This window comes from Aliirhizobium wenxiniae, from assembly GCF_014201355.1.
Taxonomy (GTDB): Bacteria; Pseudomonadota; Alphaproteobacteria; order Rhizobiales; family Rhizobiaceae; genus Neorhizobium; species Neorhizobium wenxiniae.
The window spans coordinates 1,299,283-1,356,953 of record NZ_JACHEG010000001.1; the positions used below are offsets into that span (position 1 = coordinate 1,299,283).

The 57,671-nt window shown below is 59.0% G+C and carries 53 protein-coding genes (2 of these 53 only partly in view); 27 read left to right on the forward strand and 26 right to left on the reverse strand.

The annotated features are described in order from the left end of the window. A protein-coding gene (locus HNQ72_RS06360; RefSeq protein ID WP_183990581.1) for an ABC transporter ATP-binding protein/permease crosses the window boundary here: on the reverse strand, positions 1-156 show its 5' end (the start). The gene continues 1,653 nt to the left of window position 1, outside the view; only the first 156 of its 1,809 coding nucleotides appear in the window; its start codon is at positions 154-156; its stop codon lies beyond the left edge, outside the window. A 353-nt stretch (positions 157-509) separates the two neighbouring features. Here HNQ72_RS06360 and HNQ72_RS06365 point away from each other — a divergent pair, with 353 nt between their 5' ends. From HNQ72_RS06365 to HNQ72_RS06415, 11 genes are all read left to right on the forward strand, one after another. Then, positions 510-3,863 (forward strand): transglutaminase family protein, encoded by a 3,354-nt coding sequence (locus HNQ72_RS06365; RefSeq protein WP_183990583.1) that lies wholly within the window; start codon positions 510-512, stop codon positions 3,861-3,863. A gap of 36 nt (positions 3,864-3,899) precedes the next feature. Then, a complete protein-coding gene (locus HNQ72_RS06370; protein ID WP_183991375.1) occupies positions 3,900-6,290 on the forward strand; it encodes a circularly permuted type 2 ATP-grasp protein in 2,391 nt (796 codons plus the stop codon). A gap of 21 nt (positions 6,291-6,311) precedes the next feature. Next, positions 6,312-7,190 carry a transglutaminase family protein gene (locus HNQ72_RS06375; RefSeq protein ID WP_183990585.1) on the forward strand — a complete coding sequence of 293 codons (879 nt, stop codon included), beginning with the start codon at positions 6,312-6,314 and terminating at the stop codon, positions 7,188-7,190. A gap of 133 nt (positions 7,191-7,323) precedes the next feature. Beyond that, positions 7,324-8,265, forward strand: coding sequence for a TadE/TadG family type IV pilus assembly protein (locus HNQ72_RS06380; protein ID WP_183990587.1), 942 nt, complete (start codon positions 7,324-7,326; stop codon positions 8,263-8,265). Between the two features lie 248 nt (positions 8,266-8,513). Beyond that, positions 8,514-10,976 carry a glycogen/starch/alpha-glucan phosphorylase gene (locus tag HNQ72_RS06385; RefSeq protein WP_183990589.1) on the forward strand — a complete coding sequence of 821 codons (2,463 nt, stop codon included), beginning with the start codon at positions 8,514-8,516 and terminating at the stop codon, positions 10,974-10,976. Beyond that, positions 10,976-13,192, forward strand: a complete 2,217-nt coding sequence (gene glgB, locus HNQ72_RS06390) for a 1,4-alpha-glucan branching protein GlgB (RefSeq protein WP_183990591.1) — start codon at positions 10,976-10,978, stop codon at positions 13,190-13,192. Before HNQ72_RS06385 ends, glgB begins: the two co-directional genes overlap by 1 nt. Positions 13,193-13,204: 12 nt before the next feature. Beyond that, the gene (glgC, locus tag HNQ72_RS06395) at positions 13,205-14,470 is read left to right on the forward strand and encodes a glucose-1-phosphate adenylyltransferase (protein WP_183990593.1); all 1,266 of its coding nucleotides are present in this window, start codon (positions 13,205-13,207) and stop codon (positions 14,468-14,470) included. Continuing rightward, positions 14,470-15,927, forward strand: coding sequence for a glycogen synthase GlgA (gene glgA / locus HNQ72_RS06400; RefSeq protein ID WP_183990595.1), 1,458 nt, complete (start codon positions 14,470-14,472; stop codon positions 15,925-15,927). Before glgC ends, glgA begins: the two co-directional genes overlap by 1 nt. 2 nt (positions 15,928-15,929) lie before the next feature. After that, positions 15,930-17,558, forward strand: a complete 1,629-nt coding sequence (locus HNQ72_RS06405) for an alpha-D-glucose phosphate-specific phosphoglucomutase (RefSeq protein WP_183990597.1) — start codon at positions 15,930-15,932, stop codon at positions 17,556-17,558. 219 nt (positions 17,559-17,777) lie between these two features. Continuing rightward, complete coding sequence (gene glgX / locus HNQ72_RS06410) at positions 17,778-19,727, forward strand: glycogen debranching protein GlgX (protein ID WP_183990598.1); 1,950 nt, start codon at positions 17,778-17,780, stop codon at positions 19,725-19,727. Positions 19,728-19,778: 51 nt separating this feature from the next. Beyond that, complete coding sequence (locus tag HNQ72_RS06415; RefSeq protein WP_183990600.1) at positions 19,779-20,264, forward strand: MaoC family dehydratase; 486 nt, start codon at positions 19,779-19,781, stop codon at positions 20,262-20,264. Here the strand turns inward: HNQ72_RS06415 and HNQ72_RS06420 are convergent. From HNQ72_RS06420 to HNQ72_RS06450, 7 genes are all read right to left on the reverse strand, one after another. Continuing rightward, the gene (locus HNQ72_RS06420; protein ID WP_183990602.1) at positions 20,261-21,388 is read right to left on the reverse strand and encodes a zinc-dependent alcohol dehydrogenase family protein; all 1,128 of its coding nucleotides are present in this window, start codon (positions 21,386-21,388) and stop codon (positions 20,261-20,263) included. The genes HNQ72_RS06415 and HNQ72_RS06420 overlap by 4 nt on opposite strands. Before the next feature lie 71 nt (positions 21,389-21,459). Next, a complete protein-coding gene (locus tag HNQ72_RS06425) occupies positions 21,460-21,765 on the reverse strand; it encodes a hypothetical protein (RefSeq protein WP_183990604.1) in 306 nt (101 codons plus the stop codon). Between the two features lie 83 nt (positions 21,766-21,848). Continuing rightward, positions 21,849-22,421 (reverse strand): sarcosine oxidase subunit gamma, encoded by a 573-nt coding sequence (locus HNQ72_RS06430; protein WP_183990606.1) that lies wholly within the window; start codon positions 22,419-22,421, stop codon positions 21,849-21,851. Then, positions 22,414-25,389 carry a sarcosine oxidase subunit alpha gene (locus HNQ72_RS06435; protein ID WP_183990608.1) on the reverse strand — a complete coding sequence of 992 codons (2,976 nt, stop codon included), beginning with the start codon at positions 25,387-25,389 and terminating at the stop codon, positions 22,414-22,416. The genes HNQ72_RS06430 and HNQ72_RS06435 overlap by 8 nt, the downstream gene beginning before the upstream one ends. Then, entirely contained in the window at positions 25,386-25,742 is a 357-nt protein-coding gene (locus HNQ72_RS06440; protein WP_183990610.1) for a sarcosine oxidase subunit delta, read from the reverse strand. The genes HNQ72_RS06435 and HNQ72_RS06440 overlap by 4 nt, the downstream gene beginning before the upstream one ends. 17 nt (positions 25,743-25,759) lie before the next feature. Continuing rightward, the gene (locus tag HNQ72_RS06445) at positions 25,760-27,013 is read right to left on the reverse strand and encodes a sarcosine oxidase subunit beta family protein (RefSeq protein WP_183990612.1); all 1,254 of its coding nucleotides are present in this window, start codon (positions 27,011-27,013) and stop codon (positions 25,760-25,762) included. Between the two features lie 158 nt (positions 27,014-27,171). Then, positions 27,172-27,645: a hypothetical protein gene (locus HNQ72_RS06450; protein ID WP_183990614.1), complete on the reverse strand. Its 474-nt coding sequence runs from the start codon at positions 27,643-27,645 to the stop codon at positions 27,172-27,174. Positions 27,646-27,950: 305 nt separating this feature from the next. Here HNQ72_RS06450 and HNQ72_RS06455 point away from each other — a divergent pair, with 305 nt between their 5' ends. The 3 genes from HNQ72_RS06455 to HNQ72_RS06465 all read left to right on the forward strand — a co-directional run bounded on the left by HNQ72_RS06455 (position 27,951) and on the right by HNQ72_RS06465 (position 29,522). Then, positions 27,951-28,241, forward strand: a complete 291-nt coding sequence (locus HNQ72_RS06455; RefSeq protein ID WP_183990615.1) for a hypothetical protein — start codon at positions 27,951-27,953, stop codon at positions 28,239-28,241. A 37-nt stretch (positions 28,242-28,278) separates the two neighbouring features. Next, complete coding sequence (rpsU, locus tag HNQ72_RS06460) at positions 28,279-28,509, forward strand: 30S ribosomal protein S21 (RefSeq protein ID WP_112457677.1); 231 nt, start codon at positions 28,279-28,281, stop codon at positions 28,507-28,509. A 179-nt stretch (positions 28,510-28,688) separates the two neighbouring features. Further along, positions 28,689-29,522, forward strand: a complete 834-nt coding sequence (locus tag HNQ72_RS06465; RefSeq protein ID WP_244654354.1) for a tetratricopeptide repeat protein — start codon at positions 28,689-28,691, stop codon at positions 29,520-29,522. A 91-nt stretch (positions 29,523-29,613) separates the two neighbouring features. Here the strand turns inward: HNQ72_RS06465 and HNQ72_RS06470 are convergent, their stop codons facing one another. The 4 genes from HNQ72_RS06470 to HNQ72_RS06485 form a co-directional block, all read right to left on the reverse strand. Then, the gene (locus HNQ72_RS06470; protein ID WP_183990619.1) at positions 29,614-30,636 is read right to left on the reverse strand and encodes an LLM class flavin-dependent oxidoreductase; all 1,023 of its coding nucleotides are present in this window, start codon (positions 30,634-30,636) and stop codon (positions 29,614-29,616) included. 199 nt (positions 30,637-30,835) lie between these two features. Then, positions 30,836-31,060, reverse strand: a complete 225-nt coding sequence (locus tag HNQ72_RS06475; protein WP_148143385.1) for an aa3-type cytochrome c oxidase subunit IV — start codon at positions 31,058-31,060, stop codon at positions 30,836-30,838. Positions 31,061-31,219: 159 nt separating this feature from the next. Further along, positions 31,220-31,978: an N-acyl amino acid synthase FeeM domain-containing protein gene (locus tag HNQ72_RS06480; RefSeq protein WP_183990621.1), complete on the reverse strand. Its 759-nt coding sequence runs from the start codon at positions 31,976-31,978 to the stop codon at positions 31,220-31,222. A gap of 171 nt (positions 31,979-32,149) precedes the next feature. Then, a complete protein-coding gene (locus HNQ72_RS06485; RefSeq protein ID WP_183990623.1) occupies positions 32,150-34,471 on the reverse strand; it encodes a putative bifunctional diguanylate cyclase/phosphodiesterase in 2,322 nt (773 codons plus the stop codon). A gap of 331 nt (positions 34,472-34,802) precedes the next feature. On the opposite strand from HNQ72_RS06485, the gene HNQ72_RS06490 reads away from it, so the two are divergent. Both HNQ72_RS06490 and HNQ72_RS06495 read left to right on the forward strand, forming a co-directional pair. Continuing rightward, positions 34,803-35,342 (forward strand): TRAP transporter small permease subunit, encoded by a 540-nt coding sequence (locus tag HNQ72_RS06490; RefSeq protein ID WP_183990625.1) that lies wholly within the window; start codon positions 34,803-34,805, stop codon positions 35,340-35,342. 19 nt (positions 35,343-35,361) lie between these two features. Further along, a complete protein-coding gene (locus tag HNQ72_RS06495; RefSeq protein WP_183990627.1) occupies positions 35,362-36,846 on the forward strand; it encodes a TRAP transporter large permease in 1,485 nt (494 codons plus the stop codon). 102 nt (positions 36,847-36,948) lie between these two features. Here HNQ72_RS06495 and HNQ72_RS06500 read toward each other — a convergent pair whose 3' ends face one another. Further along, positions 36,949-38,055 carry a TRAP transporter substrate-binding protein gene (locus HNQ72_RS06500; RefSeq protein ID WP_183990629.1) on the reverse strand — a complete coding sequence of 369 codons (1,107 nt, stop codon included), beginning with the start codon at positions 38,053-38,055 and terminating at the stop codon, positions 36,949-36,951. A 247-nt stretch (positions 38,056-38,302) separates the two neighbouring features. Further along, positions 38,303-38,443, reverse strand: a complete 141-nt coding sequence (locus tag HNQ72_RS06505; RefSeq protein ID WP_183990631.1) for a hypothetical protein — start codon at positions 38,441-38,443, stop codon at positions 38,303-38,305. Between the two features lie 231 nt (positions 38,444-38,674). Here HNQ72_RS06505 and HNQ72_RS06510 point away from each other — a divergent pair, with 231 nt between their 5' ends. Next, positions 38,675-39,451, forward strand: coding sequence for a gamma-glutamyl-gamma-aminobutyrate hydrolase family protein (locus HNQ72_RS06510; protein ID WP_183991377.1), 777 nt, complete (start codon positions 38,675-38,677; stop codon positions 39,449-39,451). Between the two features lie 6 nt (positions 39,452-39,457). Here HNQ72_RS06510 and HNQ72_RS06515 read toward each other — a convergent pair whose 3' ends face one another. Continuing rightward, on the reverse strand, positions 39,458-40,495 hold the full coding sequence (locus HNQ72_RS06515; protein WP_183990633.1) for a LacI family DNA-binding transcriptional regulator: 1,038 nt from the start codon (positions 40,493-40,495) through the stop codon (positions 39,458-39,460). A gap of 119 nt (positions 40,496-40,614) precedes the next feature. Beyond that, positions 40,615-41,109: a MarR family winged helix-turn-helix transcriptional regulator gene (locus HNQ72_RS06520; RefSeq protein ID WP_183990635.1), complete on the reverse strand. Its 495-nt coding sequence runs from the start codon at positions 41,107-41,109 to the stop codon at positions 40,615-40,617. A gap of 82 nt (positions 41,110-41,191) precedes the next feature. Between HNQ72_RS06520 and HNQ72_RS06525 the strand changes: the two genes are divergently transcribed. From HNQ72_RS06525 to HNQ72_RS06535, 3 genes are all read left to right on the forward strand, one after another. After that, positions 41,192-41,983, forward strand: a complete 792-nt coding sequence (locus HNQ72_RS06525) for a creatininase family protein (RefSeq protein WP_183990637.1) — start codon at positions 41,192-41,194, stop codon at positions 41,981-41,983. A 149-nt stretch (positions 41,984-42,132) separates the two neighbouring features. Beyond that, positions 42,133-43,302, forward strand: coding sequence for a CobW family GTP-binding protein (locus HNQ72_RS06530; RefSeq protein WP_183990639.1), 1,170 nt, complete (start codon positions 42,133-42,135; stop codon positions 43,300-43,302). 97 nt (positions 43,303-43,399) lie between these two features. Further along, positions 43,400-44,386: a WD40 repeat domain-containing protein gene (locus HNQ72_RS06535; protein ID WP_183990641.1), complete on the forward strand. Its 987-nt coding sequence runs from the start codon at positions 43,400-43,402 to the stop codon at positions 44,384-44,386. Between the two features lie 274 nt (positions 44,387-44,660). Here HNQ72_RS06535 and HNQ72_RS06540 read toward each other — a convergent pair whose 3' ends face one another. Next, positions 44,661-45,677: a serine hydrolase domain-containing protein gene (locus HNQ72_RS06540; RefSeq protein WP_183990643.1), complete on the reverse strand. Its 1,017-nt coding sequence runs from the start codon at positions 45,675-45,677 to the stop codon at positions 44,661-44,663. 82 nt (positions 45,678-45,759) lie between these two features. Further along, positions 45,760-46,653, reverse strand: a complete 894-nt coding sequence (locus HNQ72_RS06545; RefSeq protein ID WP_183990645.1) for a LysR substrate-binding domain-containing protein — start codon at positions 46,651-46,653, stop codon at positions 45,760-45,762. A gap of 97 nt (positions 46,654-46,750) precedes the next feature. Between HNQ72_RS06545 and HNQ72_RS06550 the strand changes: the two genes are divergently transcribed. After that, positions 46,751-47,491 carry an SDR family oxidoreductase gene (locus tag HNQ72_RS06550; RefSeq protein WP_183990647.1) on the forward strand — a complete coding sequence of 247 codons (741 nt, stop codon included), beginning with the start codon at positions 46,751-46,753 and terminating at the stop codon, positions 47,489-47,491. 25 nt (positions 47,492-47,516) lie between these two features. Continuing rightward, a complete protein-coding gene (locus HNQ72_RS06555) occupies positions 47,517-47,735 on the forward strand; it encodes a tautomerase family protein (RefSeq protein ID WP_183990650.1) in 219 nt (72 codons plus the stop codon). A 72-nt stretch (positions 47,736-47,807) separates the two neighbouring features. Here the strand turns inward: HNQ72_RS06555 and HNQ72_RS06560 are convergent, their stop codons facing one another. The 3 genes from HNQ72_RS06560 to odc2 form a co-directional block, all read right to left on the reverse strand. Next, entirely contained in the window at positions 47,808-48,467 is a 660-nt protein-coding gene (locus tag HNQ72_RS06560) for an OmpW/AlkL family protein (protein ID WP_244654355.1), read from the reverse strand. A gap of 296 nt (positions 48,468-48,763) precedes the next feature. Beyond that, positions 48,764-49,333 (reverse strand): GNAT family N-acetyltransferase, encoded by a 570-nt coding sequence (locus HNQ72_RS06565; protein ID WP_183990653.1) that lies wholly within the window; start codon positions 49,331-49,333, stop codon positions 48,764-48,766. Positions 49,334-49,458: 125 nt separating this feature from the next. Further along, positions 49,459-50,592, reverse strand: a complete 1,134-nt coding sequence (gene odc2 / locus HNQ72_RS06570; protein ID WP_183990655.1) for an ornithine/lysine decarboxylase — start codon at positions 50,590-50,592, stop codon at positions 49,459-49,461. Between the two features lie 546 nt (positions 50,593-51,138). Between odc2 and HNQ72_RS06575 the strand changes: the two genes are divergently transcribed. The 3 genes from HNQ72_RS06575 (at position 51,139) to HNQ72_RS06585 (ending at position 53,850) form a co-directional block, all read left to right on the forward strand. Further along, positions 51,139-52,032, forward strand: coding sequence for a LysR family transcriptional regulator (locus tag HNQ72_RS06575; protein ID WP_183990657.1), 894 nt, complete (start codon positions 51,139-51,141; stop codon positions 52,030-52,032). A 112-nt stretch (positions 52,033-52,144) separates the two neighbouring features. Next, positions 52,145-52,789, forward strand: a complete 645-nt coding sequence (locus HNQ72_RS06580; protein ID WP_183990660.1) for a DUF1007 family protein — start codon at positions 52,145-52,147, stop codon at positions 52,787-52,789. Continuing rightward, the gene (locus HNQ72_RS06585; protein WP_183990662.1) at positions 52,783-53,850 is read left to right on the forward strand and encodes a nickel/cobalt transporter; all 1,068 of its coding nucleotides are present in this window, start codon (positions 52,783-52,785) and stop codon (positions 53,848-53,850) included. The genes HNQ72_RS06580 and HNQ72_RS06585 overlap by 7 nt, the downstream gene beginning before the upstream one ends. A 3-nt stretch (positions 53,851-53,853) precedes the next feature. Here HNQ72_RS06585 and HNQ72_RS06590 read toward each other — a convergent pair whose 3' ends face one another. Both HNQ72_RS06590 and HNQ72_RS06595 read right to left on the reverse strand, forming a co-directional pair. Next, on the reverse strand, positions 53,854-54,054 hold the full coding sequence (locus HNQ72_RS06590; RefSeq protein ID WP_183990664.1) for a hypothetical protein: 201 nt from the start codon (positions 54,052-54,054) through the stop codon (positions 53,854-53,856). 10 nt (positions 54,055-54,064) lie between these two features. Next, a complete protein-coding gene (locus HNQ72_RS06595; RefSeq protein ID WP_183990666.1) occupies positions 54,065-54,745 on the reverse strand; it encodes a GNAT family N-acetyltransferase in 681 nt (226 codons plus the stop codon). Positions 54,746-54,941: 196 nt separating this feature from the next. Between HNQ72_RS06595 and HNQ72_RS06600 the strand changes: the two genes are divergently transcribed. Continuing rightward, the gene (locus HNQ72_RS06600; RefSeq protein WP_183990668.1) at positions 54,942-55,253 is read left to right on the forward strand and encodes a hypothetical protein; all 312 of its coding nucleotides are present in this window, start codon (positions 54,942-54,944) and stop codon (positions 55,251-55,253) included. 48 nt (positions 55,254-55,301) lie between these two features. Here the strand turns inward: HNQ72_RS06600 and HNQ72_RS06605 are convergent, their stop codons facing one another. The 3 genes from HNQ72_RS06605 to HNQ72_RS06615 form a co-directional block, all read right to left on the reverse strand. After that, positions 55,302-55,562 carry a hypothetical protein gene (locus HNQ72_RS06605; RefSeq protein ID WP_244654307.1) on the reverse strand — a complete coding sequence of 87 codons (261 nt, stop codon included), beginning with the start codon at positions 55,560-55,562 and terminating at the stop codon, positions 55,302-55,304. Between the two features lie 90 nt (positions 55,563-55,652). Then, positions 55,653-56,390, reverse strand: a complete 738-nt coding sequence (locus HNQ72_RS06610; protein WP_183990670.1) for a tellurite resistance TerB family protein — start codon at positions 56,388-56,390, stop codon at positions 55,653-55,655. A gap of 120 nt (positions 56,391-56,510) precedes the next feature. Next, positions 56,511-57,149, reverse strand: coding sequence for a 2-dehydro-3-deoxy-phosphogluconate aldolase (locus HNQ72_RS06615; RefSeq protein ID WP_148143337.1), 639 nt, complete (start codon positions 57,147-57,149; stop codon positions 56,511-56,513). Between the two features lie 156 nt (positions 57,150-57,305). Here HNQ72_RS06615 and HNQ72_RS06620 point away from each other — a divergent pair, with 156 nt between their 5' ends. Beyond that, on the forward strand, positions 57,306-57,671 hold the 5' portion of the coding sequence (locus HNQ72_RS06620) for a CYTH domain-containing protein (RefSeq protein ID WP_183990678.1). 132 nt of this gene lie beyond the right edge of the window; only the first 366 of its 498 coding nucleotides appear in the window; its start codon is at positions 57,306-57,308; its stop codon lies off the right edge, out of view.

Below are 57,671 nucleotides of genomic sequence, written 5' to 3' on the forward strand. Positions count from 1 at the left end.
ATAGGTCGTCGCAATGATGATGACCAGAAGCGCGATCGCCAGAAGCACAAGCTGGCGGCGCACCGGCGATGCCCAGAATGCTCCCATCATCATGCGGAGCTGGCCGGAAAGCGGAAGTTCATAAGGTTCGGTGGCTGCTGCGGCCGCGTTAGACATCTGCGACTGGCTCCTCTCGCAATGTCATGACTCTATGCTTCCTGCAGACTTACCACGCGGTAAAGGGTTGTACAGGCGGAGGCGCTTCACCTTCGGTTTCCGCTTGTCATCACTTTATACTGGGCAACCATGGGGCTGAATTGGAAGAACGTGCTGCCATAAATCGATCTCACCCTGTTTCGCCTAAGCAATAACCGCGCAATCGTCCTTGCTTTCTTCTTCCGCATTGCACAAACTTAGCCGCAATAGTGATGCACCGGCCCACTGAACGAGGCCGAAAAACAGCATCCGCGGGAACGCCCTGACAAGGGGAAAACGGGAGCGCCCAGAATAAGGGCATTCGAAGGGACAGCATGTCGATCAAGGCAAGCATCTATCATCTCACCCACTACAAATACGACAAGCCCGTCCGTCTCGGACCCCAGATCATCCGCCTCAAGCCCGCCGCGCATTCGCGCACGAAAGTGCTGTCGCATTCGCTCAAGGTCACGCCGGAAAACCACTTCGTCAACCTGCAGCAGGACCCTTACGGCAACTATCTCGCGCGGTTCGTTTTCCCGGACCCGGTCACCGAATTCAAGATCGAGGTCGATCTTGTCGCCGACATGACGGTCTACAACCCCTTCGATTTTTTCGTCGAGGAAGAGGCCACCAAATGGCCATTCAAATATCCTGAAGACTTGGTCGAGGATCTCTCGATCTACATGATCCCCGAACCGCCCGGCCCGGCGCTGGTCGATTACCTGAAGAATTTCGACATGTCTCCGGACCAGCCGACTGTCGATATGATCGTCGGGATCAACGCCCGGCTGCAGCAAGCCATCAACTATGTCATCCGTATGGAACCCGGCGTCCAGACGCCGGAGGAAACGTTGGCGGCAGCACTCGGCTCCTGCCGCGATACGAGCTGGCTGCTCGTCCAGATCCTGCGCAATCTCGGCTTTGCCACACGCTTCGTTTCCGGCTACCTCATCCAGCTCACGCCGGACCTGAAAGCGCTTGACGGTCCCTCCGGCACCGAGGTGGATTTCACCGATCTTCACGCCTGGTGCGAAGTCTATCTTCCCGGCGCCGGCTGGGTCGGCCTCGACCCGACCTCCGGCCTTTTGACCGGCGAGAGCCATATTCCGCTCGCGGCAACACCGCATTACCGCAATGCCGCGCCGATCTCCGGCGGTTATTTCGGCGAGGCCGAAACATCTTTCGACTTCGCGATGAACATCGCCCGCGTCGCCGAACATCCGCGCATCACCAAGCCGTTTTCCGATGAGAGCTGGGAAGCACTGAACGAACTCGGCGAACAGGTGGATCGCCTTCTGACAGCACAGGACGTGCGTCTCACCATGGGTGGCGAGCCGACCTTCGTGTCGATCGATGACTTCGAATCCGACGAATGGAACACCGGTGCCGTCGGCCCCACCAAGCGGGAAAAGGCAGACATCCTGATCCGTCGCCTGCGCGAAAAATTCGCTCCGGGCGGTTTTCTGCATTATGGCCAGGGCAAGTGGTATCCGGGCGAAAGTCTGCCGCGCTGGACCTTCTCGCTCTACTGGCGCAAGGACGGCAAGCCGATCTGGCAGAACCCGGACCTCGTCGCACAGGAAGGCGGCGACCATGGCGTCAGCGAAGACGATTCGCAAAATTTCCTGACTGCCCTGGCCGGCGAACTCGGCATCGAACCCGACATGGTGATGCCGGCCTATGAAGACCCGGCCGAATGGATCATCAAGGAAGGCTCGCTTCCGGACAATGTCGATCCATCCAATTCCAGGCTCAAGGATCCGGAAGAGCGCAACCGCATCGCCCGCGTTTTCGAGCGTGGCCTGACAAAACCGACCGGCCATGTCCTGCCTGTGCAAGCGTGGAACGCGCAAGCTGGCGGCACGCCCGTCAGCCGCCGCTGGATCAGCGAAAAATGGCGCACCCGCCGGGGCCGCATCTTTCTCGTTCCCGGCGACAGCCCTGTCGGTTATCGCCTACCACTCGGTACTCTACCCTATATTCCGCCGTCTCAGTTTCCCTATATCCATGAGGCCGACCCGTCGATCCCGCGTGGCGCACTGCCGGCTACGTTCGTGCCCGCCGGGCATGCATCGCAAGGCCGGGCCATGCCGGAATCCTCCTTCAAGGCGGGCGACCCAACCAATCTCGGCCGTATCGAGCAGACACTGGGTGAGATCGGCGGTGCTGTCCGCACCGCAATTTCCGTAGAGCCGCGCGATGGCCGCCTTTGTGTCTTCATGCCGCCTGTCGAAAGGATCGAGGACTATCTCGAACTGATCGCAGCCGCCGAAAATGCTGCCGCCAGGCTGGGCCTGCCGGTGCATATAGAGGGTTACGCACCGCCGCATGATGAGCGCATCAACGTCATCCGCGTCGCCCCCGATCCCGGCGTCATCGAAGTCAATATCCATCCGGCCTCGAGCTGGAAGGAAACCGTCGACATCACCACCGCGATCTATGAGGAGGCGCGTCAGAGCCGCCTCGGCGCTGACAAGTTCATGATCGACGGCCGCCACACCGGCACCGGCGGCGGCAACCATGTCGTGGTCGGCGGCGCCAATCCGAATGACAGCCCCTTCCTGCGCCGGCCTGACCTGCTGAAAAGCCTCGTGCTGCACTGGCAGCGCCACCCGTCGCTTTCCTATCTCTTTTCCGGCCTGTTCATCGGCCCGACCTCACAGGCGCCGCGGATCGACGAGGCCCGCCACGATAGTCTCTACGAGTTGGAAATCGCGCTCGCCCAGGTGCCCGCTCCCGGACAGGGCGTGCCGCCGCTTCCCTGGCTGGTCGACCGCCTGTTCCGCAATCTTTTGACCGACGTCACCGGCAACACCCACCGTTCGGAAATCTGCATCGACAAGCTGTTTTCCCCAGACGGCCCGACCGGCCGCCTCGGCCTTGTCGAATTCCGCGGTTTCGAAATGCCGCCGAATGCCCGCATGTCGCTTGCCCAGCAGCTTCTGGTGCGTGCGCTGATCGCCCGCTTCTGGAAGAACCCGGCTCAGGGCAAATTCGTCCGCTGGGGCACGGCGCTCGCCGACCGTTTCATGCTCGGCCATTACGTCTGGGCCGATTTCATGGACGTGCTGCAGGACCTGCGCGAAAACGGCTTCGATCTCAGGCCCGAATGGTTCGAGGCGCAGCTGGAATTCCGCTTCCCCTTCTTCGGCGAGGTCGAATATGAAGGCGCCAAGCTGGAACTGCGGCAGGCGCTTGAGCCGTGGCACGTCATGGGCGAACAGGGCGCGATCGGCGGCACCGTGCGTTACGTCGACAGTTCCGTCGAGCGCCTTCAGGTGAGGCTGGAGACCTCCAACCCGGCCCGCTACACCGTCACTTGCAATGGCCGCGCGGTCCCCTTGAAGCAAACCGGGCAATCCGATGTCTCGGTCGCCGGCGTGCGTTTCAAGGCATGGCAACCGTCATCCGGCCTGCACCCCGTCCTGCCGGTTAACACACCGCTTACATTCGACATTTATGATACATGGTCCGGCCGCGCGATTGGCGGCTGCAGATATCATGTTGCGCATCCGGGCGGCCGCAATTATGAGACCTTCCCGGTGAACGGCAACGAGGCGGAAGCGCGGCGTCTGGCGCGGTTCGAGCCCTGGGGTCACACGGCGGGATTTTATCCCCTTTTGCCGGAGACGCCTTCGCCCGAATTCCCCCTGACGCTCGATCTCCGCCGGCCGCAAGGAGTATGACGCGAATTGACGACTGGCACGGCGAGCGAACGACGCATGGATGAGGAGATCGAACACGATCCGATCCTCGGTTATGCCGCGCTCCCCGGCGTGGCCGACGAGATGCTCGATGCCCGCGGCGAGATCAAGCCCGTCTGGCAGAACCTGATCGCCCATCTGAGCCGCCTGTCGGAAGGCGATCTTTACGAACGTTTCGCCCGCGCCGACCGTTATCTGCGCGATGCCGGCGTTTTCTACCGCACCTATGGCGGCACCGGCCCCGGCGGCACCGGCGAGCGCAACTGGCCGCTCTCGCATATCCCGGTCCTTATCCAGCAAGATGAGTGGCAGAACATCTCTCGCGGCCTGCAACAGCGCGCCGACCTGCTCGAGGCGATGATCGCCGATATCTATGGTGAAAACCGGCTGGTGCAGGAAGGCTTTGTGCCGCCGCAGCTGATTGCCGCCAATCCGGAATTCCTGCGTCCGCTCGTCGGTGTAAAGCCGGTCGGCGGCCATTACCTGCATTTCTGCTCCTTCGAGATCGGTCGCGGCCCGGATGGCAACTGGTGGGTTCTGGCAGACCGCACCCAGGCACCTTCGGGTGCAGGCTTCGCACTGGAAAACCGCGTCGCTACAACCCGCGCCTTCTCCGACATCTATGGCGAGACCCACGTCCACCGCCTCGCCTCCTTCTTCGGCGCATTCCGCGATGCGCTGCAATCGCGCAAGCAATACCCGGATGACCGGATCGCCGTTCTTTCCCCCGGCCCGGCCAACGAAACCTATTTCGAACACGCCTATATCGCCCGTTATCTCGGCTTCATGCTGCTCGAAGGCGAAGACCTAACCGTCGTCAACAACCGCGTCATGGTTCGCACCGTCGCTGGCCTCAAACCGGTCGGCGTGCTCTGGCGCCGCCTCGATGCCTCCTATGCCGATCCGCTGGAACTCGACCAGAATTCGCATATCGGCACGCCAGGCATGGTGCAGGCGCTGCGATCGGGCTCGCTGACCCTAGTCAATGCCCTCGGCTCGGGCATTCTCGAAACCCGCGCGCTTCTGGCCTTTGCGCCGACCATCTGCCGCCGGCTTCTCGGGGAAGACCCGATCCTGCCGTCGATCGCCACATGGTGGTGCGGCCAGCAATCCGAGCGCGAGCATGTGGCGAAGAATATCGAGCGCATGGTGATAGGCCCCGCCTATTCCCGCCTGCCCTTTTTCGACGACAACAGCCAGTCAGTGCTCGGCTCGTCGCTGCGCGAAACAGCGAAAGACACGGTCGGCGACTGGCTGGCGAGCGAAGGTGCAAAACTCGTTGGCCAGGAAGTCGTTACCCTGTCGACGACGCCGACCTGGGTCGACGGCAAGCTGACGCCGCGGCCGATGTCTCTACGCGTCTTTGCCGCCCGCACAGAAAATGGCTGGGAAATCATGCCCGGCGGCTTTGCCCGTATCGGCACCGGCGATGATGTCGCCGCGATTGCCATGCAGTCGGGCGGTGCAGCGGCCGACGTCTGGATCGTCTCCGACAAGCCGGTGTCGAAATCGACCCTGCTGCCGCCGGAAGAGAGCTTTACCCGCAACATGCCGGGTTCGCTGCCGAGCCGCGCCGCCGACAATCTCTATTGGCTCGGCCGCTATATCGAGCGCGCCGAAGGCGCATTGCGCATCCTGCGTTCGTGGCACCTGCGTTACGCGGAATCGGCCGATCCGAACGCACCCCTGCTTGCGGATGTGACCCGCTATCTGAAGTCGATCGACATGGACATGGTCAAGGCCGTGCCCGAGCCGCTGCTTGCCAACATCAACAGCGCCATCTATTCCGCCAGCAATATCCGCGACCGTTTTTCGCCGGATGGATGGCTGGCGCTGACCGACCTTGCCAAAACTGCCAAGCGCTTCCACGAAGCGGCGCAGCCGGGCGATGACGCAGCCCATGCCGCAACCATCCTGCTGCGCAAGCTCGCAGGCTTTGCCGGTCTCGTGCATGAAAACATGTACCGCTTCACCGGCTGGCGTTTTCTTTCGATCGGCCGCCATCTGGAACGCGGCCTGCACATGACGCGCATGCTTGCTCACCTCTCCGGCCCGGATGCGCCCGACGGTTCGCTCGACATGCTGCTCGAGATCGGCGACAGCGTCATGACCCATCGCCGCCGCTACAACGTCAACACGGCGCGGCTCACGGTTAATGACCTGCTCGCGCTCGATCCGCTCAATCCACGCTCGATCCTGTTCCAGTTGAACGAGATCCGCACCGAGGTGGAAAAGCTGCCGAACGCCTTCGAAAACGGCCAGATGTCGCCCTTCTATCGCGAGGCCATGCGCCTCCATTCCGGGCTGGCAGTGATGACGCCGGAGACGATGAACGAGGATGTCTATCGCAGGCTGGAAAAGGATCTGGAAAACCTCTCCGATCTTCTCGTCCGGACCTATTGCAGTTGAGTTGAAAGGGAGGAACGACGAATGCTCTACGACCTCTCTCTCCATATGGGTTACACCTATGATGTCCCGGCCTCTGGCGCGCGCCATGTCATCCGGCTTCTGCCGCTCTCGCTGCCAGACCGCCAGCGCCTGATCGCAGGTTCGGTCACCGTCTCGCCGGCAACCGACGAAAAGGTCACCTTCATCGATTTCTTCGGCCAGCAGGCGACATCAGTTCTTGTCCGCGCCCCGCATGATCGGCTGGATATCCGCATGCAGGCCCGTGTCATGGTCGAGGCGCCGACCATGCAGGCGGATCTTTCCCCAACGCTCGATGTGTTGCGCAAGGAGCTGGCCGAAGTCTGGTCCGTCGACCCGTCCTCGCCGCATCATTTTACCGGCTCCAGCCCCAGATTACCGGAGGAACCGGCGATTGCGGCTTACGCGCGCCAAGCCGTGAAGCCGGGCCAGACGGTGCGCGAGATCGCCGCCGCTCTCTGCACCCGCATCCATAAGGATTTCAAATACGATCCCGAGGCAACGACGGTCGACACCACGCCGAAGGAAGCTTTCAAGCTGAAACGCGGCGTCTGCCAGGATTTCTCCCACGTGATGATCGTGGCCCTGCGCAGCCTCGGCATTCCGGCGGGTTACGTCTCCGGCTTCCTGCGCACCATCCCGCCGCCGGGCAAGGAACGGCTTGAAGGGGCGGACGCCATGCATGCCTGGGTACGCATCTGGTGCGGCGATGCGCTTGGTTATGTCGAACTCGACCCGACCAACGATATTCCAGCCGGCAGCGACCACATCGTCGTCGGTTACGGACGTGATTATTCCGATGTCGCACCGGTCATCGGAGTGCTTAAAGGTTACGGAAATCAGAAGGCCGATCAGGCCGTTGACGTAATTCCGGTCAAGTAGACCCGTTTTGGTGCTGATTCTGCCTAGTCACTAAAATCCAAATATTTCCATTAAATCATTCTGCAGAGCTATTGCTGCAAAAGCCGATTAGAGCGACCCAATCTGCCGGTCGCAACTAAGGACGGCGACCACCATGGCCATTTTCAAGCGTTTTGCAGACGATCGCAGCGGTAATTTCGGCATGATGACAGCCATCATGATGGTCCCCCTTCTTTTCGCAGGAGGAAGCGTCATCGATGTCAGTACAGCCTACACCCAAAGAACGAATATGCAGGGTATCGCGGATGCAGCGGCACTCGCTGGCGGTGCTGTTTATGATGGCACAAATCAAGCCGCAGCTATCGCAAAGGCACAGGCGTTCCTGAAAGGCTACATGGACAAGCTTCCCAGCGGCGCCACTTATACCGTCACCATGACAGGCCAGAACGTTGACGTTGCAATCCAGGGCAAATCCCAGAACAGTTTCATGCAGGTCGCAGGGCTGTCCAGCATTGATGTCGGTGTGACTTCGCAATCGGTCGCTCCGATGATGCCGAAAACGGTGAAGTTCACTCCAACAAAGATACAAGGTTGGTTCTGGAAGAAGGTCACAATTCGCGTTGTAAGGCCCAACACGACAAACGAAGTAGTCGTAGGGACAGTGACCTATCAGCCCACGACACATGACAACGGTGGTCAAGGCACATGGGTAGTTGACCCATCAGGCACCGTTGATCTGGGCAAATATTCGAAGCTCGTTCTTCAGATGGACATCAAGGAAGACGGATGTAACATCGGTGAGAAAGCTACGATAACAAAAGACAATAAAGTGACCTGCAGCAAGGATACGTCGTCACAATACTCAAAATTCAACAACGTTCTGCGCACCGATAACCCTGACACGAGCTATTACCTGTTTGTGGGAGGGAAACAGCTTCCGAAAGGCGTGACCAGCCCGCTGGACGATATTCTTGTCTGCGACAAGACATCAACGCACGCTTGGGAAGACGGTGGCGATTTTGCAAGACAGGACTTCTTTTACACCGCAACGACGACCTGCGCACCTGATGGCCAGTTTGTCCGCTTGAGCAAATAAGACCCAGTGATCATCGCCAATCCGGCGGAAGAATTGCTGTGAGACTGCCATGACCTTATACAAAACCCCGCACGCCGCGGGGTTTTCTGCTTTCTGGGCAGATACTTATAATTACCCTCTGGCAACCATCTTCAATTCCGCCGTTGCATGCCGTTCACAACGATGCATAACTGTGCCGGTAACATTCTGCCATATCGACTGAATCGGATATTCCTCCACCCGCTCAACCGAGAACAATTGGCGACTATATGAACAACACAACTCCCCCCGTCGAAATTCCTTATCCCGCCCCGCGCAGCTCCCGCCCTGAAATCATGGCGGAAGAGATCATCGAACGCCTGACCTACCGCATCGGCAAGGATGCCCAGGTGGCCAAGCCCCATGACTGGCTGACGGCAACCATTCTGGTTGTCCGGGACAGAATTATCGACAGATGGATGGAGAGCACTCGCCAGGCCTACCGGACCGGGCAGAAGCGGGTTTATTATCTATCGCTGGAGTTTCTGATCGGCCGCCTGATGCGCGATGCGGTCAGCAATCTCGGCCTGATGCAGGAAATCCGCGACGCGCTCTCCTCGCTTGGTGTCGACGTGTCGGTGATTGCCGGTCTGGAACCGGACGCCGCGCTCGGCAATGGCGGCCTTGGCCGCCTCGCCGCCTGTTTCATGGAGAGTATGGCAACGGTCGATATTCCGGCCTATGGCTACGGCATCCGTTATATCCATGGCCTGTTCCGTCAGCAGATGGCTGACGGCTGGCAGGTCGAGTTGCCCGAAACCTGGCTTGCCCACGGCAACCCCTGGGAATTTGAACGCCGCGAGAGCTCCTACGAAATCGGCTTCGGTGGATCCGTGGAAACCGTCGGCGGGTACGAGGATTTGCCGCGTTACGTGTGGAAGCCGGCCGAGCGTGTCATCGCCATGGCCTATGACACGCCGATCGTCGGCTGGCGCGGCAAGCGCGTCAATACGTTGCGCCTCTGGTCGGCCCAGCCGATCGACCCGATCCTGCTTGATGCCTTTAATGCCGGTGACCATATCGGCGCGCTGCGCGAGAGCAACAAGGCGGAATCGCTCACCCGGGTACTCTATCCCGCCGACGCAAACCCGGCCGGGCAGGAACTGCGCCTGCGTCAGGAATTCTTCTTCTCGTCGGCATCATTGCAGGACATTCTGCGCCGCCATCTGCAGCAATATCCGGATTTCACCAACCTGCACGAGAAGGTTTCGATCCAGCTGAACGATACGCATCCGGCCGTCTCGATCGGCGAGTTGATGCGCCTGCTCGTCGATATCCATGGCATGGATTTCGACGTCTCCTGGGAAATCGTCCGCCAGACCTTCTCCTACACCAACCACACGCTTCTGCCCGAAGCGCTGGAAACATGGCCGGTGCCGCTTTTCGAGCGTCTTCTGCCGCGCCACATGCAGATCGTTTATGCGATCAACGCCAAAATCCTTCTGGAAGCCCGCAAGGAGAAGAAATTCTCCGACACGCAGGTCCGCGCCATCTCGCTGATCGACGAAGGCGGTGAGCGTCGGGTGCGCATGGGCAACCTCGCCTTTGTCGGCTCTCATTCAATCAATGGTGTCTCGGCGCTGCACACCGACCTGATGAAGGTCACCGTCTTTGCCGACCTGCACACGCTCTACCCGACCCGCATCAACAACAAGACCAACGGCATCACCCCTCGCCGCTGGCTGATGCAGTGCAATCCCGGCCTCACCTCGCTGATCCGCGATGCAATCGGCGACAAGTTCCTCGACGATACCGAGGCGCTGGTCGAACTCGACAAGTTCGCCGACGATGCAAGCTTCCAGGAGAAGTTCGCCGCAGTGAAGCGGGCAAACAAGGCGACGCTCACCAACCTCGTCGGCAGCCGCATGGGTATCAGGCTCGATCCGTCGGCGTTGTTCGACATCCAGATCAAGCGCATCCACGAATACAAGCGTCAGCTTCTGAACATCATCGAAGCCGTCGCGCTTTATGACCAGATCCGCTCCCACCCCGAGCTGGACTGGGTGCCGCGGGTAAAACTCTTCGCTGGCAAGGCGGCGCCGAGCTATCACAACGCCAAGCTGATCATCAAACTGGCGAACGACGTTGCCCGCGTGATCAATAACGACCCTTCGGTGCGCGGCCTGCTGAAGGTCGTCTTCGTGCCGAACTACAATGTCTCGCTGGCGGAAACGATCGTGCCCGCCGCCGACCTTTCAGAGCAGATCTCGACCGCCGGCATGGAAGCGTCCGGCACGGGCAACATGAAATTCGCACTGAACGGCGCTCTGACGATCGGCACGCTCGACGGCGCCAATGTCGAAATGCGCGAACACGTAGGCGACGACAATATCGTCATCTTCGGCCTGACCGCGGACGAAGTGGCGAAGGTTCGCTCGGACGGGCATAATCCCCGCGCCGTGATCGAACAATCGCCGGAACTGGCCCAGGCATTGAACGCCATCGCTTCCGGCGTCTTCTCGCCGGACGACCGTTCGCGTTTCCAGGAACTGATCGACGGCATCTATAATCATGACTGGTTCATGGTCGCTGCCGACTTCGATGCCTATGCTGCGGCACAGCGTACGGTTGACCAAATCTGGTCAGACCCTAAATCCTGGTATTCAAAGACAATTCGCAATACCGCCCGGATGGGCTGGTTCTCTTCGGACCGCACAATCCGCCAGTACGCGTCGGAAATCTGGAGAGCCTGATGACAAAATCGCCGACCGCGCTCGATGACGGGAGAGCTCCTGGAGAAATCCCGTTATCCGAGATCGAGGCGATATTGGCAGGCAGGCATGCAAATCCTTTCGCCGTGCTTGGGCTTCACAAGCTTGGCGAAAAATATCGTGCCCGTTGCTTCATCCCTGGTGCCGAAGAGGTGACCGTGCTTTCGCTCAGCGGCACGGAACTCGGCGAACTGACCCGCCGTCATGAGGCGGGTTATTTCGAAGGCCTCGTCGACGCGGCCCAACTCCAGCCTATCCGTTACCGCGCTCAGCGCGGTGACGTGGAATGGGCCGTGACCGATCCCTACTCCTTCGGCCCGGTTCTCGGTCCGATGGATGACTATCTGTTACGCGAAGGCTCGCATTTGAGGCTCTTCGACAAGATGGGCGCCCATCCGCTCAAGCATGAGGGTGTCGAGGGCTTTCATTTCGCTGTCTGGGCACCAAATGCACGGCGCGTCTCTGTCGTCGGCGAATTCAACAATTGGGATGGCCGCCGCCATGTCATGCGGCTGCGCCAGGATACCGGCATCTGGGAAATTTTTGCGCCCGACGTTCCGGCCGGCACCGCCTACAAGTTCGAGATCATCGGCAAGGATGGCAAGCTGCAGCCCTTGAAGGCAGACCCGTTTGCACGGCGAGCCGAGATGCGACCGAAGACTGCCTCGGTAACATCACCGGAACTGGCGCAGGTATGGGAAGATCAGGCTCACCGGGAATTCTGGGAAAAGGCCGATCACCGCCGCCAGCCGATCACCATCTATGAAGTGCATGCGGGATCATGGCAGCGCCGCGACGACGGCTCGTTCTTGTCATGGGACGAGCTTGCCTCGCGCCTCATCCCCTATTGCGTCGATATGGGCTTTACCCATATCGAGTTTCTGCCGATCACCGAACACCCGTATGACCCGTCCTGGGGTTACCAGACGACTGGGCTTTATGCGCCGTCCGCCCGTTTCGGAGAGCCGGAAGGCTTTGCCCGTTTCGTCAACGGCTGCCACAAGGTCGGCATCGGCGTTATCCTCGATTGGGTTCCGGCGCATTTCCCGACCGACGCCCACGGGCTGCGCGATTTCGACGGTACGGCGCTTTATGAACATGCCGATCCGCGCCAAGGTTATCACCCGGACTGGAACACCGCGATCTACAATTTCGGCCGCGTCGAGGTCCTATCCTACCTGATCAACAACGCGCTCTACTGGGCGGAAAAATACCATCTCGACGGCCTGCGCGTCGATGCCGTCGCCTCGATGCTTTATCTCGATTATTCCCGCCGTGAGGGCGAATGGATCCCCAATGAATACGGCGGTCGGGAAAATCTGGAATCCGTCCGTTTCTTGCAGAAGATGAATTCGCTTTCCTACGGCACGCACCCGGGCGTGATGACGATTGCCGAAGAGAGTACCTCCTGGCCAAAGGTCTCAGCACCGGTGCATGAAGGCGGCCTCGGCTTCGGCTTCAAGTGGAACATGGGCTTCATGCATGACACGCTGAGCTATCTCGCGCGCGAGCCGATCCACCGCAAGCACCACCACAATGCCATCACCTTCGGCCTGGTCTATGCCTTCGCCGAAAACTTCGTCCTGCCGCTCAGCCATGACGAAGTGGTCCACGGCAAGGGATCGCTGATCGCCAAGATGGCGGGCGACGACTGGCAGAAATTCGCCAACCTCAGAGCCTATTACGGCTTCATGTGGGGTTATCCGGGCAAGAAGCTGCTCTTCATGGGACAGGAATTCGCCCAATGGGCCGAGTGGAGCGAAAGCAAGTCTCTCGACTGGAACCTCTTGGCCTACCACCCGCATCAGGGCATGCGCCGCCTCGTACGGGATCTCAATTTCTGTTACCGCTCAAAGCCCGCACTGCATGCCCGCGATTGCGAGGGCGAAGGTTTTCGCTGGCTTGTGGTCGACGATGCGGACAACTCAGTCTTCGCCTGGCTGCGCATGGCACCGGGTGAAAAACCGGTGGCGGTCATCACCAATTTCACGCCCGTCTACCGCGCAAACTACAGACTTCCCCTGCCCCATGCCGGGAAATGGCGAGAGGTGCTCAATACCGACGCCGAGATCTATGGTGGCAGCGGCAAGGGCAATGGCGGAAAGGTTCAGGCCGTGGATGCAGGAGGAAGCATCTGGGCGGACGTGACTTTGCCACCGTTGGCGACAATCATGCTGGAACTCGAAAACAACGCTTAAGGGAGGAGAACAATGAACGACAAGCAACGTGTCCAGCCTCTGTCTCGCGACGCCATGGCCTATGTTTTGGCCGGCGGACGCGGCAGCCGACTGAAGGAACTGACCGACCGGCGCGCCAAGCCCGCCGTCTATTTCGGCGGCAAGGCCCGTATCATCGATTTCGCTCTCTCCAACGCGCTGAATTCCGGCATCCGCCGCATCGGCGTCGCGACCCAATACAAGGCCCATTCGCTGATCCGCCATATGCAGCGCGGCTGGAACTTCTTCCGCCCCGAGCGCAATGAGAGCTTCGACATCCTGCCCGCCTCCCAGCGCGTCTCGGAAACGCAATGGTATGAAGGCACGGCCGACGCGGTCTACCAGAACATCGATATCATCGAGGGTTATGCGACCGAATACATGGTCATCCTCGCCGGCGACCATGTCTACAAGATGGACTATGAACTGATGCTGCAGCAGCACGTCAATTCCGGAGCAGACGTGACGGTCGGCTGCCTGGAAGTGCCGCGCATGGAAGCAACCGGCTTCGGCGTCATGCATGTCAACGAAAAGGACGAGATCATCGATTTCGTCGAGAAGCCGGCCGATCCGCCGGGTATTCCCGGCAAGCCGGATTTTGCTCTGGCCTCCATGGGCATCTACGTCTTCCACACCAAGTTCCTGATCGACGCCTTGAAGCGTGATGCGGAGGTTACCGGCTCAAGCCGCGACTTCGGCAAGGACATCATTCCCTACATCGTCGAGCATGGTAAGGCAGTCGCCCATCGTTTCGCCGACAGCTGCGTTCGCTCGGATTACGAGCGCGAACCCTATTGGCGCGATGCCGGTACGATCGATGCCTATTGGCAAGCCAATATCGACCTGACCGAAATCGTCCCCGGTCTCGACCTCTACGACAAGTCCTGGCCGATCTGGACCTATGCGGAACTCACCGCGCCTGCCAAATTCGTCCATGACGACGAAAATCGTCGCGGCTCCGCGACGTCCTCAGTCATTTCCGGTGACTGCATCATCTCAGGTTCATCGCTAAACAAGAGCCTGCTCTTCACCGGTGTTCGCGCAAATTCCTACTCGAAGCTAGAAGGCGCCGTCGTTCTACCGAATGTCAGAATAGGTCGCCGTGCCCAGCTTCGTGATGTTGTCATCGACCATGGTGTAACCATCCCTGAGGGACTGATAGTCGGCGAGGATCCGGAACTCGATGCGAAGCGTTTCCGCCGCACTGAAAACGGCATTTGCCTGATCACCCAGAAGATGATCGACAAGTTGGATTTGTGATGCAGGTACTCTCGGTCGCTTCAGAAGTCTTTCCACTGGTGAAGACTGGCGGGCTGGCCGATGTGGCCGGCGCGCTTCCGATCGCGCTCGGCAAGCAGGGCATTGCCGTCAAGACGCTGATGCCCGGCTATCCTGCCGTGATGCGGATTGCCGATAATGCTGTCCTGCGCCGTACCTTTCCCGATCTGCTCGGCGCAGAAGCCCGAATCCTTGAAATCGAACACAAGGGTCTCAACCTCCTGATCCTGGACTGCCCCGAACTGTTCGACAGGCAGGGCGGCCCGTATCTTGATGTGGCCGGCAAGGATTACACGGACAACTGGCGCCGTTTTGCAGCCTTATCCAAGGCGGGCGCCACCATAGCCCAGCAGGGGCTGACGGGTGATCTCGGCGGCTGGAGACCGGATCTTGTACATGTCCACGACTGGCAGGCAGCACTTCTGCCCGCCTACATGCGTTACGCCCCGGAGCCGGAAGTACCGAGCGTCATCACCGTCCACAACATCGCCTTCCAGGGCGTGTTCGATGCCGACATATTCCCTGCACTCGAATTGCCGCCGCATGCCTTCACTATCGACGGTATCGAATATTACGGCAAGGTTGGCTTCCTGAAGGCCGGCCTGCAGACAAGCTGGGAAATTTCCACGGTAAGCCCGTCCTATGCCGAGGAAATCCTCACGCCCGAATACGGCATGGGTCTGGAAGGTCTGCTGCATCACCGATCAGAGGACCTAACAGGCATCGTCAACGGCATAGATACCGATGTCTGGAACCCGGAAACAGATACCCTCCTCGCCAGCACCTATTCCGCATCGACGCTCAAGGAACGGGCGGAAAACAAGCGGCGGGTGGCGGAACGCTTTGCGCTCGATGTCGATGATGCTCCGCTTTTCTGCGTCGTCTCACGGCTCACCGAACAGAAGGGCATGGACCTTCTTGCCGAAAGTTTGGACGATCTCGTCTCCCACGGCGCGACGCTCGCCGTTCTCGGTTCCGGCGACAAGGTGCTGGAAGATGCATTTCACGCGGCAGCGCTGCGCCATCCCGGCCGGATCGGCGTTATTGCCGCCTATGACGAACCGCTCTCGCATCTCATGCAGGCAGGCTGCGACGCGATCATCATCCCGTCGCGTTTCGAACCCTGCGGCCTCACCCAGCTTTACGGCCTGCGTTACGGCTGCGTGCCGATCGTCGCCCGTGTCGGCGGCCTCAACGATACGGTGATCGACGCAAGCCATGCGGGGCTTGCGGCCGAGGCTGCGACCGGCATTTCCTTCGGTCCGCTGACGACAGACAATCTGGCCCGTGCGCTCCGTCGCGCCATCCGCCTTTATAACGACCAGAAGCTATGGACTGTGATCCAGAAGCAGGGCATGAAATCCGATGTTTCGTGGAACCGCAGCGCAGCCCTCTATGCAGCGCTCTTTTCCGAGATCCTTGAAAGAAAAGGCATTTGAGTATGATCAAGACCGTCGCAACGACCCCCTACCAGGATCAGAAGCCTGGCACGTCCGGCCTGCGCAAAAAGGTTCCGGTCTTCGCCCAGCCGAACTACGCGGAAAATTTCATCCAATCCATTTTCGATAGCCTGGAAGGCTTTGAAGGCAAGACGCTGGTGGTCGGCGGCGACGGTCGTTATTACAACCGCGAAGTCATCCAGAAGGCGATCAAGATGGCCGCGGCCGCCGGCTTCGGCAAGGTCATGGTCGGCCAGGGCGGCATCCTGTCCACGCCGGCTGCCTCCAACGTCATCCGCAAATATCACGCCTTCGGCGGCATCGTTCTTTCCGCCAGCCACAATCCCGGCGGCCCGACCGAAGACTTCGGCATCAAGTACAATATCGGCAATGGCGGTCCGGCACCGGAAAAAATCACCGACGCCATCTATGCCCGTTCCAAGGTGATCGATACCTACAAGATCGCCGACACGGCGGATCTCGACCTCGACAAGGTCGGCACCTTTAAGGTCGCCGGCATGGCCGTCGAGGTCATCGATCCGGTAACCGACTATGCCGAACTGATGGAACAGCTGTTTGACTTCGGCGCCATCCGCGCGCTGATCGCCAGCGGCGTGCGTGTCGTTATCGACAGTATGGGTGCCGTCACCGGCCCCTACGCCACCGAAATCCTCGAAAACCGCCTCGGCGCACCCGAAGGTTCGGTCCGCAACGCCACGCCGCTGCCGGATTTCGGCGGCCATCACCCGGACCCGAACCTCGTTCACGCCAAGGAGCTTTATGACGACGTCATGAGCAAGGACGGCCCGCATTTCGGCGCCGCCTCCGATGGCGATGGCGATCGCAACATGATTGTCGGCAAGGGCATGTTCGTCACCCCATCCGACAGCCTCGCGATCATCGCCGCCAACGCGACGCTCGCGCCGGGCTATGCCAAGGGCATTGCCGGCATCGCCCGCTCCATGCCGACCAGCGCCGCCGCCGACCGCGTCGCCGAAAAGCTGGGCGTGGGCATGTACGAGACGCCGACCGGCTGGAAATTCTTCGGCAATCTGCTCGATGCCGGCAAGGCAACGGTCTGCGGCGAAGAAAGCTTCGGCACCGGCTCCGACCATGTGCGCGAGAAGGACGGCCTCTGGGCCGTGCTCTTCTGGCTCAACATCATGGCCGGCCGCAACGAAAGCGTCGCCGAGATCGTCAAGAGCCATTGGGCGGAATACGGCCGCAACTACTATTCCCGCCACGACTACGAGGAAGTCGATTCCGACGCGGCGAACGGCATGATGACCGCCCTGCGCGAAAAACTTGCCTCATTGCCGGGCCAGAGTTTCGGCTCGCTTAAGGTCGCCGCCGCCGATGACTTTGCCTATCACGATCCGATCGATGGCTCCGTTTCCAAGAACCAGGGCATCCGCGTCCTCTTCGAAGGCGGCAGCCGCGTTGTGTTCCGCTTGTCGGGCACCGGCACCTCGGGCGCCACGATCCGCGTCTATGTCGAACGCTACGAGCCGGATGCCTCCAAGCACGATATCGACACGCAGGTCGCACTCGCCGACCTGATCGCTGTTGCTGATGAAATCTCCGACCTGAAAAAGCGCTCCGGCCGCGATGCGCCGACGGTGATTACGTAAGCGCCTGACCACAAAAGCCCGGAGATCGCAGATGAATTTATCCCCCTCTGCCCTGCCGGGCATCTCCCCCACAAGGGGGGAGATTAGCTGGACTCGCGACCTTCGTTCCCCAACAACGACTCGCACGGCGGTTTCGACAGTAAAGACGGTCGAAACCTTGCCACCTGTGATCTCCCCCCTTGTGGGGGAGATGCCCGGCAGGGCAGAGGGGGGTGACGTATGCCCCCGACAGTGACTTCAAAACTCGGCGCAACCCTCACCTCGACCGGAGTGGATTTCGCCATCTGGTCCTCATCCGCCGAGAAGATCGAGCTTTGCCTTTTCGACGCAAAGAGCGGTGATGAAACCGACCGCCATGTCATGCTTCGCAGCACCGACGATGTCCATCGCATCTCGATCGACGGTGCCAGTGCCGGGCAGCATTATGGCTACCGCGCCTACGGCCCGTATGATCCCGACAACGGACTTTGGTTCGACCCGACAAAGCTGCTCGTCGACCCTTATGCCAAAGAACTCGATCGTCCGTTCCAGACCGACCACGATCTTGCGACCCACGAGACAGACACCGCCAATCTCGTGCCAAGAGCAATCGTCAGGCAAGATGTCGAAGCCGAGATATCGGCTCCGCTCCTGCCTTCCGGTGGCTTCGTTTACGAGATCGCGGTAAAACCGTTCACGATCATGCATCCGGAGATACCGGAAGAGATCCGCGGAACAGTCGCGGCCCTCGCCCATCCCGCGATTATCGCGCACCTGAAACAGATCGGTGTCGATGCGATCGAGCTTATGCCGATCACCGCATGGATCGACGAGCGCCATCTTCCACCTCTCGGCCTCACCAATGGCTGGGGTTACAATCCGGTCGCCTTCATGGCACTCGATCCACGGCTCTGCCCCGGCGGCATGACCGAATTGCGCGAGACCGTCACCAAACTGCACGCAGCTGGCATCGGCACCATCCTCGATCTCGTCTTCAACCACACCGGCGAAAGCGATCGCTACGGCGCGACGCTATCCATGCGCGGTCTCGACAATTTGGCGTATTACCGCCATCTGCCCAATGACCCGGGCGAGCTGGTCAACGACACCGGCACCGGCAACACGGTCGCCGCGGATCATCCGGTTGTCCGACAGCTGATCATCGACACCTTGCGTCATTTCGTTCGGCATGCCGGTGTCGATGGTTTTCGCTTCGACCTCGCGCCGGTTATGGGTCGCACCGCAGAGGGTTTCGATCCGAATGGCGAGACGCTGACGGCGCTGTTGTCCGATGATCTGCTGAAGGATCGTATAGTGATCGCCGAACCCTGGGATATAGGCCCCGGCGGCTACCAGCTCGGCAATTTCCCCGTCCCCTTTATCGAATGGAACGACCGCGCCCGCGACGACATGCGCCGCTATTGGCGTGGCGACCAGGGGATGACAGGAGCGCTCGCCACCCGCCTTGCCGGATCATCGGACATTTTTGAAAAATCTGGCCGCACACGCAGTGTCAATTTCCTCTCCGCCCATGACGGGTTCACCCTGTTCGACCTTGTCTCCCATGAGCACAAGCATAACGATGCCAATGGTGAAGATAACCGCGACGGCCACAACGAAAACTACTCCTGGAACAACGGAGCGGAAGGCCTGACCGCTGATCCTGCAGTACAGGAACGCCGTCGTCGTGATGTCCGCGCACTTCTGTCCACGCTGTTTGCCAGCCGCGGCACCATCATGCTCACCATGGGCGACGAAACCGGTCGTTCGCAACGCGGCAACAATAATGCCTATTGCCAGGATAACGAGATTACGTGGATGGACTGGCAGGAGCCGGATACGGAACTGGTGCGGCATACGACATGGCTTGCCGGTATCCGCAGGCGATTCTCGGTGTTTTCCGGAACGGATTTCTTCGCTGGAAACGGCGATATCGAATGGTTGGCCCCCTCTGGCCTTCCCATGCAGGTATCCGATTGGGAAAATGCAGAGAACCGGCTGATGGGCATGATCGTTGCGACAGACGATCGCTCATCGGGCCGTTCGACTCGTCTTGCAATCCTCTTCAACCGGGGCCATGAAGATGTTGAGTTTATTCTGCCCGGTAGCGGCTGGCAGGATCTGCTTTCGAATAAGCCTTGGACGAACCTCCTTCCTTCCCGCTCCGTCAGCTTCTGCCTGAAAGGGTAATGTTGCGGCCCACGGGCAATAGCTTAAAACGACGACAAAGCGGTGTGTTGCATGCGTGAGATTTCGCTGGCCGACGTGCCAGGACTTGTGGGCCAGGAACTCGGCGTTTCAGACTGGATCACCGTCGATCAGACGATGATCAACCAGTTCGCCGATGCGACGCTCGATCATCAGTTTATTCATGTGGACCCCGAGCGGGCGGCGGCCGAAAGTCCGTTTGGCGGCACGATCGCGCACGGCTTTCTCACGCTGTCCCTTCTTTCCGCGATGAACTTCGGCACCGTGCCAAAGATCCGCGAGCAGACCATGGGCATAAATTACGGCTTCGATCGTGTCCGCTTCATGTCACCGGTCAAATGCGGCGCACGTGTGCGTGGCCACTTCACCCTGTCCGACTGCCGTTTCCGCGGCGGCGGCATGCTGATGACCACTTATGAAGTTTCGGTCGAGATCGAAAACGAGAAGAAACCGGCATTGACAACAACCTGGATCACCATCGTCCAGTTCGACCCTAAGGATCGGCCGGAAGGCGTCTAATCAAAGGTAATGACGTGGCGGATGACCTTGCCTTCATGCAACAGGTCGAAAGCCTCATTGATTTCCTCCAGCGGCCCGGTTGATGACAGCAACCTGTCCACTGGCAGCTTTCCACGCCGGTAGAGGCCGATGAAGCGCGGAATATCACGGCTGGGCACACAACCGCCGAGGTAACTGCCGAGGACACGTCTTTCCTCCGCAACAAGACTGACGGCGGGAATGGCGAACTGGCTGACCGGGTTGGCAAGCCCTGCGGTCGCCGTCGTCCCTCCCCGGCGCGTGATGCGATATGCGAGATCAAAGGCCCGGGTCGAGCCGGCCATTTCAAGCGCATGATCGACGCCGCCGCCGGTTGCCTCGCGAATCTTCTCGATTACATCCACATCACCCGCCAGAAAGACATCCGTAGCACCGAGTTTAAGGGCGACCTCCAGTTTTTCCGGAGCAAGATCAACGGCAATCACCCGCTCCGCGCCACTCGCAAGCGCGCCGAGCACGGCGGCGAGTCCGACGCCGCCGAGACCGACCACGGCAACGCTCTGACCCGGCTGTACTTTGCAGGTATTGACGACGGCCCCTACCCCCGTCAGCACTGCGCAGCCGAACAAAGCCGCTTTCGCCAGCGGCAGATCACGATCGACCCTTATCGCCGAATGGCGGGAAACCACCGCATGCGTGGCGAAGCCTGACACACCGAGATGATGATTAACCGGAACCTCATCGCAAATCAGCCGCCGCTCTCCCGACAGCAGCACGCCCCTGCCATTCGCCTCAGCCCCCGGCACGCAAAGCGCCGGCCGGCCTTCGGCGCAGGCAAGGCAATGGCCGCAGCTTGGTACGAAACTCATCACCACATGATCGCCCGGCACCAGATCATGTACGCCGGGACCGACGGCTTCGACAACTCCGGAGGCCTCATGGCCGAGCGCCATCGGCATGGGCCGCGGGCGGTCACCATTGATGACGGAAAGGTCGGAATGGCAAAGCCCTGCCGCACCGATGCGCACAAGCACCTCTTCACGCCCCGGCGGATCGAGATCCAGTTCTTCGATGGAGAGCGGCCTGTTGGCTGCGAAAGGCGGCAGGACAGGCGATTGCCGCAGGACGGCTGCACGTATCTTCACGAACCCCTCCCAGAGTTTTACCGGAGAAGACTAGCGGCTGGATTGCAGCCGCGACAAGAGAGACAAGCCTGTCAGCCCAGATCCAGCATCAGCAGGCCAAGCAGCGGCGGAACGGCAGCCCCGATGACGATCGGCGCGGTTCGTGAAGCGCTAAGCCCTACCGTGGAACCGGCGATACCCGCCGCAATCAACGCCGCCATCGGCATGGTCAGATTGCGGTCAACGCCTGGTGCGAAAGAAGCCAACAGTGCTGCAACCGCCGCGACACCACCGACAAGCACGCCTTTCCAGATCTCAATACCGGCCAGTTTCGCGGCCAAGGCTCCACCAGCGATCGCAGCAGCAAGGCCAAGCACGATCCATTGAATCTCCGGCATAGAAAAACCCTCCCGTTTTGATCCGGGAGGGTGCGATATCGATCGGCCAAGATCAAGTTAGGCTATGGTCGAAGACCGGATATTCAGAGCGCGGCGTCTCTCGCGCCTTCAGCCAGAAGAGCAAAGGCGTAATCGGAGAACGACCGCCAGACTTCTACCCGGAACGCATTCTCGGCGGTCCTGAGCAGCACGATTTCCACTTTGCCGAACAGCGTGCGCGAGCAGGCGCCGATCGGGAAAGCATCGAGCGAGAGATCCAGCGCGCAACCGGCGTTGAGCGTAGCGGCAGCCCCCGGACCAGACACAAGGATAGCCGTGTTTCGATGGGAGATATCGGTCGCGGAATGCACCGCGCCCGAACTTGCGGCAGCCTGTGTGAGGCTGCTTCCGATGCTACCGCCGCCGTCTGCAAACACCAGCCACTCATCCGGCCCGACCCATAGCGCGGTGCGCCCATTAGCAGAGGAGGACATCTTCGGCTTCACCGGCAGGTCGAGGCCAAGTGCTGCAGACAGTGCAGCCACGTCCTCGGCGCGCACACGCAAATTGATCCGCTCGGCAGGTTGCGCCGGCTCAAGCCGCACCTTGGCAGAACCACCGTGAACACCGGAAAGTGGAAGGCTACGGGTTGCGATATCGGGACCAAGCTCAGCCATTGATGCGGCCTCCTTCCTTGTCGAAGAACACCATGTCGGTCACTTCGACGGCTATCGTCTTGTCGGCCATCGGCACATAAAGCGTCTCGCCCATTCTCGACCGCCCACCGGCAACCAGCGCGATCGCAATCGAACGGCCTAGATTTTCCGACCAGTAGGACGAGGTGACGTGACCGAGCATGGTCATCGGTTTCGGCTGGTTCGGATCAGCAACGATCTGTCCACCCTCCTCCAGCACTTCCTTCGGGTCCTTTGTCAGAATCCCGACCAGTTGCTTGCGGCCTTCGCGCACGAGGTCGGGACGCTTCAGGCCGCGGATACCCACAAAGTCCGTTTTCTTCTTGGAGACCGCCCAGCCATAACCGGCATCATCCGGCGTCACCGTTCCATCCGTATCCTGTCCGACGATGAGATAGCCCTTCTCGGCGCGCAAAATATGCATAGTCTCGGTGCCGTAGAGGCAAGCACCCATGCTTTGCGCCCGTTCCCATATGGCTTTCCACACCGCTGCGCCGTAATCTGCAGGCACGTTGACTTCGTAACCCACCTCGCCGGTGAACGATACGCGGAACAGCCGCGCCGGGACGCCCATGACGGTACACTCGGCAACGCTCATATGCGGGAAGGCCTCATTTGAGAGATCCTGCCCATCGACGAAAGGCTCGATGATCTCACGCGCCTGGGGCCCCTGCACCGCGATCACCGCCCATTGTTCGGTCGTCGAAGTCAGCCACACCTTCAGATGCGGGAATTCTGTCTGCAGATAGTCTTCCATGTGGTTGAGCACCCGCGGCGCACCGCCGGTCGTGGTCGTCACATGAAAACGGTCTTCCGCCAGACGCCCGACGACGCCGTCGTCATAGATGAAGCCGTCCTCGCGGGTCATGATGCCGTAACGGCATTTTCCCGGCTTCAGCGTGTCCCAGGCATTTGTATAAAGCAGATTGAGAAACGCTGCCGCATCCGGCCCGACCACCTCGATCTTGCCGAGCGTCGAGGCATCGAACACACCTGCCACGTCACGCACCGTCTTGCACTCACGGCTGACGGATGTGTGCATATCCTCGCCGCGCTTGGGGAAATACCAGGCACGTTTCCAGTTGCCGACATCCTCGAATTCGGCGCCTTCCGCCTCTTCGAGCGCATGCATCGGCGTCTTTCGCGCCGGATCGAACAACTCGCCACGCGAATGGTTGATCAGCGTGCCATAGGTCACCGGCGTGTAGGGTGCACGAAACGTGGTGAGCCCCACCTGCGGGATTGGCCGTCCCAGCATTTCGGACGCGATTGCCAAACCATGCATGTTGGACAGCTTGCCCTGGTCGGAGGCCATGCCATTGGTGGTGAAGCGCTTGATATGCTCGATCGAATGCATGCCTTCGCGCACGGCAAGACGAATGTCCTTCGCCGTCACGTCATGCTGGAAGTCGACGAATGCCTTCACGGCATGGTCCGGGCCGGCTCCTTCAGCCGCACCGATCATGCCGCCTGTCCAGTCGAACCGGTTCTCGCCGGAAAGCGCGATCCTGCCACCACCTGCCGTGATTGCTTCATCGATCAGTTCGGCGAGATTATCCGTACCGTTGCAGGCACCTGCCGACACCGAATTCTGCGCATAAACATCCGGCACGAAACGCTGATTAGCCTCGTCGAACTTCAGCTTCCCGCGCGACTGCGAGAACAGATGCACGGACGGCGTCCAGCCGGCAGACACGATCAGCGCATCCACCTTGATCTTGCGGCGATCGAAATTGCCGTTGCGGGCAACGGTCATCGAATTGATCCGCAGCCGCCCCGACGTATCGACGACAGCATGGCCCGACAGGACATCGATACCGAGCTTGCGGGCTTCCGCCAGCACCGCCTCGCCCGGCTTGTCGCGGCTATCTACGATCGTAGCGATGGAAACACCGGCACGCTTCAGGTCGAAGGCCGCTTCATAGGCGGAGTCGTGAGCGGTGTAGACGCCGACATTATGGCCGACCGTTACGCCGTGATGGTTGAGAAAATTGCGCGCCGCAGATGCCAGCATGATGCCCGGCCGGTCATTGTTGGCGAATACCATATGCCGCTCGATCGAGCCGGTCGCGAGAATGACCTTGCTTGTCCGCACCTGCCACAGACGTTCGCGCGGCGCATCCTTGGAAGGCTTGGCGACATGATCGGTGACGCGTTCGACAAGACCGAGGAAGCCGTGATTGTAATAACCGAACACGGTCGTGCGGGTCAGCACCGTGACATTCGGCATGGCCTTCAGCTTGACCGCCGTCGCCTGCGCCCAGTCATAACCGTTCTGGCCGTCGATCGTCGTCGAAGCGTCGTAATGCAGCGCCCCGCCGACTTCCGGCTGCTCATCGACGAGAATGATCTTTTTACCCGTCGCAGCAGCAGACAGTGCGGCCGTGAGCCCGGCTACGCCGGCACCGGCAATCAGCACGTCACAATGCACGTAACGGCTGGCATAATGATCCGGATCGTCTTCCGTCGGTGAAACACCCAGGCCTGCCGAACGACGGATGATCGGTTCGTAGATCTTAGCCCAAGCCTCTTTCGGCCACATGAAGGTCTTGTAGTAGAAGCCTGCTGCAAAGAACGGCGCAAGCAAATCATTAACGGCACCGATATCGTATTTCAGCGATGGCCAGCGGTTCTGCGAAGCAATCTTTGCACCGTCGAACACTTCCTGCACCGTGGCACGCACATTCGGTTGGCGGCGCGCTGCATCCCGCGACACGTCGAGCAGCGCATTAGGCTCTTCCGGGCCAGCAGTCAGGATGCCGCGAGGGCGGTGATATTTGAACGAGCGACCGAGCAGATGCACGCCATGCGCCAGAAGCGCCGAGGCAACCGTATCGCCTTCGAGCGCAGTGTAGCTATTGCCATCAAAGGTGAAGCGGGCCGTGCGGGCAGGCGTCAGGCGGCCCGCACCCTTGATGCGGAATGCGCCGGAATTGGAAGAAGCGCTCATCTTGCGTCTCCTTCAGTCTGTTCCCAAGTTTCCACGGACTTTTCCTCGGCGATTGCGGCGAATTTCTCAGCCACCGGCACCGGCTGCTTGGGCAGGCCAGCCTTGTATGTCATCAGGAACCTGTCGCTCACCGTATCGCGCGCCGCGTTGAAGAAACGGCCGCAGCCATGAATATGCCGCCACCGTTCATAGGTGAGGCCTTTTTCGTTGTTGCGCAGGAAAAAGAACTCGGCGAATTCCTCATCGGAAATCGCAGCAATGTTCTCCGGCCGCACGACATGCGCCTCGCCGGCCCAGCGAAACTCCAGTTCCGAGCGATCTTCCTCGCAATAGGGGCAGTGGATCAAAAGCATCGTCTATCCCCTATCAATCAATGAGCCACGGCGGCAGCTGCCGCTTCGTCGATCAGGCGACCGGTGCGGAACCGGTCGAGCGTCAGGCCAGCGGCCAGCTTGTGCGGCTCGCCCCTGGCAATCAGATGAGCGAAGAGATTGGCCGAACCCGGGGTTGCCTTGAAGCCGCCGGTACCCCAGCCGCAATTGACAAACAGGCCCGGGACCGGCGTCACACCCTGGATCGGCGAACGGTCCGGCGTGTTGTCGGTGATCCCGCCCCACTGACGCATCATTTTCACCCGGCGAAACATCGGGAAGAGCTCGCAGATGGCGTCCAGCGTATGCGTGATGATCTGCAGCCCACCGGTCTGGCTGTAGGAATTGTACTGGTCGGTACCGGCACCGATGACCAGTTCACCCTTGTCGGACTGCGAGATATACGCATGCACCGTGTTGGACATGACCACGCACGGAAAGATCGGCTTCATCGGTTCAGACACCAAAGCCTGTAGCGGATTGGAAGCAAGCGGCACGCGCACGCCAGCCATCTCCATCACCACGGACGAATGGCCGGCGGCCGACACGCCGATTTTCTTGGCTCCGATAAAGCCCTTGGATGTCTCGACGCCCTGAACCTCACCGCCTGGTCCGCGACGGATACCCGTGACTTCGCAATTCTGGATGATGTGAACACCGCGATCCGCTGCAGCGCGCGCAAATCCCCAGGCCACCGCATCATGCCGGGCCGTGCCGCCGCGGCGCTGCAGCGCCGCACCATTGATCGGATAACGCGCGGTCTTGGAAATATCGAGAACCGGCACGAAGGCCTTTGCCTGTTCCGGCGTCAGCCATTCATTATCGATGCCGTAGAGGCGATTGGCATTGATATGCCGCTTGAACGACTGCTGGTCATGAATATTGTGCGACAGCATCATCACGCCGCGCGGCGAATACATGACGTTGTAGTTGAGATCCTGGCTCAGGCCTTCCCATAGTTTGAGGGAATGCTCGTAAATATCCATGCTCTCTTCATAGAGATAGTTGGAGCGGATGATGGTCGTGTTGCGGCCGGTATTGCCGCCACCGAGCCAGCCCTTTTCAATCACCGCGATATTGGTGATGCCATGTTCCTTGGCAAGATAATAAGCCGCTCCCAGACCATGGCCGCCAGCGCCGACGATGACCACATCATAGCTCGAACGCGGTTCTGGAGACGTCCACTGCGCCTCCCAACCCTTGTGGGCGCGCAGTGCCTCGCGGGCTATGGCGAAAACCGAATATTTGCGCATCGCGCCCCTCTTCCTTGCTCGGTTCCGTCGGTCATCCGACCTCCAGAGACTTGGGTAGAATGATACCCATCGCAAATCAATATGCGCCGCAATGGCCATATTGCGACGCATCGGAGGATTGTTTCGACACAAAGGAAAATGCCGCGCAAAGATAAAGGCTACCCTGCAACTCCACCCTTCTTCTCGCCATCAGCCCCCTTCTCGGGGCTCGCCCCACCAGTCTTGTTTTTGCCCGGATCATCTTTTTTCGACGGATTGACGATGACCGTGGCAGATGTCCCCGACCGCGCGAGTGCGGCCCGCAACACCTTGGAGCAGAATTGATGCGTAAGCAGGGAGTTGGAGGATGAACCCGGCCGCGATCCGTCATGACCGCTGATGCACGCAACGGTCATGGCAGACATCGCCGCGTTGGGACCGGATGCCGGCACCGCGCCGGCTCCCGCCTTGCCAACAAGACCAAGGAGCAGATTTCCATACTGGCTGAGGATGATGGCATAGGCATCCTTGCCGATAATGCCGTTGGCATAGCTCTGGCATGCGGTATAGAGTCCGTCCCTCAGCGCAAGCACAGCCTCAGCACGCCCCTCTCCCTCGAGAACAAATTCGGAAGTCTCGGATCCGACCTCCACCTGAGAACGTGATGACCCAGCCGGCGGCGTGGTTTTAAGCGTCCTGTTGGATCCGAAAGCTACGGCATAATCTGGACTCGGCTCGCTGCATACCACACTCGGATAGGCTGATCGCCGTCTCTCAGTGACCAGCCTCAAGTTCGCCCCGCTGACCACACCCTTGGTCTCACCGAATTGAACCGGCTTGACCGCCATATTAGGCGAACAACCGGCAAGCCCGACAGACAACCCCACACATATGATTATTCTGAACATGCGTCGCCCCTGGGCTGGCCGAGCCAGCCTCCCCTTCATGATGAAATGACATGCGAATTGCTGCGCGCCCTGACGCAAGCGAAGTCTGCATCAGCAAAAATAGAAACGCAACCTATGGTTATTTATTTTTACCAACACATCAAAATAGATACATTGAAACGGTGGGCGTGCCTCATGACCGAAAAGGCGCTTTGAAGCATCCGGCAAAGCTTGCAACCATTTTTCACATTAACGGCGTCGGCATATATGGACTTCCGCGGACTCATCTGCTATCTGCCTTCACCAATCGCACGGCCTTCCGCCGGGCATCACTATTTTTTCGCCTTGAAATCAGACATTGACTGAGGCGAACAACAAACCAAAGGAACGGGATTTCACGTGCAGGTACTTGTCCGCGACAACAACGTTGATCAGGCTCTCCGCGCTCTCAAGAAGAAGCTGCAGCGCGAAGGTGTTTTCCGCGAAATGAAAATGCGCGATTACTACGAAAAGCCGTCTGAAAAGCGTGCTCGCGAAAAGGCTGAAGCTGTTCGTCGCGTTCGTAAGTTGGCTCGCAAGCGCATGCAGCGCGAAGGCCTGCTGCCGTCCACGCCGCGTCCGGCTCGTTAATCGGCCGTCTTTTCGACGCTTTTATGTGATTATGGAGCGGGGGCGACTTTAGGCGCCGCCGCTTTTTTCATTGCACCGGGTCGATTGAGACTCAAATCTGCCGATACAAGGACCTGCGCCTGATGGCCGCCAAGACTTCCGTTGCTACCGATGGAATCGAATCTTCCACCCTGCCGCTCATGACCACACTACGCTCTCGCGCCCTGATCACAGGCGTGCTCGTCGGCATGGCGAGCTTGGCGGGATGCGCTACGGGGCCAACGACAACTGACGTTATTCGCGTCGATCGCGCGCAAGGCTCGCAGGAAAACATCGCGTCGCTGTCGTCTGTCATCCAGTCGAACCCGCAGGACCCGGAAGGCTATAACAGCCGCGGCTCCGCCTATGGCCGTGCCGGTGAATTCAAGCGTGCAGTAGATGACTTCAACCGCGCCATCCAGCTCAATCCGCAGTTCTATCAGGCCTATGCCAACCGCGCTCTCGTTTATCGCAACATGGGCAAACCGGTGGATGCGGCAAACGACTATAACCGTGCACTGCAGATCAATCCGAACTATGACGTCGCCTATATCGGCCGTGGCAATATCTACCGCCAGGCCGGCCGCAACGACGAAGCTTTCAACGACTTCAACCGCGCCATTCAGTTGGATACGACAGACGGCCGCGCCTATCATAACCGCGGCCTGATCTATCAGATCCGCGGCCAGCACGACAAAGCGATCGAGGATTTCTCCAAGGCCATCTCGCTGTCGTCGAGTGCACCCGAGCCCTATAACGGTCGCGGCATTTCCTATGTCGCCCTAAACGACGACGACAACGCCTTCGCCGACTTCAATCATGCGATTGAGCTGAACGACAAGATCGCTGAATCCTGGGCCAACCAGGCATTGGTTTACGAGCGCCGCGGTGACCGCGCTCGCGCTTACAAGTCCTATTCGCACGCCGTCCGGCTCGACCCGAACTACAAACCAGCCGTCGATGGCGCAGCGCGCACCCGTAGCGGCGGCGCCTGACAGGCAGTACATCTAATCTTTGAGACCCAAAAAACAATGCCGCCCGAGAATTTCGGGCGGCATTGTTAGTTCTGGGCTGATCGAATGAGCTTCAGCGCCAACCGAGAGCCGGGGCAACATGCTTCAGGATGGCCTCGATCACATGGGCGTTGTATTCGACGCCCAATTGGTTTGGCACGGTCAACAGCAGCGTATCAGCCTCGGCAATTGCCTCGTCCTTGCGCAGCTCCTCGATCAAGACATCCGGCTCTGCAGCATAGGACTTACCGAAGATCGCCCGCGTCTTCTCGTCGATGAAGCCGATGGAATCCTCTTCCTTGCCACCGCGACCGAAATAGGCCCGGTCGCGATCATCAACCAGAGCAAAGATACTGCGGCTGACCGAAACACGGGGCTCACGATCATGACCGGCCTCCTTCCATGCTTCACGATAGGCGCGGATTTGCTTGGCCTGCTGAATGTGGAAGGCCTCGCCGGTTTCGTCATCTTTCAAGGTCGAGCTCTGCAGGTTCATCCCCTTCTGTGCGGCCCATATGGCGGTCGCATTCGAACCGGCACCCCACCAGATACGCTCACGCAGACCTTCCGAATGCGGCTCAAGCCGGAGCATGCCCGGAGGATTGGGGAACATCGGACGCGGATTGGGCTTGGCAAAGCCTTGCCCTCTCAAGACGTCAAGGAAGACTTCGGCATGGCGGCGCCCCATATCCGCGTCCGTCTTTCCCTCTTCCGGTTCATAACCGAAATATCGCCATCCATCGATGACCTGCTCAGGCGAACCGCGGCTGATACCCAGCTGCAAACGCCCCTTCGAAATGAGATCGGCAGCGCCGGCATCTTCCGCCATGTAAAGCGGGTTCTCGTAGCGCATGTCGATAACGCCTGTACCGATCTCGATTTTGCTGGTCCTGGCACCAACGGCCGCAAGCAGCGGAAAAGGCGAAGCGAGCTGACGGGCAAAATGGTGAACGCGGAAATAGGCGCCGTCGGCACCCAGCTCTTCAGCAGCAACGGCAAGATCGATCGACTGCAGAAGCGTATCGCCAGCCGAGCGGGTCTGCGACTGGGGTGACGGCGTCCAATGGCCGAAAGAGAGAAATCCGATCTTCTTCATGAGGCACTCCGGCATAAGCGTGTGAATGTTATTGACGCTTACATGGCATGCCGGAGTAACTTCTGTTAGTCCGCGAGTGCCGGATTGGCCGAAACGGATTGTTCATTGATATTGAACGACGAGACGAACCCGTCGCCAACGCCTCTTCTAGTATCCGGACGACCTGCATGCCGTTTGGATCAGCGGCACCAACAAGCCTCTATCGCAGCAGAAAAACGCCGATAATGTTGAGGATGACGAACAGGACCAGACCGCCGATCAGCCCTAGGCCACCAAAGAAGCCACCAGCCATGGCAATCAGCAAGGCGGCAATGGTCATCGCCCCCCACTTGGCAGCCGCCAAGAATGACTCGTAAGTCTGCTCATGCGCCATGTGATCCATCGGCGCGCCAATCTCTACCGGTCCATTGTGATGATCGTCCATGAGCCTCTCCCTGGTGTCCGCATATCAGGCTGCCGATGATCTGACAGCCCAACTCTCCCTGCGGCCCGCTTAAGTATCGGGCTATATCAGGAATACACGAACAACCGTCGAGTGCAATGGCTTGCGCGATTGGTTTGCGGAGGGGCTACCCAACCGAAATCAGCGAAGAAATGCCATTTCCGGCGAAGTCGGCCTGCTGGCAAAACGCGCTGTTGGCAGCACCGTTAGCGGCGGCGACAGAACCATCGGCCGCTCGGCAAACATCAGGCGCCGTTCATAGGCCTCCGATTGGAAAAGAGGGAAGCGACGCATCAATTGCGGACGCACCTCGCGGACCCTGGATGCCAAAAGCGTCAGCTCGAACCCGTACATGGGAGCAATCGTCGGCGGCACGATCGTGTCTGCAAGGAAGACCCGCCTGTAGAAGGCAGCATGCGGCGGCCTGATGTGCTGCAGAACCCGGTCGGCATCGAAGTGAATGGCCGCCATGATCGACGGGCGAAGCGTGATGTAGGGAATCGCCGGCAATTCACCGACAATATCCGGATCGACGGCAAAACGGGCGGGATCGATGAATGACAGACCTGCATCAAGCAGATTGTTCACCGCATCGGGAAATACGCCGACTGACTGGCAGGTCCGGTGCTCCGACGTGACGTGATGTACCCGTACCGTCGAGATCAGCTCTTCGTAGTAATAGATACCGAAAACATAGGCATGCGGGACGAAATCGATTTCATCCAGGAGGTGGCTCGCCCCGACAGGCAGCACGTTCTGGGCTTTGTAGGCCTTGTAGCGCAACCGCGCCACATCCTCGAAATCCTCGTGTCCTTCAATGCGTCGATACTCGATATGGTCGAGTGCCGAGAGCAGTTTTTCGGAAAATGCTTTGTCTGAAAAACTCTGAACCACTGACATTTGGCTACCTATCGCTATTAACGATTGATTAACCCTGAAACGGGTCGTGATCGCAATGACGAAGATCATGATTAACAGTCTTTTAAAACTTATGGTTAACAACAGGTTAACCGTAGCATTTCAGAACGGCCTACATTAGGCCGTCCATTTACAATAAGATGAGAGGATTGATCAGCCCGCGGTACCGAAAGCGCGCGGTTCTGCGCCCTTGTCGCGACGGTTCTGTCGACCGGCAAGCTTGCGGGCAGAAGCGGTCTTCTGGCTAAGTTCCGCAATTGCATTTGCAGGGATCGGCGGGGAGAAAATGTAACCCTGAATGAGATCTGCAAACCGGTGCTTCTTGACCAGTTCAAGCTGCTCGAACGTTTCCACGCCTTCGACAACGATCCTGAGATCGAGTTCGCGCGACAGATGCACGATACCGCTGAGGAGCTTCAGGCGACGTGGCTCGGTGCCGATATCTCGCACGAAGGCACGATCGATCTTGACGATGTCGATGGGCAGGGAATCGAGATAGCTGAGGCTTGAGAAGCCCGTGCCGAAATCATCGATAGCGATCGTCACACCGCTTGCACGCAACCTGCCGAGTGTCGTGCTGACAACCACGGGTTCGTCCATGAAGCAGCTTTCGGTGACTTCCAGGTGCAGGCGCGTCGGATCGAGCTTTGTACGTGCCAGTATGTCCGCCACCAGCGGCACGATCTGGCCGCCACGGAGATCGTGGATAGACAGGTTGACCGAAACCGAGATCCCGTTCTGCCAGGAAACACAATCCGCACAGGCACGGTCGAGCACGAACCTGGTGATCTCGGAAATCAGCCCCATGCTCTCGGCCATCGGAATGAAGATATTGGGACCGATGAAGCCGCGCTCCGGATGCGACCAGCGAACCAATGCCTCGCAGCATTCCATCTCGGAGCCGTCCGGGCGATACATTGGCTGGTAAACGACGGTCAGGTCTCCCTGCTCTATCGCCAGACGTAAATCGGCCTTCAGTCGCTGTTCCGCCACATAACGGGCGTCCATTTCCGGCCGGAACATCGTCAACGTTCCGTTGCCAACCGACTTTGCGTCGTTGAGAGCCAGATCCGCCTTGATCTGCCAGGCCTCCATGTCGAAGTCCTGACCTTCGAGAATCACCCCGCCGGCATTTATGAATACCGGCAGGTCGAGCCTGTCGACCCGATAGCTTCCCTGAATTTCGGTCTGGATGCCGTTGATGCGAACTTCCAGAGCAGCGCGATCCCTTCCTGTGGCAAAAATTACGAATTCGTCGCCAACCAGACGGCCGACGATGATCTCCTCGCCGGCTTCATGCACAAGCCGTTCGGATATCGCGGCAAGAAGTCGATCGCCGACAATATGGCCTTGCATGTCGTTGACATGCTTGAAGCCGTCGACGTCAAAGATGACAAAGGCGGCAAAGAGGTCGGTATTGGCCTCTCTGAGATGCCGCGCTGCAAGCTCGGCGAAATAGCCGCGCGTCGGCAATCCCGTCAGCGTATCGTAGCGCACTAGATGCAGGATCTTTTCTTCGGCTGCCACGCGCGCGCTGACATCTTCAAACAACATGACGACGCCACCGTCTGTGCGGTGGCTGAGCGAGAATTCGAGATAGACGGTTTCCTTTAAACACAGGAGCGTCTTGCCCGCCTGCCCCGCAGACAGCTGTCCTATCTTTTTCAGGATATCATCCGAAAGCGACTGGCCGCTTCGTCTCAAGACGGTGATGAATGCTGCCCCCTTCAGCTCGTCCGCATCCGGCAGATCAAGAAGCTCGCAGGCACGACGATTGATTACCTGCACACGCCCATCTGCATCGAGCATGATCAAGGCGTGGGTCATTGTAGTGAGTGCTATATCGAGCTGGTCGGCGATCCGCGTCATTTCCCGCGAGGCGAGCACATTTTCGTAGAGGAATTCCCGCACGCCCTTCGCCATGGATTGCGTCGTCAACCCGAACGGGATCAGGAAAAGCGAGATCAGGGCGAGATAGATGTCTCCCGTCAACAGGCACGCAAGCACCAGAGGCAGGCAGCAGCCGATTGTCTGGAGCGCGACCGCACGGGCAGAACCGTAATTTCGACCAACGATGGAGACCATTGAGGCCATCGTGACGGCGATGCACATGAATGCCGCCAGCATATCCTTGAGCACAAGAACCGCATAGGCACTACCAATGCCGAGCACGAATGCGGTGGCAGCAGCGCCATGAACATAGCGCGATTCCCACGCTTCGATTTCGCTCTTGGAAAGCTGGCTGTGGTCGATCAGGCTGAACCGGCGGAACCAGTAGATGCGATAGCCGAATACGGTGATGAACACCGCGATCATGAGGAGATAGAATCGGGAACCCGTCGTGGCAAAAATGATCGCGCAGGACAGGATATGGACAACCATTCCAGTCCATAATGTTCCACGGTTCTTGAATAGCGATTCGACGAACGGCAGATACAGCTCTGTCGGTAGCGTCTTCGCTTCCAAATCCTTCATCGGGTCTCCACCGGGTTTCATTCCCTTGGCTTTCGCGCGACACTGAAGAAAATCTTTTAAGATTTGATTGTTGCTCAGTTTAACCCCTTCGACTTTGGGGGGTGAACATCCAAACGTGTTCAACGAAACGTAAAACAAGAGCACCGTATTCTAGATGCCGAACACGACCTCTCTCAGCGCAAGGATCGACGCTGGAAACATTTCGGAGCTGCCGCCTTGAGGGCCGCTGCCAATTCGCGTCAGTCGTTTCCGCTTTTCTTTCCTTATACCTTCGTTTACATCGCCACCAAAGAACAGGCGGGATAAAAGGACCTGTTGGGAGTGGGAACGAATGAGACTGTTATTACGGTTTAGCGGCCTGATAGACCGCTTGAGCGAAGTGCTGGGAAAATTTTCCGGTTACCTCGTGCTGGCCTGCTGTTTGATCAGCGCAGGCAACGCCTTCATCCGTTATATGTTCAACTACAGCTCAAATGGCTGGCTTGAGATCCAGTGGTATCTCTTTGCCTTCATCGTGTTGATTGGCGCCTCGCATACGTTGCGCCTGAATGAACACGTACGCGTAGACCTTATTTATGGTGCCGTTTCAGATCGCACGCGGCTGTGGATCGACACGCTCGGCCTGATCATCTTCCTCATTCCGGCCTGCCTCTATCTCGCATGGCTTGCATGGCCGTTTTTCTCTCTTTCCTTCCAGCAAGGAGAGATGTCCTCCAATGCCGGCGGCCTTCTGCGCTGGCCAGTCAAGCTTGTGATTGTCGCAGGTTTTCTGTTGCTCGCGCTGCAGGGTTTCTCCGAGTTGATCAAGCGGATCGCGGGGCTAACAGGCACCCTTGAGGTCGACACGACCTACGAAAAACCGCTTCAATAAGGCATCGGGGGATTAAGCCATGTTCGCATTCGGCATAATGCCGCCAGCCATGTTCCTGGGCATGATCATCTTCATGCTTTACGGTTTTCCGGTCGCCTTCTCCCTGTCGGCAGTCGGCCTGTTTTTCGGCCTTCTCGGCATCGCCACCGGCCATTTCGACTTCGCCTTCCTGCAAGCGCTACCGCTGCGCATTTTCGGCATCGTCTCCAACGACCTGTTGCTTGCCATCCCGTTCTTCACCTTCATGGGTGCAATCCTCGAACGCTGCGGCCTTGCGGAGGATCTGTTGGAAGGCACGGGCAAGCTGTTCGGCGCCATACCGGGCGGCCTTGCCTATGCGGTCATCATCGTCGGCGCCATTCTCGGCGCAATCACCGGCACGGTCGCGGCATCGGTTATCACCATGGGCGTGATCTCGCTGCCGATCATGCTGAAATACGGCTATAATCCGCGGCTCGCAACCGGCGTCATCGCGGCATCAGGCACGATCACGCAGGTCATCCCGCCATCTCTCGTTCTCATCGTGCTTGCAGACCAGCTCGGCCGTTCGGTCGGCGACATGTATCTCGGCGCGATCGGGCCCTCGATCCTGCAGGTCCTGATCTTCCTCGGCTTCATCTTCGTCCTGTCGATCGTCCGCCCGAAGGATGTCCCGCCTCTGCCACCGGAAGCGCGTGGCGAGCTGAATGCAGCTCTCGTCATCCGCGTCCTCTGGGGCATGGTTCCGTCGATCGTGCTGATCTTCCTCGTGCTCGGGACGCTGTTCCTAGGTCTTGCGACCCCGACGGAAGCCGGTGCTCTCGGCGTCGTCGGCGCTATGGTACTTGCCGCCCTGCATCGTCGCCTGACCTGGGATCTGATCAAGCAGGCCATGCATTCCACCATGACAATCACCTCCATGGTGGTCTTCATTCTGGTCGGCGCCACCTGCTTCAGCCTGGTCTTCCAGGGCATGGATGGTGGCCTGTGGATCGAGCATCTGCTGTCTCACATTCCCGGCGGCGCGCTCGGCTTCCTGATCTTCGTCAACATCTTCATCTTCTTTCTGGCGTTCTTCCTCGATTTCTTCGAAATCGCCTTCATCGTCCTGCCGCTTCTGGCGCCTGTCGCCCAGTCGCTCGGCATCGACCTGATCTGGTTCGGCGTCCTGCTCTGCGTCAACATGCAGACGAGCTTCATGCACCCGCCCTTCGGCTTTGCACTCTTCTACCTGCGCTCGATTGCGCCGAAGACGGTCAAGACCAAGGATATCTATCTCGGCGCCATCCCGTGGCTCGGCATGCAGTTGATCCTCGTCGCCATCATCATCTTCTGGCCGGAATCCGTCACCTACTGGCTGGACAAGGCACCGGATGTGGATTTGAACACGATCAAGATCGAGGTTCCGGGCTTTGGCAATGACAGCGGCGGGAGTGGCATGCCGAATTTCGGCCTGCCGCCCATGGACGGCGCGCCGGCCCAGCCTGCGGCTCCTAATCTGTCCGAACCACCGAAATTCAACTGACGTAAAAGGCCCGGCATCAAACCGGGCCTTTTTTATCTGGAACGAAGAAACCCCGAAGCCTGGCTCCGGGGTTGAATTACTATCAAGACCAAAGGCCGATGATCAGAGCTTGCCGTTACGCTGCTGGATCATCATGAACGTGTCGAACGTGTATTCGGACAACTGCATCCACAAATACCCCTCCTTCTTGAAGGCGACCTGATCCTCATAGACCTTCTTGAAGTCCGCGTTCGTTGCCGAGATCTCCTTGTAGACTTCAAGCGCAGCGTTGTAGCACGCTTCCAGGATATCCTGGCTGAAGGGCCGAAGCGTCGTCCCCTGCGAGACGATCTGTTTGATCGCGGTCGGGTTTTTCTGGTCGTATTTCGCCATCATGTTGGTATTGGCAAAGGCGCAGGCATCGGTCAGCGCCGCCTGATATTGCTTCGGCAGACTGTTCCATTTGTCGCGATTCATGAAGGCATGGATCGTCGGCCCACCTTCCCAGAAGGCCGGGTAATAATAGTATTTCGCGACCTTGAAGAAGCCGAGCTTGTGGTCGTCGTAAGGACCGACCCACTCGGCAGCATCGATCGTGCCCTTCTCAAGCGCCGGGTAGATATCGCCGCCAGCAATCTGCTGCGGCACGGCCCCGAGCTTCTCGAGTACCTTGCCGGCAATGCCGGCAATACGCATCTTCACGCCCTTGAAATCGTCGACAGTGTTGATCTCCTTGCGGAACCAGCCACCCATCTGCGCCCCGGTATTGCCGGCCGGCAGACCGTAAATGTTGTGCTTGGCATAGAACTCGTTCATCAGCGTGTTGCCGTTACCCTGGTAGAACCAGGAATTGGTCAATCGCGCATTCATGCCGAACGGAATTGCCGTCCCGATCGCAAATGTTGGGTCCTTGCCGACGAAATAGTACGAGCAGGTGTGGCACATCTCGACCGTTCCGGACGTGACGGCATCAGCCGCCTGCAAGCCGGGTACGATTTCGCCGGCCGCGAAAGGCTGGATGGTAAAATTGCCATCCGTAGCCGCCGCGACATGCTTGGAAATGTCGTCCGCGCCGCCATAGATCGTATCGAGCGATTTCGGAAACGACGACGTGAGACGCCATGTAATCTTGGGATTGGCCTGAGCGATTGCAGGTGCAGCCAGAGATCCGGCGGCAAGCGCGCCCGCTCCGGTGACTGCAGCTTTCTTGAAGAACTGACGACGATCCATGAATATCCTCCCGATCATGATCGACTTCCGGCGCATCCTCCAATCCGCCGGACATCATCGATGAGGTAAACATGTTGCCTAAAGGCTTGCAAGCGAGGGGAAACGCAAACGAGGGGTTGAAGCGCCAATAACGAATTAGACTTTCGTCTGTAATGTTCGAAACTCTAATTATAAATTGTTTTCAGCAGGATATGCCCATTATTTCGGCAGCCACAGTTTTATTCAGGAAGCTCCGTACTGGATACACTTACCCGTGGAGAAACTTCTCACTGTCTGCGGCATGCTTGCTCCGCTGCACACGAATGAAATCACGTGGAATGACATAGGCACCGGCCAGCCACCAGAGAATGACAAGGCCAGCGACATAGGGCGAAAGAGCGGCAAACATGAGAGGTCTCCTTTTGATTGGACCACCTGTAGCCTCCTCCCGAAGAGCAGACCGCTTCATGACATAGCTCAAGAAATGAGAAGATAATTTGGGCGGGGACGCCATAGGTCCTTGCATCTATTTCTCGTCACACAGCGACTGGTTTTGCCACCTCAAATCCTCTAGCAATTGGCAGCGTTCTCTGTTTCTCTGGCTTCGTCTCATCAATTCGGAACCACCATGGCCTCTCATCTGCCGAAATCCATCGTCGCCGTCCCTGCCGATATTCGTGACATCGGAGGTGCCATCTGGCACGCCGCCCCGAACCAGTATGTGTCGGCTGCGCTGAAAGTGGCCGATGTCATGTCCTTCATCGTGCCGGCTTTCGAAACAGGCAATGATGCCGATGCCATTCTCGACCGGGTTGACGGCGTTCTGATTTCCGGCGCGCTCAGCAACGTTCACCCGTCGCTTTATGGCAGGCAAGCCACCGAAGCGGACGGCCCGTTCGATCCAGGCCGCGACGCGACCTCCCTGCCGCTCATCCGTCGTGCGATCGACCGCGGCATTCCGCTTCTCGCAATCTGCCGCGGCATTCAGGAACTGAACGTTGCACTCGGCGGAACGCTGGCAAGCGAAATCCAGGACCAGCCCGGCATCTGGGATCACCGTTCGCCGGAGGTATCGGATCGCGACGAAAAATTCGCCATTCGCCAGCCAGTGATAGTCGCCGAAGGCGGATGCATCGCCCGTTACCTCGGCACTGCTGGCGAAGTGCAGGTCAATTCGCTGCACCGCCAGGCCATTTCCGAGACGGCGCCCAGACTGCAGGTCGAGGCCCGCGCCGAAGACGGCACGGTCGAAGCCGTTTCGGTTATAGATGCCAAGAGTTTCGCCGTTGGCGTGCAATGGCACCCGGAATATTGGGCCGAAACGGATGCACCATCCCGCGCCCTCTTCGAAGCTTTCGGCGATGCCGTTCGCGCCTATGTAGCCTTCAAGGCAACACCCGCTGGCGCGGCCGCATAATTCGCCTTACGCTTTGGCGAGATCGCGAAGCGGCTTGTAGGGCGATGTCGACTGGCGGATGCGCATTTCCGGCTTGATAAGGTGTAGGCCATCCGGCTCGTGGCTTCCGGCCAGACGGTCAAGCAGCGCACGTGCCGCAAGCCGACCGACATCCGCCTGCTGGTTGGAAACGGTCGTCAGAGACGGCGTCGAAATCGACGCCTGCTCCAGATCGTCGTAGCCGGTGACGGAAATGTCCTGCCCAGGAATGAGCCCTGCACGGGCAATACCGTTCATCAGGCCAATTGCCACGAGATCGTTCCAACAGACGGCCGCCGTCGGCTTCTGCGGCAACGACAGGAAGTTCACGGCTGCTTCGAAGCCGCCCTGCATGGTGCGAGGACCGGGAATGCGAAGGCCGGGATCAACATCGATATTGGCCTTGCGCAGCGCGTCGACATAACCCTGATACCGGTCGCGGCCGGTGGAGGTCTGATCCGTACCGCCGATCATCGCAATGACCCGATGGCCAAGCCCGATCAGGTGGTTTGTTGCAAGCGAGATGCCGTAGCTGTCGTCGCCACGATAGGTCGGCAGGTCGACGCCATCCATCGTACGGGCAACCAGAATGGCCGGCATGCCGTTCTGCTCCGCAAGCCTGATATCCTCGACCGGCGTACCGATCGCCGGCGACATGATAACGCCGTCACCACCCAGCTGCAGCAGCGTCTCGATGAAGGTGCGCTGCTTCTCGACCGAGTCGTAATGATTGGAGAGAATGAATGTATGGCTGCTGCGATCGAGCTCGGTCTCGATCGCCTTGAGGATTTCACCATAAAACGGGTTCATCACGTCATGCACGACGACGCCGATAATGCCCGAACGCGAGGTTCTGAGGCTGGCTGCCCGGCGATTGTAGATATAGCCGAGAGCGCGTGCCTGCTCCTTGATCTTGTCGCGCGTTTCGGCTGCGACGAGCGGGCTGTCACGGAGCGCCAGCGAAATTGTTGCAGTCGAAAGTCCCAGGCTGTCTGCGATCGTAGAAAGCTTCACCTTCTGCGCCATAACCCCTCCGGATTGCTTTTCTTGAAAGCCGGTTTCTGGCGCCGGCCTTGCAAACTAAAATTTTTAAATAAACAATTTAATTTGCAAGCACAATAGGCGGGGAATGGGCCGAAGGCCCGTCAGTCTTCGTCGGCTTCCGGCTGCAGGTTGTGTTCCACAGCCCTCAGCAGCTTCAAAAGCGTGCGCACTTCCTTGTCGGAAAAACCCCGCACGGCCATCGCGCCGCAATCTGCAACGGATTGGCCAATCGACTCGACGCTCTTCAGGCCATTTTCCGTGAGATGAACCTTGGTGAGCCGTCCGTCGTGGCCATCAGCCCTGCGCTCGACGAAACCTTGCGCCTCCATGCGCCCGATCGTGCGGGTCATGGTCGGCGCTTTCACGCCGAGCCGCGCGGCCAGCTGACCGGGTGTCTGCCCGTCATCTTCCGAAAGCGCGAGGATAACCCCGTCCTGGCCGGCATAAAGGCCGCTATCGGAAATGCTGCGGCTGAGCGCAGTACGAACCGAGCGGGCGGCCTGAGTGATCGCCGGTGCGAGATCAGCCGCCGAAAGAGCTGCAAGCTCCTTCTTCTTCCCGGATTTCGCTTTCTTCTCGCCCTTTTTCTTGCTCATCGGCCCTGCCCGCTTTGCTTGGTGAAGGTCGTCATTATAGTAGTGTGTGCTATCCATAACGAAACCCGGAAACCACCGCCAGATGTCGCATCCCAAACCGCGCTTTTGTGACAATGATCAGACACTTGCGTCCACAGAAAGACGCGATTGGATCGCGGTACTGCCGCTTGGCGCTCACGAACAGCACGGTCCGCACCTGCCTTTCGACACCGATACGCTGATCGCGGAAGGTCTCGTGCAACGACTCATCCCGAAAATCCCGGCGACACTCCCTGTCACTTTTCTGCCCGCCGAGCCTGTCGGATATTCGGTCGAACACATGGACGTGGCGGGAACCCGGTCTCTTGCATTCGACGAAGCAGTCAACCGGTGGCTCGGCATTGCCGAAGACATGAACCGCCAGGGGATCAAGAAATTCGTCATGCTGAATGCCCATGGCGGCAACTCACCGCTGATGACGATCGTCGCGACCGAGGCCCGCATCCGGTTCAACATGCTGGCCGTCGCCACCAGCTGGACACGCTTCGGACAGCCCTCGGGCTGGATCAGTCCCGAAGACAAGGCAATCGACATCCACGGCGGCGACATCGAGACTTCCGTCATGCTGTCACTATGGCCGGACAAGGTGGATATGGCAAAGGCCGAGGCCTTCACCTCCCGCCAGTCCGACCTCGCTCGCGATTTCACTCACCTGCGCGCCTATGGCCCGCATGCCTTCGGCTGGAAGATGTCGGATCTCAATCCCATCGGCGTCGCCGGCAATGCGTCGGTCGCGACGGCAGAGCGTGGCGAACAGCTTGTGGCGCATGCGGTGAAGGGAATTATCGAGCTGCTGGAGGATGTGGCGGAGTTTGATGTCGAAAATTTAAGATAGCGCTGCGCACAGACGCATCGTCCTGACGTGATTTTATAACATCGAAACCCTTTGAACTCGTTCCGCCTTGCCCTTATATGGAGCGGACGATTTCTGGCGCCCCATGCCAATGCCATTCGGCGCAAGCCTTTAACCTTCGAGGTTTCCCTATGACCGACCAGACCACCGAAGCTCAAGCAGCAAAGCCCATTCCCGTCACCGTGCTGACCGGATATCTCGGCGCCGGCAAGACGACGCTTCTCAACCGTATCCTCTCCGAAAGCCACGGCAAGAAATACGCCGTCATCGTCAACGAATTCGGCGAGATCGGCATCGACAACGATCTGATCGTCGAGTCGGACGAAGAAATCTACGAGATGAACAATGGCTGCGTCTGCTGCACGGTGCGCGGCGACCTGATCCGCGTCGTGGAAGGCCTGATGCGCCGCCCGGGCCGTTTCGACGGCATCATCGTCGAGACGACCGGCCTTGCCGACCCGGTCCCGGTCGCCCAGACCTTCTTCATGGATGACGACGTCCGCGCCAAGACCGAACTCGATGCCGTGGTCGCGCTCGTCGATGCCAAGCACCTGCCGCTGCGCCTCAAGGACAGCCGTGAGGCCGAAGACCAGATCGCCTTTGCCGACGTCGTTCTCATCAACAAGACCGATCTCGTCACGCCGGAAGAACTGGCGATCGTCGAGGATGTCGTGCGCGCCATCAATCCGACGGCTCGCATCTACAAGACCAGCCGCTCCGGTGTTGATCTGTCTCGCGTGCTTGATCAGGGCGCATTCAATCTGGAGCGTGCGCTCGAAAACGACCCGCACTTCCTCGATCATGACCATGAAGATCACGTCTGCGGTCCGGACTGCGATCACGACCACCATCACCACGGCCACGATCACCACCATCACGATCATGACCACACCTGCGGCCCTGATTGCGGACACGATCATCACCATGATCACGGCCACCACCATGGGCACCACCATGGCCATCATGATTCCATGTCGCCGATCCACGACATCACGGTGAAGTCTATCTCGCTGCGTGGCGGTGAAATGAACCCGGATCGTTTCTTCCCCTGGGTTCAGAAAATCACCCAGACGGAAGGCCCGAACATCCTGCGCTTGAAGGGCATCATCGCCTTCGCCGGTGATGAGGAGCGTTATGTGGTCCAGGGCGTGCACATGATCGTCGAAGGCGATCACCAGCGTCCGTGGAAGGATGGCGAAAAGCGCGAAAGCCGCCTCGTCTTCATCGGTCGCAATCTGGATTTCGCCAAGATCGAGCAGAGCTTCCTCGCCTGCCAGGCGACCGCCAAGACACCGGCCTGACATCGGCTGCAGATTTCAATATAGACAAACGGGCGTCGGAAGCGGCGCCCGAAAACCATATGGATAATAAAACAATGTCCCGAATGATGGCCGCCTGATGCCGACAGTTGCACCGCTCGATATTGAAGGCCACGTCGTTTCCACGCATTTTCTGGGCGACATTCCCTTTTTCGCCACCGCTGCAGGCACCATTCATCGCCTCGATGGCGGTGAAAAGGTCACGCAAGCGCATCAGGGGCTTCTGACCTGCATTCGCGATCCCTTCAGCGCCACCCTGCTTTCGGGCGGCGAAGACGGCAAGGTTGTGCGCATCGGCCATGACGGCGAAACGACCGTACTTGCAGAAGTGCCGCGCAAATGGATCAGCGTCATCGCTGGCGGTCCGCAGAATGCCGTTGCCTATGCCGTCGGCAAGACGAGCGTCGTGAGACAGGGCGATGGTTCGGTCAAGGAATTCACTGAGGAGCGAAGTGTCGAGGGCATCGCCTTCGCCAACAAGGGCCTCCGGATCGCCGCCGCCCGCTATAACGGCGTCTCGCTGCACTGGGTCGGCACCAACGCACCGGCAGCCGATCTGGACTGGAAAGGTGCCCATACCGGCGTCACCTTCTCCCCTGACGGCCGTTTCCTCGTCACCACGATGCAGGAAAACGCGCTGCATGGCTGGAAGCTCGACGGCAAGGCCGGCGAAAACCGCCACATGCGCATGACCGGTTATCCCGCCAAGGTGAAATCACTGTCCTGGTCGGTAAAGGGCAAGTGGCTTGCCTCTTCGGGCGCTCCTGCCGCCATCGTCTGGCCCTTCTCGTCGAAGGACGGCCCGATGGGCAAGGCGCCGCTGGAACTCGGCACCCGCGCCAATATCATGGTCACCCAGGTCGCCTTCCACCCTGCGGAAGAAGTTCTCGCCATCGGCTTCATCGACGGCATGATCCTCGGTGTCAGGATCGCCGACGAGAAGGAAGCGCTGCTACGACGTCCGGGCAAGGGCGCGATCACCGGCCTGAGCTGGAGCGCCAGTGGCAAGCTTCTCTCCTTCGCGTCTGAAGCTGGCGATTGCGGCGTGATCGACATCAGCGCATAGCTCCTCGCGGGGCCAGAATAACAGCAAAGAATGGGTGGGGGCTCCATACTTCCCCCACCCACCCCACGGGAAAGCGTCGGCCCACGCTAATGACGTGAGGCCGGTGTTGCTCCCGGAGAGGAATTCGAGAACCAATCGCAGCCAGTTTACTCGCTTTGGTTGTGAATTCACTCTTAATATTAGGCACAGATAATGCAACGAAATGCCCGCTGCATGATGAACAAGTAACCCTAATATTCCGGCTTTCATTCGATATTGATCTGTAGAATAGCGATCAGACAGGCGTGACGCGGATGATATCCGCCAGAAGATCATGCAACTGGTCACGATAACCGTTACGCGCAGACGGGCCGCTTTCATTCGACGTCATCACCACCGTCATGGCAAGTGACGGGATGACATAGACCATCTGCCCTCCATAACCCCATCCGAACTTGACATCCTCTCCACCGATCTCCCGCATGAACCACCCATAGCCGTAGGCATCGCCCGAAAAACGGGAGTTGGTGCGCGAGGTCCATGACTGGTCGATCCAGGATTGCGAGACCACCTGCCGGCCTTGGTTCGACTTACCGTCATTGCGGTAAAGCTCTCCAAAAGCCATCAGCGAGCGGGCGGACATCGCCATCTGGTTTCCGCCCAGATAGATGCCCTGTGGGTCACGCTCCCATGCCCCGATCCTGAAACCATCGACCGGCTCCAGCCATTCACGCGCCAGCGCCAGGGTCGATTTTGCCCCGACCCGGGTCAGAATGGCGGAGAGAAGATGCGTCGATGCAGTCGAATACAGCATCTCGCCACCCGGTTCGCCATCGAACGGTTCTGACAGGGCAAATCGCACCCAGTTCGGGCTTGCCACCCACCGCCCGTAATTCGGTCCCGACATTCGCGACAACCCGGCCTGCATCGAAAGCAGGTTGCCTATCGTGACCTCGTGAAGACGCGGATCGGGATTGCGTGGCAGATCGGCTTTCAGGATCGGTGCTATCTTCTGATCGGTCCCTTCCAGAAGCTTGCGATCGATAGCGATACCGACAAGGCAGGAAATGATCGATTTCGACGCCGACTTGATGTTGCTCGACGCCGCAAGCGAACGTCCGTTGAAGGCCCGCTCGGCCAGCGGCTCTCCATTGCGATAGACCAGAACCACCTTCAGCGGTTCCAGCCCGGCGGCGCGGTCGAGAACCGTTTTCAACGTCTCGGGCGGTTGAGGCACCGGCTGCTGGGCAAATGCGCGACCGGCGACGAACAGGAATGGAGCGGACAGGAGTGCGGAACGACGTGTGATCATGGGTCGAGAGATAGGGCAATGCGATTGCTGCAATAAGGCGGAACCTGCAGCCTCACGCCGAAATGAATCTCCGTGACCTGCCTCAGATATCAGCTTCCGCAAATATCTTCGCGACCCAGTCGATGAACACCCGCACGCGCGGCGAGAGCTGGCGGTTTTGCGGATAAAGAGCGGAAAGCGGTGTGGGCGGCGGCGGAAAATCCGGCAGCACTTCCACCAGCGTGCCGTCATCGACATGTCGCTGCAGGTGATAACGCGGCGCCTGCATCAGGCCGAAGTCTCTGCGGGCAAGATCCATGACCGTATCGGAATTGTTGACGGTGACGCGCCCCGGCAAGGTCACGTAGCGCACGGTTTCTCCCACCACAAATTCGAGCGGCATGATCTGCCCCGTGCGTGAAGAGATGAAGCCGACCGCCTGATGTCCATCCAGCTCGTCCGGCGTTTGCGGCATGCCATGGCTTTTGACATAGTCCGGGCTGGCGCAGGTCATCTCGCGGATGGAACCGAGCCTGCGCATGATCAGCGAACTGTCGCTTGCCTCCCCCGCCCGGATCACGCAGTCGACACCCTCGCGCACAAGATCCACAAACCGGTCCCCCTGACCGAACTGGATCTCCAGCAACGGATAGCGATCGAGAAACGACCGCAGATGCGGCAACAGAAAGGTCTGGGTCAGCATAGGATGCGCATCAACCCGCAATATGCCCTGCGGTTTCGCATCCCGAAAGATCGCCTCCGCCTCATCCACATCGGCAAGGATCGACAAGCAACGTTGATAAAATGCGCTGCCATCCAGCGTCACGGCCACATGTCGTGTCGTCCGCTCAAGCAGTCGCGCGCCGACATCGGCTTCCAAAGTCTTGATCGCCTGCGTGGCGGTGGAGCGGGCCAGCCCCAGATCGGCGGCAGCCGCAAGAAAACTGCCCCGTTCCACCACCCGCACGAAAAGCTGCATGCGCAATAATCTGTCCATGGCAATTGTTCATCACATGCAAATTGTCATGTCAAATGACCGCCATTGTTCTCCATGGAGATCATCATATCTTCATCACCAGAAAAGGAGAATTACCATGACCGAGAACACCAACCGCGTAGCAATCATCACCGGCGCCTCCAAGGGGATAGGCAAGGCTCTGGCCCTGCGTCTCGCCAAGGATGGCCTTGCCGTCGTCGTCAACTATGCATCGAGCCAGAGTGCTGCCGATGATGTCGTCCGCGAAATCGAAACGGCTGGCGGCAGGGCAATCGCTGTCAAGGCAGATGTCGGCACGTCGGCAGGCGTCACAGCACTCTTCGATGCGGCAGAGAAAAGCTTCGGCGGCATCGATATCCTGGTCAACAATGCCGGCATCATGAAGCTCTCGCCGCTGATCGAAATGGATGACGCCGAATTCGACAGGCACGTCACCATCAACCTCACCGGCACATTCTACGGCATTCGCGAGGCCGGTAAGCGGCTGCGCGAGGGCGGCCGGATCATCAACTTTTCATCCAGCGTCGTCGGCATGTACGGTCCGGGTTACGGCCCCTATGCCGCCAGCAAGGCAGGCGTCGAGGCAATGACCCATGTTGCCTCCAAGGAACTCGGCAAACGCCGGATCACCGTAAACGCCGTCGCCCCCGGCCCGGTGGAAACCGAACTGTTCATGACCGGCAAGTCGGAAGAACTGGTCCAGAACATAATCCGCAACATTCCGCTCGGCCGTCTCGGCCAGCCGGACGATATCGCCTCCGTCGTCTCGTTCCTGGCAAGCACCGAGAGCGGTTGGATCAACGGCCAGGTCCTGCGCGCCAATGGCGGCATGATCTGAAACGCGAACAAGAAGGGAAATTCCAATGCCGTTCGTCAACATCAAGACGCCGGAAGGCGCACTGACAAAGGCCCAGAAGGAAGAGATCGTGCATCGCACGACCGACATGCTGGTCGAATACATGAGTGAGGCTGCCCGCCCCCACACGCTGGTGCTGATCGAGGAAGTGAAGGATGGCGGCTACGGCCGCGCCGACGAGATTTTCGTCATTCCCGAAGCATATCGTGCTCCGGCCGGAGCCTGAACACTCTCGCCATACAAAAAGGCGGCGCGAACAGGTCGCGCCGCACTAAAGACCCCCCGCCCTATTCCTCTATCAGAAGCGGTAGGTGACACCTGCACCGATCAGCCACGGATCGATCTTGGCCTTGCCCGAAAGCGGGACACCCAACGGGCTGTTGTCAACTTTCCAATCCGTTTCGAGGAAGATCTTCTTCACGTCGAAATTGATACCCCAATGTTCGTCGAGCATGTAGTCGAAACCGGCCTGCAGAGCCCAGCCGAAGTCATTCTTGACGTCGAGATTCTTGAAGCCACCCTTGTCGGACTGATTGTAGAACATCGAGTAGTTGATGCCCGCACCGACATACGGCTTGAACGCGCCGAAATCGGTAAAGTGATACTGCAGCGTCAGTGTCGGCGGCAGAAGCCAGGCCTTGCCCACATCCAGATCTGCAGCACCAGTCGTGTTGATCTTGGCATAGGTCGTGCCGAGGATCAGTTCTGCGGCAATATTGTCGGTGAAGAAGTAGCTGATATCCACTTCCGGGATGACAGTGTCGCTATATTCCAGCCCGAGAGCAGAGTTCTGGTCGACCGAACCGCTATCCTTGGTGATGACGCCAAGCGCGCGTACGCGGATCTGCCACGGGCTCGGAGAGGAAATCGCTTCGTCTGCAACGGGCGCGACCTGAGCGGGCGCCATGTCCGCAGCTGCTGCCCCGAATGCGAAAAAGCCTGCGCTGATCCCCACCATCCAACGCGCATAGTTCCTGCTGCTGATTGTCATAAAACATCTCCTTCCAGCCTGCCTGAATCTTCTGGAAAAGATCTAAAACTCGTGTAGTTGCAGACACTTGATCGAGATCAAGTGTACCCATTAGCTAATCAAGGAGACGGCGGTTGTTGCCTAAATGACGCAGTGGCGATGCGCCGCTGATTTCCTCTCGCTCCACGGGATACCGCAAAGGAAAAGCCCCGCCTCCGGAACTGGAGGCGGGGCTTCGGGATGATCGGAGCAGCCGCGAGGCCTTTTTGCTGAACAATTTTATTTCAGGCCAGCTTGCGACCACTCGCAACGATCATGCCCACAGCGCCCTCAAGCCAGGCGGATTTCAATTCCAACGCCAGAAAACGGTCGCGTTGGAACGGGCCGGGCATGACGAGATGCGCAGTCTTTTCGGCAAAGAAGCCGAACCGCTCGTAGTAGGCGGCATCACCGACCAGCAGGATCGCTCCATGGCCACGATTGTGTGCCTCAGCAATCGCGGCACGCATCAATGCGCCGCCGATTCCTCGACCTTCCTGATCGTTAGATACGGCAAGCGGCCCGAGCAGAAGCGCCTCAATCGGATTGCCTTCCGGCGAAATGCCGGCTTCGACGTTCCACAAACGAACCGTACCGATCACATGGCCGTCGCCATCGCGAGCGACGAGCGCCAGACCTTCCGCCGGCAGGCGGTTGCGGCGGATCTTCTCCGAAGACTTCTTACGGCGGTCAGCCCCCATCGCGCGGTCGAGCAACGTCTCGCGTGCAACGACATCGGCCGGAGTTTCCGTATCGATCGTGTAGGTTTGGCTCGGCGCAAAGAATGCGCGGACAGAATCAAGAACAGTGGCCATCTTTGGGCCTCCCGCACTTAAAACCGTTTCAGACGGTATCGAGGGTTCATTGTGGATTTGCGGCCCCCGGCTGGAGGTTCGGGAACCGCGAAACTATCGGCAGAAACTGCCTAAGACGACGCCAATTAGATGACGTATGCCTTGAGCGGCTCGAAGCCGTTGAAGGCGACGGCCGAGTAGGTTGTCGTGTAGGCGCCAGTGCCTTCGATCAGAACATCGTCACCGATCGAAAGGGAGATCGGCAGCGGATACATGTTCTTTTCGTACATCACGTCGGCCGAATCGCAGGTCGGGCCGGCCAGAACGCAGGGCTCCATCTCGTCACCGTCACGCTCGGTGCGGATCGGGTAACGGATGGCCTCATCCATGGTTTCGGCCAGACCGCCGAACTTGCCGATGTCGAGGAAGACCCAGCGGTGGTTGTCGTTGTCCGACTTGCGCGAGACGAGAACGACTTCCGCCTTGATGACGCCTGCATTGCCGACCATGCCGCGACCCGGCTCGATGATCGTCTTCGGCAGGTTGTTGCCGAAATGCTTGCGCAGCGAAGCGGAGATCGCCTGGCCGTATTCCTCGGCCTTCGGGATGTCGCGCAGGTACTTGGTCGGGAAGCCGCCGCCCATGTTGACCATCTGCAGGACGATGCCCTGCTTGGCCAGCTGTGAGAAGACGCGCTTGGCATCGGCCAGAGCCGAATCCCAGGCATCGACCTTGGTCATCTGCGAACCGACATGGAACGACACACCGTAGGATTCGAGGCCCAGCTGGTGAGCGTAGACGAGAACGTCAACGGCCATCTGCGGTACGCAGCCGAACTTGCGCGACAGCGGCCATTCGGCGCCTTCACCGTCGGTCAGAACGCGGCAGAATACCTTCGCGCCCGGAGCGGCACGGGAGATCTTTTCGACTTCCTCATGGCTGTCGACAGCGAAGAGACCGACGCCGAGTGCGTGTGCACGGGCGATATCGCGTTCCTTCTTGATCGTGTTGCCGAAGGAGATGCGGTCGGCGGTTGCACCAGCATCGAGAGCCATCTGGATTTCGGCGACGGAAGCGCAATCGAAGCTCGAGCCGAGAGAGGCGAGCAGTTTGAGGATTGCCGGTTCCGGGTTTGCCTTGACGGCGTAGTAGATCGCGCTGTCCGGCAGGGCATGACGGAACGCATGGAAATTGTCACGTACGACATCGAGGTCGACAACGAGGCACGGGCCTTCCGGACGTCGGGTCTTGATGAAGTCGAGGATGCGAGCAGTGGTCATGGGTCAGTCCCTTCGAAATCTCAAAGCTCCGGCTGCGAACCGGAGGACAAAGGACGGATAAGAATGCGCTCGGCGCCAGTAGTTGGAGACACTGGTACCGTGAGCACGCTTTACCGCGCGATATGTAGACCAACGCCCTGCCACGAGCTTTGATCCGGCTTTGTCTGCCTTGGATTGGAGGGTTGTCCCTACCGCACTTCCGGCAATGATGGTGTGCCTCTTCAGAATTGCAAGCTGATGGAAAGCCTGCAGAGACTAGAAAGGCCCGCACCGTCGTTGCTTCAGATGTCCTCGCATTTTCCGGTTGGCCGGAATAGCGACTGGAGGGGTTAGTTCCAGGTACCTTACCGATGACCTCACCTTAGAGATAAATCTCAATTCGAGGGTCGGCGGACACCCATGGGCACGTGCGACTTTGGGCAAAGCGGGAGATAAGAATATTCGCCGTCATAATCAAGAGATTTTTTACGCTCGACCATATTTTTACATTGGTCCATAAACATCGAACAACGCGCCGATATTCGTTCAGTATTTAGGAGACACCACTTGGATACCCTCACCCGCATGCGCGCCTTCATCGATGTGGTCGAAGCTGAGGGTTTCTCGGCCGCCGCGCGGCGTACCGGCCGCTCCAAGGCACTGCTCTCCAAATACGTCCGCGAGCTTGAGGATGATCTGGGCGCGCTGCTTTTGAACCGCACGACGCGGCAGTTCTCTCTCACCGAAGCGGGCCACACCTATTATCGCAGCGCTTCGGACATATTGAAGGAGATCGACAACCTCGCTGACCTAGTGCGCGAAGGCAATGCGGACCTCAAGGGCCGCTTGCGCGTTTCCGTGCCACGCACTTTCATCGACGCCGATGTCGGCCAGTCGCTGATCGATTTCGCCAAGGCTCATCCCGATGTTCAGCTGGAAATCGTAGCCGATGACCGGTTCGTCGATCTGATCGAGGAAAATTTCGATCTGGCGATCCGCATCACCCGTCTGGAAGATTCCGGCATGATCGCAAAAAAGCTCAATGATTTCCGCGTCCACGCTGTCGCGACCGCAGATATAGTCGCGCAATACGGCCCGCTGGAACATCCGCAGCAGTTGAGCAATGTCCCCTTCATCATCGACACCAATACGCGCGGGCATAACAATATCCGCTTCGTCGAAAAGGACGGCTCGACACTATCCGTCGGCGTCTCTGGCCCGATTGAGGTCAACAGCCCGCAGGCAACCCTACGCGCCGCCCGCGCGGGCTTGGGCGTTGCGATCATCCCGGATTTCATCGCCAACGCCCATATCCAGTCCGGCGAACTCGTCACACTTTTCGATGACTACATCATCAAGGATCGCGGCATCTATGCCGTTTATCCTCATCGCCGCTATCTGCCGGCCAAGGTCAGAAGCTTCGTCGATTTTCTCGCCAACTGGTTCCGCCAGGCGAGATGACGCAATAGATGACACAGTAATTGTGTAACATGTGAGTCGAAATTCCGTCCCATTTCAACGGCACAGCAGGCTGGACCGGATCACACGGGGACAAACACAGGCGCCGGACCGAATGAGAAAAAGACTCGCGATCATCACTGCCCTTGCAGCCTGTACGCTGCCTTATGCCGCCTCGGCCCATCCCCACATCTTTGTCGAATCGCGGCTGGAAGTAATCGGCGGGCCGGATGGCATGGTGCAAGAGCTGCGCAATGTCTGGCGTTTCGACGAGGTCTTCTCGTCCAGCGTATTGCTGGATTTCGACAAGAACACCGACCTGAAGCTCGACGAAGGGGAATTGGCGGAACTCGGCGAGACGATGCGCACCTCGCTTGGCGACTACCACTACTTCACCGCTCTGACGATGAACGGCGCAACTGTCGGCGTGCAAAAACCGGACGTGATCCACGTCACCTTCAAGGATGGTCAGATCCTCGTCTTTTTCTCGGTCAAACCGGACAAGCCGATGCCGCTCAAGGGCAGGCTGACCTTCGGCATCTACGACCCCACCATGTATACCGCGATCGACTTCCCGACCGACAAGGATCTGGTGGCCGAAGGCCCCGCCTTCGCCAAATGCCAGCACAAGGTCGTCCGTCCGGATCCCGACGAGGTTCTCTCCCAGAACAGCACCTCGCTGACCGATGCGTTTTTCAACGATCCGACCGGAACCGACATGTCGAAAATGTTTGCGACCCGTCTGGAGCTGACATGCTGAAATCTCCAAGGCTCGGTGTAGCGACAGCCTTTGCCGCTGCTGTCTTTGCCAGCCTGTATCTCGCGAGTGCCGTTCATGCGCAGTCGCCCCTCGGGGTCGGTTCGGCAGAACCCTCTTTTTCTGTCGGCGGACCGTTCGCCCCCTATCTCAGCTGGATCAATTACTACCAGCAATCCTTTTACCGCGCCTTGACCGGCGCGCTGAAAGCGATGCGCGAAGATCCCTCCGCCCTGGCAGGCCTGATCGGCCTTTCTTTCGCCTATGGTGTCTTCCACGCCGCTGGCCCCGGCCACGGCAAGGCGGTCATCTCCTCCTACATGATCGCCAACGAGGTGGAGCTGCGCCGCGGCGTCGCCATCTCGTTTGTCTCGGCGCTTCTCCAGGGTCTGGTCGCGATCCTTGTCGTCGGTGCCGCCTTTGTTGTCCTGCGCGGTTCGGGCATCACCATGACCAAGGCGACATGGGCGATGGAAGTCGCAAGTTTTGCCATGGTCGCCCTCTTCGGCGCCTGGCTGCTGGTGAAAAAGCTTCGCGCGCTGAAATTACGGGTTGTGCGTGTCCCGGACGCCGCCCCGGCAACCGGCACACTGTTCGATGGACCCGCCGCAAGCCGCAGCTCCACCGGCCTGAATTTCAAGGCCGTAGAAATCGACGACCATGACTATGAAGGCGACGGCGATTATTGCGAGGCCTGCGGTGTCAGCCACATGCCCGATCCGAAGATGCTGGACGGCAAGGAATTCAGCCTCAAGGAAGCCTGGTCGGCGATCATCGCAGTCGGCCTGCGCCCCTGCTCCGGCGCCATTCTGGTCATGAGCTTTTCGCTGCTTAACGGCCTTTATCTCGGCGGCATCCTGTCGGTGCTGGCAATGTCGCTCGGCACCGCGATCACCGTCACGATCCTCGCCTCACTCGCGGTCGGCGCCAAGGATATAGCCCTCAAGGTTGCCGGACCTGGTTCGAAAACAGGCCGCCGCGTCGGCCATGCGATCGAGATCGGCGGCGCGCTTTTCGTTCTGCTGGTGGGGCTCTCGCTGCTAGGCGCGTCGCTACAGGCGTAGGCTTTAGCGTCGGCGCTGATACCGCGCCCTCAGCCAGAAGATCCAGAAAAAACCGAGCAGCAGGATCGCGCCGACGACGAAGGCAAGTGCTGGCGAATACTGGCCGATCCAGAGCACCAGAGACGGCAGGAAATAGATGACCGCGACGGCGCCGATCATGATCAGCGCCGCGGCAATCATCTGCGATTTCGTCTCCGGCTTCATGCTCATATCCTCAGCTGCCGATTTCGGCGCGGATATCCTCCAGCCGGCGCTTCTGGCCACCGTCGGCATCAAAATTCTCCGGCGCAAGCCAGGCTTCGAATGCCGCGTTGATTACAGGCCACTCGCTGTCGATCATCGAGAACCATGCCGTATCGCGGTTTGCGCCGCGGGAAATCACATGCTGGCGGAACACACCTTCGAAGGTGAAGCCATAACGGATAGCCGTTCTTTTGCTCGGCTCGTTTTCGTTATGGCACTTCCACTCGTACCGGCGATAGCCGAGATCCTCGAAGACATGCTTCGCCATAAGGTAATGCAGTTCGGTCGCCATCGGCGAACGCTTCATCGCCTCGCCATGTGCAACTGAGCCGACTTCAACGACACCATTCTTGGGATCGGGCCGCATATAGCTCGCCATCCCGACGACCTTGCCGGTCGCATTTTCCCGCGCCACTAGCGTGATGAAGCTGAGATTGGCTTGCGCACCCTCTACCCATGCACCGAACTCATCCGCGGTGGCATAGTCCTCATTGGGAAAATAGCGGATCAGATCGTTGATCCCCTCTCCGCCCAGAGCATCCCACAGCGCCTGCAGATGCTTGTCGCGATCATAGGGCTCGAGAGTAACGAACCGTCCCTTCAATGTAACAGGCTTGGGAGCTGCAACTTTATAGGTTTTCAGATCTTGCATCGGAATGGCCTTGTTTCGGTATCCGACGATTAAGTCAGGGACATTCCAAAGGCAATGCCGCACCTGCCATTGGGCGTGGAGCCTGATGGCGAACGCCTCGTCCCCAATTTATCATCAATCAATATTTGGCTCGGCGGATATATTGTTGTTGGCCTGAGATGGATTTAAATTCGGCTGAGATTTTGGGGTGCAAAAGATGCCCGTAAACCTGCCGCAAAAATCTCCGATAGACCCTCGCCTGCTGACATTGCTGGGCCATGTCGCCGAAAGCTCTGGACGCCTCTGTCTTTCCGAGGATGAATATGAATTTCTGGAGGCGGAGACGTTCTTTCAGGATGCGGCGCGCAACAAGCTCATAACCATCGATCACGGCGGAGAATGGTCGACGGGAGCGGTAATCTCAATAACGCGCGAAGGCCGCCTTATGATCGGCTCACCCGAACCCGAAAGCATCTGGAAAAGGCTTGAAGGCCTTTTCCGCCGCCGCATCGGTGGCGCAGACGGCTGACCGATAAGGGAGCCGGTCTGAACCGGCCCCCGTTCCTGTCAATCTAGGTTATCCAGAGATCAGATCTCCTTCGCGCCACTGGTCTGCTGTCCAGTTTCTGATCCGCATGCGACGAGCAATAAATCCGCAAAGGAATGGGGTGATTGCGAAGCTCGCAACGATCACTACGGGGATAAGATATTTCGCCTGATCGACAAAGGTCGGCACCGAAAGAACGGTGATGATGCCGACACCGAATAGCACGGCATTGATCATCAGCGCGCACATCACTTTCAGCCAGATATCGGTCGGAATTTTCTCGGTTTCCATCATTGCCTTGCTCCTTTCAATGCCGACAAAAGCACTGGAGCCAGGATTGTTCCGACAAAACACAACCGATACGCGTCTTCCGTATCTTCTCTACACTGCCGGAGACGCAACCTTGGCCGACGAAACCGTGGCGTCGATATGGTCGATCAAGGCGTCGGGCAGATTGAGACGGCCAGCAAGCATATCGAGATAACCGCGCTCCGCCCGCGTATCTGGATCGATCGTCAGCCTTGTTGCAGTATAGAGTTCGACCTTCTGCTCCTCGGTGCGCGCAGCAGCCACCAGATCGTCGATGTCGACCGGATTGGCGAGTTCCTCGGCAATGAACGCCTCGGCTTCGGCCCCGAGATCGACGGCATGGATTTTTTCCATGATGTTGGCGCGCTCGGCCTGATCGATATGGCCGTCAGCCTTGGCAGCAGCGATCATCGCCCTGACGAGCGTCAGCGCAAAATCATTGGAAAGCTGCGGCGACTGAAGGCTGAAGGCGGAATCCGGTGGCGGCAGCGCAATCGGCTCGGCCGAAGTCGGCTGCGGTTGCGGCGCTGTCTGCGGCGACTGTCCCGACTTGTAATTCTTGTAGGCGAGATAACCGAGGCCGGCGACAGCAGCGATACCGCCGATCGTCACGGCATTGCCGGCAAGCTTGCGGCCTGTCTTTGTGCCGAGAATGGCGGCTGCGATACCCGCAGTCTTCAGAGGATTGTTCCTGGCGATGTCCGTGACCTGCCCGGCCCATCCCGAGGCGGATCCGGATTTGTCGCTTCCCGAGCGCCCGGGAACCTGTGACCCGAGGAACTGGTCGAGAAGCTTTTTCGCATCGAACATCGATATCTCCTGTCGGTTGAATTTCGATTGGGAGATAGGAACGAAAACGCGGGAAAACAATTTTCCCGCGTGACCGATAACGAAATTGTCAGAACGCTTCGGGGAATATCCCCGGTGATCTCAACCCTTCAGTGCGAAGGCTTCCGAAGCAAGCTTGGTGATGCCGGCCCAGTCGCCTGCAGCAACCAGCTCCTTCGGAGCAACCCACGAGCCGCCGACGCAGACGACGTTCGGCAGCGACAGGTAATCCTTGGCATTCTTCAGCGAGATACCACCGGTCGGGCAGAAGAACGTACCTGCGAGCGGCGAGGACCATGCCTTAAGCATGGCAGCCCCACCAGCCTGCTCGGCCGGGAAGAACTTCATCACGTCATAACCGGCTTCGCGCAGCGTCATGACTTCGCTCGGCGTTGCCGTGCCCGGCAGAAGTGGAACAGCGGAATCCTTGGCGGCAGCCAGAACGCTCGGTGCAACGCCCGGCGAAACGATGAAGGTAGAGCCGGCCTTGACGGCAGCTTCGTAATCCTTGGAGTTCAGAATGGTGCCGGCACCGACATTGGCGCCTTCGACTTCGGCAGCAACTGCCTTGATGGCATCGAGTGCCGCCGGCGTGCGCAAGGTGATTTCGATGGCGCGCAGGCCACCGGCAACCAGCGCCTTGGCCAGATCAACAGCCGATTTCGCGTCGTCTACGATCAGCACCGGAACGACCGGCTGCAATTTGAGGATGGAAAGGACTTTCTCGGTTTTGCTAGCCATGCACGTTCTCCCTGAAACGATTGAAAATATGGCCCCGGAAATAAACGTCGGCACGGTCATTGTCGAGAAAAAACCGGGCGGTGCGACAGAACGCATTTTCCAATCGTCATGTTTGCACTAGGTTGCTGCCGATGTTCCAAGACAGGTGTAAATGACATGGCGAAGGAAATCGAGCGGAAGTATCTGGTCAGAACCGACGGCTGGCGCTCCGGCGCCTCCTCGTCCTCCAGCTTCCTGCAGGCCTATATCGCTTCCGGCAAGGATCGTTCGGTTCGTGTTCGCATCATGGATGGCGAAAGGGCGAAGCTGACGATCAAGATCGGCCGCGACCTCTTCGCCCGCGACGAGTTCGAATATGACGTTCCGCTTGCCGATGCCAAGGAAATGGCAGAGCAAGCCCTCGGCGTCGTTCTGGAAAAGACCCGCTACTTTGTCCCCTATGAAGGTTATACTTGGGAAGTGGACGTCTATGCCGGTGCCTATGCCGGTCTGGTCGTGGCAGAGGTCGAGATCGCCAACGAG

Bases quoted from the DNA above. Each gene is read 5' to 3' on its own strand.
- HNQ72_RS06365 (WP_183990583.1), top strand. From the start codon at position 510: ATGTCGATCAAGGCAAGCATCTATCATCTCACCCACTACAAATACGAC.
- HNQ72_RS06370 (WP_183991375.1), top strand. From the start codon at position 3,900: ATGGATGAGGAGATCGAACACGATCCGATCCTCGGTTATGCCGCGCTC.
- HNQ72_RS06375 (WP_183990585.1), top strand. From the start codon at position 6,312: ATGCTCTACGACCTCTCTCTCCATATGGGTTACACCTATGATGTCCCG.
- HNQ72_RS06380 (WP_183990587.1), top strand. From the start codon at position 7,324: ATGGCCATTTTCAAGCGTTTTGCAGACGATCGCAGCGGTAATTTCGGC.
- HNQ72_RS06385 (WP_183990589.1), top strand. From the start codon at position 8,514: ATGAACAACACAACTCCCCCCGTCGAAATTCCTTATCCCGCCCCGCGC.
- glgB (WP_183990591.1), top strand. From the start codon at position 10,976: ATGACAAAATCGCCGACCGCGCTCGATGACGGGAGAGCTCCTGGAGAA.
- glgC (WP_183990593.1), top strand. From the start codon at position 13,205: ATGAACGACAAGCAACGTGTCCAGCCTCTGTCTCGCGACGCCATGGCC.
- glgA (WP_183990595.1), top strand. From the start codon at position 14,470: ATGCAGGTACTCTCGGTCGCTTCAGAAGTCTTTCCACTGGTGAAGACT.
- HNQ72_RS06405 (WP_183990597.1), top strand. From the start codon at position 15,930: ATGATCAAGACCGTCGCAACGACCCCCTACCAGGATCAGAAGCCTGGC.
- glgX (WP_183990598.1), top strand. From the start codon at position 17,778: ATGCCCCCGACAGTGACTTCAAAACTCGGCGCAACCCTCACCTCGACC.
- HNQ72_RS06415 (WP_183990600.1), top strand. From the start codon at position 19,779: ATGCGTGAGATTTCGCTGGCCGACGTGCCAGGACTTGTGGGCCAGGAA.
- HNQ72_RS06425 (WP_183990604.1), bottom strand. From the start codon at position 21,765: ATGCCGGAGATTCAATGGATCGTGCTTGGCCTTGCTGCTGCGATCGCT.
- HNQ72_RS06430 (WP_183990606.1), bottom strand. From the start codon at position 22,421: ATGGCTGAGCTTGGTCCCGATATCGCAACCCGTAGCCTTCCACTTTCC.
- HNQ72_RS06435 (WP_183990608.1), bottom strand. From the start codon at position 25,389: ATGAGCGCTTCTTCCAATTCCGGCGCATTCCGCATCAAGGGTGCGGGC.
- HNQ72_RS06440 (WP_183990610.1), bottom strand. From the start codon at position 25,742: ATGCTTTTGATCCACTGCCCCTATTGCGAGGAAGATCGCTCGGAACTG.
- HNQ72_RS06445 (WP_183990612.1), bottom strand. From the start codon at position 27,013: ATGCGCAAATATTCGGTTTTCGCCATAGCCCGCGAGGCACTGCGCGCC.
- HNQ72_RS06455 (WP_183990615.1), top strand. From the start codon at position 27,951: ATGCGAATTGCTGCGCGCCCTGACGCAAGCGAAGTCTGCATCAGCAAA.
- HNQ72_RS06465 (WP_244654354.1), top strand. From the start codon at position 28,689: ATGACCACACTACGCTCTCGCGCCCTGATCACAGGCGTGCTCGTCGGC.
- HNQ72_RS06470 (WP_183990619.1), bottom strand. From the start codon at position 30,636: ATGAAGAAGATCGGATTTCTCTCTTTCGGCCATTGGACGCCGTCACCC.
- HNQ72_RS06475 (WP_148143385.1), bottom strand. From the start codon at position 31,060: ATGGACGATCATCACAATGGACCGGTAGAGATTGGCGCGCCGATGGAT.
- HNQ72_RS06480 (WP_183990621.1), bottom strand. From the start codon at position 31,978: ATGTCAGTGGTTCAGAGTTTTTCAGACAAAGCATTTTCCGAAAAACTG.
- HNQ72_RS06485 (WP_183990623.1), bottom strand. From the start codon at position 34,471: ATGAAGGATTTGGAAGCGAAGACGCTACCGACAGAGCTGTATCTGCCG.
- HNQ72_RS06490 (WP_183990625.1), top strand. From the start codon at position 34,803: ATGAGACTGTTATTACGGTTTAGCGGCCTGATAGACCGCTTGAGCGAA.
- HNQ72_RS06495 (WP_183990627.1), top strand. From the start codon at position 35,362: ATGTTCGCATTCGGCATAATGCCGCCAGCCATGTTCCTGGGCATGATC.
- HNQ72_RS06500 (WP_183990629.1), bottom strand. From the start codon at position 38,055: ATGGATCGTCGTCAGTTCTTCAAGAAAGCTGCAGTCACCGGAGCGGGC.
- HNQ72_RS06505 (WP_183990631.1), bottom strand. From the start codon at position 38,443: ATGTTTGCCGCTCTTTCGCCCTATGTCGCTGGCCTTGTCATTCTCTGG.
- HNQ72_RS06515 (WP_183990633.1), bottom strand. From the start codon at position 40,495: ATGGCGCAGAAGGTGAAGCTTTCTACGATCGCAGACAGCCTGGGACTT.
- HNQ72_RS06520 (WP_183990635.1), bottom strand. From the start codon at position 41,109: ATGAGCAAGAAAAAGGGCGAGAAGAAAGCGAAATCCGGGAAGAAGAAG.
- HNQ72_RS06525 (WP_183990637.1), top strand. From the start codon at position 41,192: ATGTCGCATCCCAAACCGCGCTTTTGTGACAATGATCAGACACTTGCG.
- HNQ72_RS06530 (WP_183990639.1), top strand. From the start codon at position 42,133: ATGACCGACCAGACCACCGAAGCTCAAGCAGCAAAGCCCATTCCCGTC.
- HNQ72_RS06535 (WP_183990641.1), top strand. From the start codon at position 43,400: ATGCCGACAGTTGCACCGCTCGATATTGAAGGCCACGTCGTTTCCACG.
- HNQ72_RS06540 (WP_183990643.1), bottom strand. From the start codon at position 45,677: ATGATCACACGTCGTTCCGCACTCCTGTCCGCTCCATTCCTGTTCGTC.
- HNQ72_RS06545 (WP_183990645.1), bottom strand. From the start codon at position 46,653: ATGGACAGATTATTGCGCATGCAGCTTTTCGTGCGGGTGGTGGAACGG.
- HNQ72_RS06550 (WP_183990647.1), top strand. From the start codon at position 46,751: ATGACCGAGAACACCAACCGCGTAGCAATCATCACCGGCGCCTCCAAG.
- HNQ72_RS06555 (WP_183990650.1), top strand. From the start codon at position 47,517: ATGCCGTTCGTCAACATCAAGACGCCGGAAGGCGCACTGACAAAGGCC.
- HNQ72_RS06560 (WP_244654355.1), bottom strand. From the start codon at position 48,467: ATGGTGGGGATCAGCGCAGGCTTTTTCGCATTCGGGGCAGCAGCTGCG.
- HNQ72_RS06565 (WP_183990653.1), bottom strand. From the start codon at position 49,333: ATGGCCACTGTTCTTGATTCTGTCCGCGCATTCTTTGCGCCGAGCCAA.
- odc2 (WP_183990655.1), bottom strand. From the start codon at position 50,592: ATGACCACTGCTCGCATCCTCGACTTCATCAAGACCCGACGTCCGGAA.
- HNQ72_RS06580 (WP_183990660.1), top strand. From the start codon at position 52,145: ATGAGAAAAAGACTCGCGATCATCACTGCCCTTGCAGCCTGTACGCTG.
- HNQ72_RS06585 (WP_183990662.1), top strand. From the start codon at position 52,783: ATGCTGAAATCTCCAAGGCTCGGTGTAGCGACAGCCTTTGCCGCTGCT.
- HNQ72_RS06590 (WP_183990664.1), bottom strand. From the start codon at position 54,054: ATGAAGCCGGAGACGAAATCGCAGATGATTGCCGCGGCGCTGATCATG.
- HNQ72_RS06595 (WP_183990666.1), bottom strand. From the start codon at position 54,745: ATGCAAGATCTGAAAACCTATAAAGTTGCAGCTCCCAAGCCTGTTACA.
- HNQ72_RS06600 (WP_183990668.1), top strand. From the start codon at position 54,942: ATGCCCGTAAACCTGCCGCAAAAATCTCCGATAGACCCTCGCCTGCTG.
- HNQ72_RS06605 (WP_244654307.1), bottom strand. From the start codon at position 55,562: ATGGAAACCGAGAAAATTCCGACCGATATCTGGCTGAAAGTGATGTGC.
- HNQ72_RS06610 (WP_183990670.1), bottom strand. From the start codon at position 56,390: ATGTTCGATGCGAAAAAGCTTCTCGACCAGTTCCTCGGGTCACAGGTT.
- HNQ72_RS06615 (WP_148143337.1), bottom strand. From the start codon at position 57,149: ATGGCTAGCAAAACCGAGAAAGTCCTTTCCATCCTCAAATTGCAGCCG.